The organism is Collinsella sp. AF04-24 (assembly GCF_003465685.1).
Classification (GTDB): Bacteria; Actinomycetota; Coriobacteriia; order Coriobacteriales; family Coriobacteriaceae; genus Collinsella; species Collinsella aerofaciens_AP.
On sequence record NZ_QSBK01000005.1, the window covers coordinates 1 to 57,671 of the forward strand.

55 protein-coding genes (1 of these 55 running past the window's edge) are annotated in these 57,671 nt (G+C 61.1%); 3 read left to right on the forward strand and 52 right to left on the reverse strand.

Going from position 1 to position 57,671, the window contains the following annotated elements; genetic code table 11:
* Window positions 1–147 precede the first annotated feature (147 nt).
* From DWV32_RS02690 to pyrR, 27 genes are all read right to left on the reverse strand, one after another.
* Complete coding sequence (locus DWV32_RS02690; protein WP_117639884.1) at window positions 148–2,394, reverse strand: polyribonucleotide nucleotidyltransferase; 2,247 nt, start codon at window positions 2,392–2,394, stop codon at window positions 148–150.
* Window positions 2,395–2,543: 149 nt separating this feature from the next.
* Window positions 2,544–2,822, reverse strand: coding sequence for a 30S ribosomal protein S15 (rpsO, locus tag DWV32_RS02695; protein ID WP_099431792.1), 279 nt, complete (start codon window positions 2,820–2,822; stop codon window positions 2,544–2,546).
* Window positions 2,823–2,960: 138 nt separating this feature from the next.
* A complete protein-coding gene (gene recO, locus DWV32_RS02700) occupies window positions 2,961–3,710 on the reverse strand; it encodes a DNA repair protein RecO (RefSeq protein ID WP_117757116.1) in 750 nt (249 codons plus the stop codon).
* Between the two features lie 15 nt (window positions 3,711–3,725).
* Window positions 3,726–4,793, reverse strand: coding sequence for a GTPase Era (era, locus tag DWV32_RS02705; protein WP_187361808.1), 1,068 nt, complete (start codon window positions 4,791–4,793; stop codon window positions 3,726–3,728).
* A gap of 12 nt (window positions 4,794–4,805) precedes the next feature.
* A complete protein-coding gene (locus tag DWV32_RS02710; protein ID WP_117635248.1) occupies window positions 4,806–5,183 on the reverse strand; it encodes a diacylglycerol kinase family protein in 378 nt (125 codons plus the stop codon).
* A gap of 9 nt (window positions 5,184–5,192) precedes the next feature.
* Entirely contained in the window at window positions 5,193–5,702 is a 510-nt protein-coding gene (gene ybeY, locus DWV32_RS02715) for an rRNA maturation RNase YbeY (protein ID WP_117564282.1), read from the reverse strand.
* On the reverse strand, window positions 5,699–6,685 hold the full coding sequence (locus DWV32_RS02720; RefSeq protein WP_117757117.1) for a PhoH family protein: 987 nt from the start codon (window positions 6,683–6,685) through the stop codon (window positions 5,699–5,701). Before DWV32_RS02720 ends, ybeY begins: the two co-directional genes overlap by 4 nt.
* Window positions 6,666–7,958 (reverse strand): MiaB/RimO family radical SAM methylthiotransferase, encoded by a 1,293-nt coding sequence (locus tag DWV32_RS02725; protein ID WP_117757118.1) that lies wholly within the window; start codon window positions 7,956–7,958, stop codon window positions 6,666–6,668. The genes DWV32_RS02720 and DWV32_RS02725 overlap by 20 nt, the downstream gene beginning before the upstream one ends.
* Window positions 7,959–7,967: 9 nt before the next feature.
* Window positions 7,968–9,116, reverse strand: a complete 1,149-nt coding sequence (gene dnaJ, locus DWV32_RS02730; RefSeq protein ID WP_117757119.1) for a molecular chaperone DnaJ — start codon at window positions 9,114–9,116, stop codon at window positions 7,968–7,970.
* Between the two features lie 81 nt (window positions 9,117–9,197).
* Window positions 9,198–10,301, reverse strand: coding sequence for a DnaJ domain-containing protein (locus tag DWV32_RS02735; RefSeq protein WP_187361809.1), 1,104 nt, complete (start codon window positions 10,299–10,301; stop codon window positions 9,198–9,200).
* A 58-nt stretch (window positions 10,302–10,359) separates the two neighbouring features.
* Complete coding sequence (gene hemW, locus DWV32_RS02740; RefSeq protein WP_117757120.1) at window positions 10,360–11,592, reverse strand: radical SAM family heme chaperone HemW; 1,233 nt, start codon at window positions 11,590–11,592, stop codon at window positions 10,360–10,362.
* A gap of 2 nt (window positions 11,593–11,594) precedes the next feature.
* Entirely contained in the window at window positions 11,595–12,638 is a 1,044-nt protein-coding gene (gene dusB, locus DWV32_RS02745; protein WP_117757121.1) for a tRNA dihydrouridine synthase DusB, read from the reverse strand.
* A gap of 4 nt (window positions 12,639–12,642) precedes the next feature.
* Window positions 12,643–14,454 (reverse strand): translation elongation factor 4, encoded by a 1,812-nt coding sequence (gene lepA / locus DWV32_RS02750; protein ID WP_117757122.1) that lies wholly within the window; start codon window positions 14,452–14,454, stop codon window positions 12,643–12,645.
* A gap of 96 nt (window positions 14,455–14,550) precedes the next feature.
* On the reverse strand, window positions 14,551–14,817 hold the full coding sequence (rpsT, locus tag DWV32_RS02755; protein ID WP_022094714.1) for a 30S ribosomal protein S20: 267 nt from the start codon (window positions 14,815–14,817) through the stop codon (window positions 14,551–14,553).
* Window positions 14,818–14,950: 133 nt separating this feature from the next.
* The gene (gene holA, locus DWV32_RS02760; protein ID WP_117757123.1) at window positions 14,951–15,913 is read right to left on the reverse strand and encodes a DNA polymerase III subunit delta; all 963 of its coding nucleotides are present in this window, start codon (window positions 15,911–15,913) and stop codon (window positions 14,951–14,953) included.
* A 78-nt stretch (window positions 15,914–15,991) separates the two neighbouring features.
* A complete protein-coding gene (locus tag DWV32_RS02765) occupies window positions 15,992–18,295 on the reverse strand; it encodes a DNA internalization-related competence protein ComEC/Rec2 (protein WP_117757124.1) in 2,304 nt (767 codons plus the stop codon).
* Window positions 18,292–19,005 (reverse strand): ComEA family DNA-binding protein, encoded by a 714-nt coding sequence (locus tag DWV32_RS02770; protein WP_117757170.1) that lies wholly within the window; start codon window positions 19,003–19,005, stop codon window positions 18,292–18,294. The genes DWV32_RS02765 and DWV32_RS02770 overlap by 4 nt, the downstream gene beginning before the upstream one ends.
* Window positions 19,006–19,218: 213 nt before the next feature.
* Window positions 19,219–20,463, reverse strand: a complete 1,245-nt coding sequence (gene thiI, locus DWV32_RS02775) for a tRNA uracil 4-sulfurtransferase ThiI (protein WP_006235944.1) — start codon at window positions 20,461–20,463, stop codon at window positions 19,219–19,221.
* A complete protein-coding gene (locus DWV32_RS02780) occupies window positions 20,464–20,745 on the reverse strand; it encodes a DNA-directed RNA polymerase subunit omega (protein ID WP_035138532.1) in 282 nt (93 codons plus the stop codon). It abuts the gene before it with no gap.
* 5 nt (window positions 20,746–20,750) lie between these two features.
* On the reverse strand, window positions 20,751–21,320 hold the full coding sequence (gmk, locus tag DWV32_RS02785; RefSeq protein ID WP_099431806.1) for a guanylate kinase: 570 nt from the start codon (window positions 21,318–21,320) through the stop codon (window positions 20,751–20,753).
* Window positions 21,321–21,629, reverse strand: a complete 309-nt coding sequence (mihF, locus tag DWV32_RS02790) for an integration host factor, actinobacterial type (RefSeq protein ID WP_006236130.1) — start codon at window positions 21,627–21,629, stop codon at window positions 21,321–21,323.
* 239 nt (window positions 21,630–21,868) lie between these two features.
* On the reverse strand, window positions 21,869–22,585 hold the full coding sequence (pyrF, locus tag DWV32_RS02795; protein WP_117757125.1) for an orotidine-5'-phosphate decarboxylase: 717 nt from the start codon (window positions 22,583–22,585) through the stop codon (window positions 21,869–21,871).
* Window positions 22,579–23,487 carry a dihydroorotate dehydrogenase gene (locus DWV32_RS02800; protein WP_187361812.1) on the reverse strand — a complete coding sequence of 303 codons (909 nt, stop codon included), beginning with the start codon at window positions 23,485–23,487 and terminating at the stop codon, window positions 22,579–22,581. The genes pyrF and DWV32_RS02800 overlap by 7 nt, the downstream gene beginning before the upstream one ends.
* A 14-nt stretch (window positions 23,488–23,501) precedes the next feature.
* Complete coding sequence (locus DWV32_RS02805; RefSeq protein WP_117564270.1) at window positions 23,502–24,269, reverse strand: dihydroorotate dehydrogenase electron transfer subunit; 768 nt, start codon at window positions 24,267–24,269, stop codon at window positions 23,502–23,504.
* A gap of 116 nt (window positions 24,270–24,385) precedes the next feature.
* On the reverse strand, window positions 24,386–25,675 hold the full coding sequence (locus DWV32_RS02810) for a dihydroorotase (RefSeq protein ID WP_117757127.1): 1,290 nt from the start codon (window positions 25,673–25,675) through the stop codon (window positions 24,386–24,388).
* Window positions 25,659–26,603, reverse strand: a complete 945-nt coding sequence (locus DWV32_RS02815; protein WP_055309882.1) for an aspartate carbamoyltransferase catalytic subunit — start codon at window positions 26,601–26,603, stop codon at window positions 25,659–25,661. The genes DWV32_RS02810 and DWV32_RS02815 overlap by 17 nt, the downstream gene beginning before the upstream one ends.
* 4 nt (window positions 26,604–26,607) lie before the next feature.
* Window positions 26,608–27,192 (reverse strand): bifunctional pyr operon transcriptional regulator/uracil phosphoribosyltransferase PyrR, encoded by a 585-nt coding sequence (gene pyrR, locus DWV32_RS02820; protein WP_117654814.1) that lies wholly within the window; start codon window positions 27,190–27,192, stop codon window positions 26,608–26,610.
* Between the two features lie 451 nt (window positions 27,193–27,643).
* Here pyrR and rpmB point away from each other — a divergent pair, with 451 nt between their 5' ends.
* On the forward strand, window positions 27,644–27,832 hold the full coding sequence (gene rpmB / locus DWV32_RS02825; RefSeq protein WP_022094725.1) for a 50S ribosomal protein L28: 189 nt from the start codon (window positions 27,644–27,646) through the stop codon (window positions 27,830–27,832).
* 212 nt (window positions 27,833–28,044) lie between these two features.
* Here the strand turns inward: rpmB and DWV32_RS10105 are convergent, their stop codons facing one another.
* Complete coding sequence (locus DWV32_RS10105; protein WP_147346205.1) at window positions 28,045–28,350, reverse strand: hypothetical protein; 306 nt, start codon at window positions 28,348–28,350, stop codon at window positions 28,045–28,047.
* Entirely contained in the window at window positions 28,304–28,822 is a 519-nt protein-coding gene (locus DWV32_RS02830) for a transposase (protein WP_117757128.1), read from the reverse strand. Before DWV32_RS02830 ends, DWV32_RS10105 begins: the two co-directional genes overlap by 47 nt.
* Before the next feature lie 332 nt (window positions 28,823–29,154).
* On the opposite strand from DWV32_RS02830, the gene adhE reads away from it, so the two are divergent.
* A complete protein-coding gene (gene adhE / locus DWV32_RS02835) occupies window positions 29,155–31,803 on the forward strand; it encodes a bifunctional acetaldehyde-CoA/alcohol dehydrogenase (RefSeq protein ID WP_055250041.1) in 2,649 nt (882 codons plus the stop codon).
* Between the two features lie 88 nt (window positions 31,804–31,891).
* Entirely contained in the window at window positions 31,892–32,656 is a 765-nt protein-coding gene (locus DWV32_RS02840) for an aminoglycoside phosphotransferase family protein (RefSeq protein WP_006236119.1), read from the forward strand.
* A 177-nt stretch (window positions 32,657–32,833) separates the two neighbouring features.
* Here the strand turns inward: DWV32_RS02840 and DWV32_RS02845 are convergent, their stop codons facing one another.
* The 23 genes from DWV32_RS02845 to trmD form a co-directional block, all read right to left on the reverse strand.
* Window positions 32,834–34,555 (reverse strand): proline--tRNA ligase, encoded by a 1,722-nt coding sequence (locus DWV32_RS02845; protein ID WP_233502546.1) that lies wholly within the window; start codon window positions 34,553–34,555, stop codon window positions 32,834–32,836.
* A complete protein-coding gene (ispG, locus tag DWV32_RS02850) occupies window positions 34,556–35,638 on the reverse strand; it encodes a flavodoxin-dependent (E)-4-hydroxy-3-methylbut-2-enyl-diphosphate synthase (RefSeq protein ID WP_117564267.1) in 1,083 nt (360 codons plus the stop codon). It lies immediately after the preceding gene.
* Between the two features lie 13 nt (window positions 35,639–35,651).
* Window positions 35,652–37,013, reverse strand: coding sequence for an RIP metalloprotease (locus DWV32_RS02855; RefSeq protein WP_117757129.1), 1,362 nt, complete (start codon window positions 37,011–37,013; stop codon window positions 35,652–35,654).
* A 25-nt stretch (window positions 37,014–37,038) separates the two neighbouring features.
* Window positions 37,039–38,226, reverse strand: a complete 1,188-nt coding sequence (gene dxr, locus DWV32_RS02860; RefSeq protein WP_117564265.1) for a 1-deoxy-D-xylulose-5-phosphate reductoisomerase — start codon at window positions 38,224–38,226, stop codon at window positions 37,039–37,041.
* The gene (locus tag DWV32_RS02865) at window positions 38,226–39,140 is read right to left on the reverse strand and encodes a phosphatidate cytidylyltransferase (protein WP_233502344.1); all 915 of its coding nucleotides are present in this window, start codon (window positions 39,138–39,140) and stop codon (window positions 38,226–38,228) included. Before DWV32_RS02865 ends, dxr begins: the two co-directional genes overlap by 1 nt.
* 2 nt (window positions 39,141–39,142) lie before the next feature.
* The gene (locus DWV32_RS02870) at window positions 39,143–39,937 is read right to left on the reverse strand and encodes an isoprenyl transferase (protein WP_117757130.1); all 795 of its coding nucleotides are present in this window, start codon (window positions 39,935–39,937) and stop codon (window positions 39,143–39,145) included.
* Between the two features lies 1 nt (window position 39,938).
* On the reverse strand, window positions 39,939–40,475 hold the full coding sequence (gene frr, locus DWV32_RS02875; protein WP_006236112.1) for a ribosome recycling factor: 537 nt from the start codon (window positions 40,473–40,475) through the stop codon (window positions 39,939–39,941).
* Window positions 40,476–40,477: 2 nt separating this feature from the next.
* On the reverse strand, window positions 40,478–41,200 hold the full coding sequence (gene pyrH / locus DWV32_RS02880) for a UMP kinase (protein ID WP_040359955.1): 723 nt from the start codon (window positions 41,198–41,200) through the stop codon (window positions 40,478–40,480).
* Between the two features lie 117 nt (window positions 41,201–41,317).
* Window positions 41,318–42,187, reverse strand: coding sequence for a translation elongation factor Ts (gene tsf, locus DWV32_RS02885; protein WP_022094736.1), 870 nt, complete (start codon window positions 42,185–42,187; stop codon window positions 41,318–41,320).
* A 45-nt stretch (window positions 42,188–42,232) separates the two neighbouring features.
* Complete coding sequence (gene rpsB, locus DWV32_RS02890; RefSeq protein ID WP_006236109.1) at window positions 42,233–42,961, reverse strand: 30S ribosomal protein S2; 729 nt, start codon at window positions 42,959–42,961, stop codon at window positions 42,233–42,235.
* Between the two features lie 219 nt (window positions 42,962–43,180).
* Complete coding sequence (locus DWV32_RS02895; protein ID WP_117757131.1) at window positions 43,181–44,134, reverse strand: tyrosine recombinase; 954 nt, start codon at window positions 44,132–44,134, stop codon at window positions 43,181–43,183.
* Window positions 44,098–45,435, reverse strand: a complete 1,338-nt coding sequence (gene trmFO / locus DWV32_RS02900) for a methylenetetrahydrofolate--tRNA-(uracil(54)-C(5))-methyltransferase (FADH(2)-oxidizing) TrmFO (RefSeq protein WP_117757132.1) — start codon at window positions 45,433–45,435, stop codon at window positions 44,098–44,100. Before trmFO ends, DWV32_RS02895 begins: the two co-directional genes overlap by 37 nt.
* A gap of 14 nt (window positions 45,436–45,449) precedes the next feature.
* Window positions 45,450–46,385: a DNA-processing protein DprA gene (locus DWV32_RS02905; protein ID WP_316242581.1), complete on the reverse strand. Its 936-nt coding sequence runs from the start codon at window positions 46,383–46,385 to the stop codon at window positions 45,450–45,452.
* Complete coding sequence (locus tag DWV32_RS02910) at window positions 46,382–47,905, reverse strand: YifB family Mg chelatase-like AAA ATPase (protein WP_117757133.1); 1,524 nt, start codon at window positions 47,903–47,905, stop codon at window positions 46,382–46,384. The genes DWV32_RS02905 and DWV32_RS02910 overlap by 4 nt, the downstream gene beginning before the upstream one ends.
* The gene (locus DWV32_RS02915) at window positions 47,905–48,390 is read right to left on the reverse strand and encodes a YraN family protein (protein WP_117757134.1); all 486 of its coding nucleotides are present in this window, start codon (window positions 48,388–48,390) and stop codon (window positions 47,905–47,907) included. The genes DWV32_RS02910 and DWV32_RS02915 overlap by 1 nt, the downstream gene beginning before the upstream one ends.
* Before the next feature lie 189 nt (window positions 48,391–48,579).
* Window positions 48,580–49,368 carry a ribonuclease HII gene (locus DWV32_RS02920; protein WP_055250018.1) on the reverse strand — a complete coding sequence of 263 codons (789 nt, stop codon included), beginning with the start codon at window positions 49,366–49,368 and terminating at the stop codon, window positions 48,580–48,582.
* A gap of 93 nt (window positions 49,369–49,461) precedes the next feature.
* Window positions 49,462–49,803, reverse strand: coding sequence for a 50S ribosomal protein L19 (rplS, locus tag DWV32_RS02925; RefSeq protein ID WP_006236098.1), 342 nt, complete (start codon window positions 49,801–49,803; stop codon window positions 49,462–49,464).
* A gap of 209 nt (window positions 49,804–50,012) precedes the next feature.
* On the reverse strand, window positions 50,013–52,763 hold the full coding sequence (ppdK, locus tag DWV32_RS02930; protein WP_117757135.1) for a pyruvate, phosphate dikinase: 2,751 nt from the start codon (window positions 52,761–52,763) through the stop codon (window positions 50,013–50,015).
* A gap of 349 nt (window positions 52,764–53,112) precedes the next feature.
* Window positions 53,113–53,988, reverse strand: coding sequence for a pyruvate, water dikinase regulatory protein (locus DWV32_RS02935; RefSeq protein WP_117757136.1), 876 nt, complete (start codon window positions 53,986–53,988; stop codon window positions 53,113–53,115).
* Window positions 53,989–54,022: 34 nt separating this feature from the next.
* Window positions 54,023–56,119, reverse strand: a complete 2,097-nt coding sequence (gene glyS, locus DWV32_RS02940; RefSeq protein WP_117757137.1) for a glycine--tRNA ligase subunit beta — start codon at window positions 56,117–56,119, stop codon at window positions 54,023–54,025.
* 3 nt (window positions 56,120–56,122) lie between these two features.
* Window positions 56,123–57,034, reverse strand: coding sequence for a glycine--tRNA ligase subunit alpha (locus DWV32_RS02945; RefSeq protein ID WP_006236091.1), 912 nt, complete (start codon window positions 57,032–57,034; stop codon window positions 56,123–56,125).
* 59 nt (window positions 57,035–57,093) lie between these two features.
* Window positions 57,094–57,657 (reverse strand): signal peptidase I, encoded by a 564-nt coding sequence (lepB, locus tag DWV32_RS02950; protein WP_117757138.1) that lies wholly within the window; start codon window positions 57,655–57,657, stop codon window positions 57,094–57,096.
* A gap of 2 nt (window positions 57,658–57,659) precedes the next feature.
* Window positions 57,660–57,671, reverse strand: partial view of a tRNA (guanosine(37)-N1)-methyltransferase TrmD gene (trmD, locus tag DWV32_RS02955; protein WP_055250008.1) — the end only. It continues 747 nt past the right edge of the window; the window shows 12 of its 759 coding nt (coding positions 748–759); its start codon lies beyond the right edge, outside the window; the stop codon is at window positions 57,660–57,662.

The following is a 57,671-nucleotide window of genomic DNA, read 5'->3' on the forward strand; positions in this document are numbered from 1 at the left end:
GTTCCGCACGAGCCGGAGAGCACTTAATGTGCTCTCCGTGCGAGCAGGACTGTAGAGCAGGAAACTTTACCCGCGGCCCCCGCCGGGAATAGCAAAAGGGCGACCCCAATACGGGATCGCCCTTGTTGAGCTGCTTATGTGCGGCTGTTACTCGGCGTCGTGGTGGCGGCGGGGCTTGCGGCCTCCGTTGTCGCCGGGACGGCGCGGACGGTCGCTGCGCTCGGAGCGCTCGCGACGCGGACGCTCACGACGCTGGAAGTGCTCGCCGTCGCCCTCGGAGGCACCCTCGGCGCGAGCCGGGGCCTCAGGCTTGTCAAGACGATCGAGCGAGATCTTGCCACGGTCGTCGACCTCGATGACGACGACCTTGACCTCGTCGCCCACGTTGAGGACGTCCTCGACCTTCTCCACGCGGCCCTTGGCGACGCGGGAGATGTGCAGCAGGCCGTCCTTACCGGGCAGCAGGTTGACGAAGGCGCCGAAGGGCTGGATGGAGACCACGCGACCGGTGTACTCCTCGCCCGGCTCGGGAACCTTGATGATGAGCTTGATACGCTCGACGGCCTGGTCGACGGACTCGCCGGTGCCGCCGACAAAGACGGTGCCGTCCTCCTGGATGTCGACCGAGGCGCCGGTCTCGTCCTGGATACCGCGGATGACCTTACCGCCGGAACCGATGACGTCGCGGATCTTGTCGGTCGGAACCTGGATGGAAACGATGCGCGGAGCAGTGCTGCGCGTGGTGTGGCGCGGCTCGGGGATCACATCGAGCATCTTCTGCAGGATGAAGGCGCGACCCTCCTTGGCCTGCTGCAGAGCGCGAGCCAGGATGTCGAAGGTGAGGCCGGTGGCCTTGTTGTCCATCTGCAGGGCGGTGATGCCCTCGGTGGTGCCGGTGACCTTAAAGTCCATGTCGCCAAGGAAGTCCTCGAGACCCTGGATGTCGGACAGGACCACGGTCTTGCCCTCCTCCTGGATCAGGCCCATGGCGATACCGGAGACCGGGCGCTTAATGGGCACGCCGCCGTCCATAAGGGCGAGCGTGGAGCCGCAGGTCGAGGCCATCGAAGAGGAGCCGTTGGACTCCATGACCTCGGAGACCACGCGGATGGCGTAGGGGAACTCGTTCTCGTCGGGGAGCACCGGAAGCAAAGCGCGCTCGGCCAGGTTGCCGTGGCCGATCTCGCGGCGCTTGGGGCTGCCCATGCGGCCGGTCTCGCCGGTGCAGAACGGCGGGAAGTTGTAGTGGTGCATGTAGCGCTTGCCCTCGGTGGGCTCGATGGTATCCAGACGCTGGCCCTCGTTGAGCATACCGAGCGACAGGACGGAAAGCACCTGGGTCTGGCCACGCTGGAACAGACCGGAGCCGTGAACGAGCGGCAGGTAGTTATCCTTCACCATGATGGGGCGAATCTCATCGGCGGCACGGCCGTCGACGCGCTCGCCGGTCTCGACGACCATGGTACGCATAGCCTTCTTCTCGAGCTTCTTGAGCGCCACGGGGATCTCGCGCTCCCAAGCGGCCTGCTCCTCCTCGGTGAACTCGGCACGGATGGACTCCTTCAGAGCCTCGACCTTACCGATACGGGAGAGCTTGTCGGCGTCGCGAAGGGCGGCGGCCATCTCGTCGTAGTGGGCGAAGATGCGCTCCTGGACCTCCTCGACGGGCTGGTCGAGCGGGTACTCCTTCTTGACGATGGCGCCATTGACCTGCTCCCACTCGGCAACGAACTCGTCCTGGGCCTGGCAGAAGGCGGCAAGGGCTTCCTGGCCAAACTTCATGGCGGCGAGCATGTCGTCCTCGGAGATCTCCTCGGCGCCGGCCTCGACCATCGAGATGAAGTCGGCAGAGCCGCCCAGCTCCAGGTCCAGATCGGAGTTCTCGCGCTCCTCATAGGTGGGGTTAACGATAAACTCGCCGGTCTCCACGTTGCGGCCGATGCGCACGCAGGCAAGCGGGCCCTCGAAGGGCACGCCGCCGAGCGTCATGGCCAGGGAAGCACCCATGACGTTGATGACGTCAAAGGGGTTGACCTGGTCGGCGACGAGCGAGGTAGCGACGATGTGCACCTCGTTGCGGAAGCCGTCCGGGAAGCTCGGGCGAATCGGACGGTCGATCATGCGCGCGGTGAGCGTGGCCTTCTCGCTGGGACGGCCCTCACGCTTGAGGTAGCCACCCGGGATGCGGCCGGCTGCGTACATCTTCTCGTTGAAGTCGACGGTCAGCGGGAAAAAGTCGTAGTTCTTGCGCTCCTTGGAGACAACCACGGTGTCGAGCATCGTGGTGTCGCCCTGCTTGACCAGGCAGGCGCCGGTGGCCTGCTTGGCAAGCTCGCCCGACTCAAAGGTGTAGGTCTTGCCGTACAGCTCAAAGGTCTTGGATACGAGTGTCATTGTTCTCCTTTACCCCGCAGGCCCCTTGCCTGCAGGCTCCTCATGTGACGCGGGCCCCCTGCCCCCGCCACGCTTCAGAGCGTGATTGTTCACGCCCTTACACAAAAAGAGCGCCCCGCTGCGCAGGACGCTCCTTGCATGTACAAATCCTACTGGATGTTGTCGCGGATGCCCAGAGCCTTGATGAGCTCACGATACTCGACGATGTCGTTCTTCTTGATGTAGGAGAGAAGACGACGACGACGGCCGACGAGCATGAGCAGGCCACGACGGGTGTGGAAGTCCTTCTGGTGGGACTTCATGTGCTCGGTCAGCTCCTTGATGCGCTCGGTCAGGATGGCGACCTGAACCTTGGGGTTGCCGGTATCGACCGGGGTGTTACCGAACTGGGCAGTCAGCTCCGCCTTGCGCTCTTTGGAAACAGTCATTGTTTCACCTTTCGTTTTGCGTCGCCCACGGGCGACTCGATTCGCCTCGGACTGGGAAGCCGCCGGTGGAGCGAGCAACCAAGGTCGAGGTACCAACAGGTCGGTATGTTACCACAAGCAGACCGCCCATGCGCATCATCACCGACCCAACATGAATTCCATCGCACGGAGGCGCTGGTCGGTATGCGTCGCCGCCCACACATGCGAAAGCCCGAGCAAAAAAGCTGCTGTATGGGGGTCGATCCTCTCGGTCATAAGCACATCGAAGGTCATGGACATGAGGGCGCGCAGCCACGCGACCTCACCGGTCGACACCAGCACAGCACCCGGAACGCTCGACGCGCACGACCCGCACATGAGACCGCCCGCCTGGGGCGAAAAATACGACAGCATGGGGTCTCCGCACAGCACGCAGGCCGAAAAATCGGGTCGATAGCCAACGTGCGACAGCAGCTTAAAGACATATGCCGCCACAAGTAGATCCATATGCGCCGCGTCGAGCCCGCTGCCCACCAGGGCAAGCGCTCGCTGCGTTATGGCAAAGGTAAACGGGTCCTCGGCGTCCTCGAACGAGCACACGCGCGCGACCTCGGCGATCGCGCTTGCGGCGCATGTCATCTCGTAATCGGGAGCAGCGCCGAGCGGCGCCTCCATAAGCTCGGCCTGGGAAACCACGTCGAGCGACCGTCCATGCGCAAGCAGCAGATCAACGGTACAGAACATCTCGCAGCGCGCAGCCAGGCGTCCGCCGGGTTTGCGGGCGCCCTTTGCCACGGCACGAACCTGCCGACCCCGCTCGTCAAGCATCGTCAGGATCAGGTCCGTCTCTTTGAGCTTCGTCTTATCGAGCACGAGCACTTTCGTGCGATATGTACGAGAACCTGCCATTCGCGCCGCGTGTCCCTAATCCTCGGCGTTATAGCCAAAGCGGCGAATCTGGGCCTCGTCGTCACGCCAGCCGGCCTTGACCTTCACGTCCAGCTCCAAAAAGACCTGGGTGCCAAAGATGCGCTCAAGGTCGCGACGGGCGTCAATGCCGATATGTTTGATCATCTCGCCGCCCTTGCCGATGATGATGCCCTTTTGGCCCTCGCGCTCGACGTAAATGGTGGCGTGCACGCGCAGCACCTTCTTGGTCTGCTCAAGCGCATCGCAAATCACGCCCACGGAGTGCGGGATCTCATCACGGGTGCGGCGCAAGACCTTCTCGCGCACAAACTCGGCAACGAGCGTCTCATCGGAAGCGTCGGTACCCATGTCCTCGGGGAACCAACGCGGACCCTCGGGCAAAAAGTGCGCAACGGTCTCGATGAAGGCATCGACGTTAAAGTTCTTGACCGACGACGTCACGATCTCGTCGTCATATTCCATAAGCTCGTGGGCGGCCTTAAGCTGCTCCATGACCTGTGCGGGGTCGGCTTCATCGGCCTTGGTGAGCACCAGGACCTTCTTGGAACGGGCATTCTTGACACGCTCGGCAACCCAGGCGTCTCCCCTGCCGATCGGTTTAGTGGCATCAATCAAAAACGCGACAACATCGACATCGTTCAGCTCGAACAGCGCGCTCTTGTTGAGCTCGGACCCTAGACCGTCCTTGGGCTTGTGGATACCCGGGGTATCGACAAAGACCAGCTGGTAGCCGGGGCGGTTGACGACGGCGCGCATGCGACGGCGGGTCGTCTGGGCCACCGGCGAGGTGATGGCGACCTTTTTGCCATAGCAGGCGTTGAGCAGCGTTGACTTACCGGCGTTGGGGCGGCCGACCAAGGCCACGAAGCCACTGCGGAAACCGGGCTCAACGTCGCCAAAGCCCGCGAGGCTGTCGTCCTCGTCGCACAGGGCGTCGAGTTCCTCGTCGCTCATGCCCTCAAACGGGTCGAACTCCTCGACTTCCTCATAGGCCTCGGTCGCCTTAGCATCCGGGGACTCGTCGTCCAAAATTTCATCGATAGGCTGCATATTGTCGGACATGGGAATCCCTTTCTAAATAAAGCCGAGCGCGTGGGCAAATACCAGCAAGCCCACAATCGCGGCGGTGATTGAAAGTACGTATACCGAGGCGGCGGCGATGTCCTTGGCGCGTTTTGCCAGCGGATGGAGCTCCTGGGTCGCCAGATCGACAATGGCCTCCATGGCGGTATTGCACAGCTCGCCGTGAATCACCAGGCCGCAGCAGATGATAATCGTGGCCCACTCGGCAATGTCGAGCCCCACGATGCAGCCGGCAATGATGGTGCACACGCCCGCTACGAGCATAACCTTAATGTTGCGCTCGGTCTTGACGGCGGTGACGAAGCCCTCCATGGCGTAGGAGAACGACTTTAAAAAGGACGGATGGTCCTTGTTCGATCCGGGAATCATAAACGGCTCCTAGTCGTGGGCATGATTGGTGATGGGGCCGACGTGAACGAGTTTGGGGTCCTCGCCGCGCTCGAGCGCCAGATCGCGCAGGATAGCGTCCTCGCGGGCCTCCATGACCTCGGCCTCGTCGTCCTCGATATGGTCATACCCCAGCAGGTGCAGCATGCCGTGTACGAGCATCAGGCGGCACTCGTCGGCAGGGCTATTGCCAAAGCCGGGGGCCTGACGGGCAATGACCTGCGGGGCCAAGATGATATCGCCGAGCTCGAGCGTCTCGTCGGCGGGAATATCCTCGTCAAAGGCCGAGTCGCATTCAAACGAGAGCACATCGGTGGTGCGGTCGATGCCACGCCACTCGTGGTTGAGCTCGTGCATCTCGTCCTCGTCGACATACGAAAGGGAAATCTCGACTTCACGTTCAACGCCCTCGGCGGCAAGCACAACCTCGCAGATGTGCTCCACCTCCTGCGCGTCGAGCAGCGTATCGAGCTCGGCATCGTTGCTGATCAATACACTCAACGGGACTCCTTTCGGTCGCGCGAGCGCTGCTCACGCATGTCATCATAAGCATCATATGCCTCGACGATACGACCCACCAGGGCATGACGCACCACGTCAGCACGCTCGAGGTGAGAAAACGCCACATCGTCGACACGGCCCAAAATCTTCTCGACATCCGCCAAGCCACCACGACGACCCACCAGGTCGCGCTGGCTGAGGTCGCCGGTAATCACGAACTTGGAGTTGAATCCAAGGCGTGTCAGGAACATCTTCATCTGCTCGGGCGTGGTATTTTGCGCCTCGTCGAGCACCACGAAAGCATCGCTCAGCGTACGACCGCGCATATAGGCAAGCGGGGCAATCTCGATCACGCCGCGCTCCATAAGCTCATCGGTGCGCTCACGATCCATCATGTCAAAAAGGGCATCGTAGAGCGGGCGCATGTACGGATCGATCTTTTCCTCGAGGGTGCCGGGCAAAAAGCCCAGGTTCTCCCCCGCCTCGACAACCGGACGCGTCAAGATCAGACGGCCCACCTCGTGGCGCTTGAGCGCGGCAACGGCGAGAGCCATGGCCAGATAAGTCTTACCGGTACCGGCTGGACCCAGGCCAAACGTGATGGTATGCGAGCGGATGGCATCCACATAGCGCTTTTGCCCGAGCGTCTTGGGGCGAATGACGCGGCCGCGATACGAAAGCAGCACGTCATCGCGAAGCGACGTAGCTTCGTGCTCACCGTCGCGCAAGACGGCCAGGCAGCGAGAGACATCGTCAGCAGACAGCGTGCGCCCGGCGGCCGCCTCGCGAAAAGCGTGTTCGAAAAAACGCGCCACGAGCTCGACCTCGTCCGGGTCGCCGCTCACGGAGATCCTATCGCCACGGGCGACCACGTGAGCGCGAACCAAGCTCTCGAGCGCACGAAGGACGCCGTCGCCGGCGCCCAAAACACGCGAGGGATCAACTCCCTCGGGAACGGTAAGTCTAATCTTCGAGGCTTCCATGGACCTCCCTGCGCGCATGGACCAAGCCGGAATCATCGACTCCGATGATAGCAACATCGAGCAGGCACGGGGCTGTAAGTCCACAGGTATCGTCAAGACGGGCATGATGGAACGAACCGAGCGTCAGGTTGTCACCATACTCGAGCACGGCACGCTCGACGGTGCCCACGCGACGACGAGCATCGGCAATAGCGAGCTCCTGCGCCGCGTCTCGCATACGGCGGCTGCGCTCGGCCATAACCTCGGGCGGCACCTGGTCGGGCATGTCGGCAGCAAGGGTACCGGGACGCTTACTGTAGCGGAACACGTGCATACGCGAGAACCCCACGCGGCGGCACAGCGCCAGCGACTCCTCGAACTCCTCGTCCGTCTCACCAGGAAAACCGACGATGACATCGCACGAAAGAGACGCCTGGGGCAAGTTGGCGCGAATCATACGCACCGTGTCCTCAAAGGCCTCCGCACTATAGGGACGACCCATGCGATGCAGGGTCGCCGTACAGCCGGACTGCACGGGCAGGTGCAAAAACGGGGCGATACGCTGCGGATAGCGCGCCATAACCTTAAGCAGGCGCTCAGAGATATCCATGGGCTCGACCGAGGAAATGCGCACATGCGCAATAGTCGTGCGCTCCATGATGGCCTCGAGCAGCTCATCGATTTCGACATGCTCGTCGGTCGCGCTCTTGCCATCGTAGGCACCCAGGTTCACACCGGTCAGCACCACCTCGGGCACGCCGGCCTCCTGGGCCTCGCGAACTTGTTCAAGCACGGACTCGACGGGCACGGAGCGCTCGGGGCCGCGCGCCTTCCACACAATGCAATAGGTGCAGCGATGGTTGCAGCCGTCCTGGATCTTCACGCCCAGGCGAGAGCGACCGAGCGCATCGACCACCTCGCCATCGCTGCAGGCGGGAACGCTATCGGACTCAACGCCCAGCACCTCGCAGACACGTTCGGCGACATCGATCTTGGACGGCTCGGCGATCACACGATCCGAAAGCTCCAACAGCTCCTCGGGATGCAAATTGACCACGCAACCGGTCACGAGCACATAAGGCTCGTTTGGATGGGCCAGCGCATGACGGACGGCCTTACGTGTCTTGGCCTCGGCCTCGCCCGTAACGGCACAGGTGTTAATGACGATCAGATCGGCATCCTGGGGCTCCACCATAGCAAAGCCCAGGCGCATAAGATCGGCAGTGATACGGTCAGACTCAACCCGGTTGACACGGCAGCCGAGGTTGACGACGGAAATATGGGGTGCGAGCACGCGGGCTCCTTAATCGAGGATATCGTCGAGGGCACTCTTGATACGGTCGGTCACCGACTTCTTACCGGAAGCGACGTCATCGCCCATCTCATCGGCAAAAGCACGGAGCAGCTCGCGCTGCTTATTGGAAAGATTGGTGGGAACGACCACACGCAGTTGCACGATCAGGCGGCCACGCGAACCGCCACCGCCAATGCGCGGCATGCCGTAATTATTGACGCTCACGGTGTCGCCGTACTGGGCGCCGGCGGGAACCGTCACCTTAACGACCTCGTCGGGCATAATGCCCTCGACCTCGATCTCGCAGCCGAGCGCAGCCTGCGCAATCGAGATATCGCTCACCAGGTACAGGTCGTCACCGTTGCGCTTAAAGCGCTCATGGTCGGCAACGCGCACGTTGACAATCAGGTCGCCCGAAGGCTCGCCGCGAAGGCCGGCCTCGCCAAAGCCGCTCACACGCAGCTGGCGACCGGTCGAAACGCCGGCGGGAATATCGATGTCGATCTTTTCGTGCGAAGGCGTGCGGCCCTGACCATCGCAGGTCTCGCAGGGATGATCGATGACCGTGCCTTCGCCGTGGCAGTCAGGACAGGGCGAAGAGGACTGAACCTGACCCAGGAACGAACGCTGGACCGTCGTCACATAGCCTGTGCCGTGACAGCGGCTGCACTGCTTTACGGTCGCGCCCTCGGCCTTGCCGGTACCATTGCAGTCATCGCAAGGGGCAAGACGGTCGTAGCTGATCGTCTTTTTGCAGCCGAGCGCCGCCTCCTCGAGCGTCACCGAAAGGGAGATGGCCATATCGCGACCGCGACGGCGCTCGCGACGGCTGCGAGCGCCACCACCGGCGCCACCGCCAAAGAACGACGAGAACAGGTCGTCCATGCCCATGCCGCCAAAGATATCGTTGATGTCGACATAGCCAGAGCCACCGGGGCCGTCCGCGGTGCCGTAACGGTCGTAGTTAGCACGCTTCTGCTCGTCGGAAAGAACGGAATAGGCCTCGTTGAGCTCTTTGAACTTGGCCTCGGCCTCGGGGTCGTCCGAAACATCTGGGTGTACCGTACGGGCTTTCTTTAGAAACGCGCGCTTAATCGTCCGCGCGTCGGCATCCTTGTCAACGCCAAGTACCTCGTAGTAATCCCTATTTTCCGACACGACCGAATCCTTCCAACTTTCATTATTGTCACAGTGCGTCCTATACCCAAGCTGGGCCGGGCGCAAACAGAGGGTTTGATGTTATTGAATTCCGTACGGCGAAAGCACGGCCCGCTGCGAGCAGCTCGCGAACCAAACCGACACGAGCGCGAACATAAAACCGTTGGCAAATCCATTGGCAAACTGCATCGCACCGCGCTTCCACCACAGCAGACTGCGATGAAGCACGCCGTCCGACAGCACCATGAACAAGCCCATGGCAAACGGAATGAAGCACATCATGGCAAAGGCGGAGAACACGCCCGAGATGGCCGACAGTACCAAAAACGGCGCGATGATACCCATGAGGTAGAAGCCGGTGCGAGCCTTACCCTCCAGGCGCTCGGCCTCAACGTGCGCGCGACCGACCAGGTCACCGCCCGAAGCGCCGTTCGTGCCGGCGTGACCCATGTTGGGGATGCGCACCTCGTCGCCATCATGCGTGCCGGCGGGAAACTCAATCGTCTGCTCGGAGGTCACGCGGATACGGCCGCTGCCGCCGCAATCGGGACACGGGTCGGCAACGACCTTGCCGGAACCGCCACACTCAGGACAAACCGTCTGGAACGTGCCCGCACCAAACAGGAAGGACAGGTCGACATCGATATGGCCGCGACCACCGCAGCTCGGACAGGTGTGGGCATGCTCTGACGAAACGGAGCCCGATCCGCCACAATGCCCGCAGGTGTCAAAGCGGGTGTATCGAACGGTCTTGTGGGCACCGCTCTTGGCCTCCTTGGCGTCGAGCTTGATATCGACGACCACGTTGGCGCCACTCTCGGGGTTGTAGGCCGCCTGGCCGCGACGGGGCTGGCCCCAGGCGCCACCAAAGGGAAAGCCGCCCTCAAAGGGATTGCCATAGCCCGTGCTGCCGGCGTAGCCGCCACCATAGGGCGAAGCCGTAGGAGCACCGGCAAAGGGATTGCCAGAACGCATGGCGTCGTAGCGCGCACGTTTTTGCTCATCCGAAAGCACGGCGTAGGCCTCGGAAACCTCTTTAAACTTTTCCTCGGCATCCGGCTCTTTATTGACGTCCGGATGGAGCTTACGGGCCTTTTGCTGGAAGGCCTTTTGAATATCACGCGAGGTGGCGTCCTTGGAGACACCCAGAATCTCGTAGTAATCTTTTTCGTTCATCGTCGCCATGCGCGGCAACCTCCTGCTCACAGCAGCGTATATATTCCGGTAATTCTACCCGAGTGGCCTAAGCTAGATCCCAAAACAGCTCGAACAGAACATTTCCATCGAGCCAGCCCAGATGGGTCGGCGCCAGACGGGCACAGGTGCGGCCAGCGATGACATCGACAGAGGCGATAGGCCCCGCATGGGTATCACCGTGCTCGGGCACCCAAGTGGCAAGCCCAAGCTCAAGAGCGCGATCACAAGCCGCTGCCAGTTCATCGGCAGGGATGACACGAGACGCGCGAACCAACAGGTCGGAATCAACACCGCGCGTCATGCGACAAGCGAGCATCAGGTCCTCGGCCGCCGCCTCGCGCCGCGACAGATACTCGGCATCAAACATCGTCGCGGCATCGTCGCGTTGTACCAAACGCACGCGGTGAAAGTCACCACGGGGAGCCACGCCGGGAAACAGTCCAGCCAAGCGGTCGAAATCCTCGTCGTCGAGCATGCCCGCGGCAGAACGACCCAGGCCCAGGTAGCCCCGACCAGTCCAGTAGGCGATATTATGGGCACATTCATGCCCATCGAGCGCGTAGCTCGCCACCTCATACGGATGGTAGCCGGCCGAACTCAGCCGCTGGCGCGCAACGTCCATGCATGCGGCCTGGAAATCCTCATCGGGCTCAAGCGACTCGTCACGGCACACCATGCGGTACAGCGGCGTGCCCTCCTCGAGCGTGAGCGGATAGACCGACACATGGTGCGGGGCCGCCTCAAGCACGCCATCGAGCGTATGCTGCCAGCTCGCCATAGTCTGTCCGGGAAGCCCGCACATAAGGTCGCACGACACATCGAGCCCAACATCCTTCACCGTCGCGATAGCCGCAAGTGCCCGATTAGCATCGTGAATGCGGCCAATAGCAGCCAGCTCGGTATTGTCGAGGGTTTGCACGCCCAGAGAGATGCGCGTGACACCCGCCTCGGCAAGCGCGGTGGCGAGCTCAGCGGTCAGGGACTCAGGATTGGTTTCGCAAGTAAATTCAACGGGTTTGCACCACATGGAGATACGCCGGGCAAGTTCCACCAGGCGCTCCCCTGCCAGCGATGGCGTGCCGCCGCCAGTATAGACCGTGCGGACCTGCGCAAGCGCCCCGGCGTCGCTAAAGGAATCGAGGCGCGCATACAACTGCTCAAAATAGGAATCAAGCGCGGCATCCAAATCACACGCAGCAAAGCTGCGCGAGTCAAAGTCGCAGTACCGGCACTTTTGAGCGCAAAACGGCACGTGCACGTACAGCGCGGTAACGGCCACCGTTAGGCCTCCAGCGGATGAGCAGGCACCGACTCGCCGGCGGCAAGCGCGGCCTCGCAGGCCACCACGTCGCGCTCGATATCATCGACCAGCGCCATAAACTCCTCGTACGTAGAGCAACGCACCACCTGAGCGCGCCAGGCGGCGGCATGGGGCATGCCCTTTAAGTACCAGCTTGCGTACGTGCGAGCACGCGACATGAGCGGCAGAAGCTCGTGCGTCAACGTCAGGTGCTCGCGCAGAGCCTCCAGGCGCTCGACCGAGGAGCGAGAAGGAACCGGCGTGCCATCGAGTGCAAGGGCTCGGGCATCGCCGAACACCCACGGATTGCCGTAGATGCCGCGCGCGATAAACACCGCGCTGGCACCCGAGCCGTGCAGATGCTCAGCAGCGTCCTCGGCCGAGAACACATCGCCCGAACCAATCACGGGAATCTCGACAGCGTCGGCAACCTCATCGACGACCGACCAATCGGCCTGGCCCGTGTAGAGCTGCGTGGCGCAACGACCATGCACGGCGACTGCGGCAGCCCCTGCACTCTCAAGCATCTGGGCAAATGTCGCGGCATTGCGGTCCTCGGCATAAAAGCCCTTGCGAATCTTGACGGTCACGGGCACGTGCGCCGCGCCAACCGTGGCCTCGACGATCTTCTCCGCCAGGTCGGGCGTGCGCATGAGCGCCGAACCCTCGCCCTTGGTGACAACCTTGCGGGCGGGGCATGCCATATTGATATCGATGAGCGACAGGCGATCGCCAACGCGCTCCTCGACGGCGACGACGGCGCTCGCAAACTGCTCGGGCTTGGAGCCAAAGAGCTGCACGCAAATCTGCTGCTCCTCGTCGGCCGGTAGCACCAGGCGCCAGGTCTTGTTGCTGGCATAGGCAAGACCCGCCACGCTCACCATCTCGCTGTAGGCAAGGTTGGCACCGCGGCGGCGACACATGATGCGATAGGCGGGGTCGGTCACGCCCGCCATGGGAGCCATAAGGAACGGCTGCTCGGCATAGGCACCCAGCAGCCGCTTGCTGTATTCAGAAAGCGCCATGGACCTACTCGTCCACCTTGAGGATCGCCATAAACGCCTCCTGCGGGACCTCGACCGATCCGATGGCCTTCATACGCTTCTTGCCCTCTTTCTGCTTCTCGAGCAGCTTGCGCTTACGCGAGATATCGCCGCCGTAGCACTTAGCAAGAACGTCCTTGCGACGCGCCTTGACGGTGGAACGGGCGATGATCTTGTTGCCGATAGCACCCTGGATGGGCACCTCGAACAGCTGACGCGGGATGATCTCCTTGAGCTTGTCGCACAGGCCACGGGCCAGGCCATATGCCTTGTCCTTATGGACGATAAACGAAAGCGCGTCCACCTCGTCGCCCGAAAGCAAAATATCGAGCTTCACGAGCTCGGAGGGACGGTACTCGTTGAACTCGTAGTCGAGCGAGGCATAGCCCTTGGTGCGGCTCTTGAGCTGATCGAAGAAGTCCAAGATGAGCTCGGCGAGCGGCATATCGAAGCGCATCTCGACCGATTTGCTCGTCAGGTGGATCATGTCGGTTGTGACGCCGCGGTGCTCGATGGCGAGCTGCATGACGGCACCCGTGTACTCAGGCGGACAGATGATCTTTGCCTTGAGGTAGGGTTCCTCGATACGTTCGATGCGCGTGGCCTCGGGAAGGTCCTGCGGACTGCGGACATCGATCATTTCGCCGTCGGTCTTGTAGACGTGATAGTCGACCGAGGGACTCGTGGCAATGAGGTCCAGGTTGAACTCGCGCTCCAGGCGTTCCTTGACGACTTCCATGTGCAGCAGGCCCAGGAAGCCCACGCGGAAGCCGAAACCGAGCGCCACCGACGTCTCGGGCTCCCACACCAACGACGGATCGTTGACGTGCAGCTTATCGAGCGCGTCGCGCAGGTTCTCGTAGTCCTTGTTGTCGATCGGGAACAGGCCCGTGTAGACCATGGGCTTGGCCTCGCGGTAGCCCGGCAGAGGCTCGGGACAGGGGTTGGAAGCCCACGTAAGGGTATCGCCCACGCGCACAGCCTCGGGGTCCTTCAGACCCGTGACCACATAGCCAACCTCGCCGACCGTCAGCGCGTCGACCGGGGTCTCGGCAGGACGCTTGACGCCCACGCCGTCGACCAAAAAGTCGCCCTTGACCTGCATCATAAGCAGGGTATCGCCCTTTTTGATAGAGCCGTCAAAGACGCGCACCGTGGCGACGACACCACGATACTCGTCGAAGTACGAATCCAGGATGAGTGCCTTGAGCGGCGCGTTCGCATCGCCCTTGGGCGGAGAGATCAAAAAGACAATGGACTCCAGCAGATCGTGGATGCCCTCGCCGGTCTTGCCCGAGACGCACACGGCATCATCGGCAGGGATCGCCAGGTCATCCTCGATCTCGGTCTTAACCTCGTCGGGATGCGCCGAGGGAAGGTCGATCTTGTTGATGGCCGGAACAATGTCCAAGTTGGCGTTCATGGCGAGCGTCGCGTTGGAGACGGTCTGCGCCTCGACACCCTGGGTGGCATCGACGACGAGCACCGCGCCCTCGCAGGCGGCCAGAGAACGCGAGACCTCGTAGGTAAAGTCAACGTGGCCCGGCGTATCGATCAGATTGAACTGATACGTCTCACCATCGTCGGCGTCATAGGAAACGCGGACGGCATTGGACTTGATCGTAATGCCGCGCTCGCGCTCGATATCCATGGTGTCGAGCAGCTGCGACTCCATGTCGCGTTCGTCGACGGTATGGGTGAGCTCGAGGATGCGGTCACTGATCGTGGACTTGCCATGGTCGATGTGCGCAACGATCGAGAAGTTGCGGATGTGGGAAATGTCAATTGAAGTATTCATGCGGACTATCTTACCCGAGCGGTACAAAAAATGGAGCCTGTTCCATAAAACAGGCTCCATTTATGCGCGTAATCTGTGTGGTGTGAAATTTACAACTTAGGCGTTGATGCTGTTCACGAGCTTGGCAAGACCGGACTTGCGGTTGGAAGCCTGGTTCTTGTGGATAACATGCTTGGCGGCAGCCATGTCGAGACGCTTGGTGACGGTCTTGAGGGCAGCCTGGGCCTTCTCGGCGTCGCCCTCGGCGACGGCGGACTGGACGTGCTTGGTCAGCGTCTTGAGCTCGGACTTGACAGCCTTGTTACGCATGCGAGCTGCCTCATTGGTGCGGATACGCTTCTTCTGAGACTTGATGTTTGCCACTTCTGGAGTTCCTTTCGAGTTCCTTGCAAAAAATGTATGACACCTCTGAGACACGGTGAGGTCATGCAAGCGCCTACTATAGCACGCTCCCTCTCAAAGGGATAGAACGAATTTGTCAAATAGGCAGGTATCATCACGATTTTCTCAAGATGTTCGTAATCCAGAGCAAAAGCGCCGTCTGAGAATCGGCCGAACCCTTGAGCGCGAGCTCCACATCAACGGCACCCTCGAGCGCTGCGACGAGCTCGGTCATCGAAAAACGACGCGCCCAGGTAAGGTGATTCTTGACCTGCCAGGACTGGAGCTTGAGCGTTACGGCCAGCTCGCGACCCTGCCCACGCGCGTCGAGCGCCTTGGCGACGATCAGCTCGCGAATGCGACCGCACAGCAATGTGTAAGTCCACACGTAGCTCTTGGAGGGCAGGAGCTTAAAGAGCTCGAGCGAACGCCGCATATCGCGAGCCGAGACGGCGTTGAGGAAGTCCCAGGGTTGGATCTCGGCCGTACGTACAATCCAGCGCTCAACGTCGGCAAGCTCAATCTGGGGCGCCTCGACCATCTGGGCAAGCTTAGCCAAGTCGTTATCGAGCATGCGCGTGTTTTCGCCCGAACGCGAGACGAGTTCCTCGGCGGCCGCCATCGAGATCGACTTGCCGTGCTGCGTCGCCATCTGCTGCACGCGGCGCGGTAGCTCCCAGCGCTTGGTGCCGGAGCAATCGATCACGGCCTTCTTGTCGATCTTGGCGATCGCCTTATACAGGCGCGTGTTCTTGGCAAGCGAGTCGGCGATGATGAGGCAGACCGTTGTGGGGCTGGGACTCGCCAGATACTCGACGAGCGGCTCCGAAACCGCTTTGGCGAGCTTTGAGCAGCCATCAAGGATTACCAATCGAAACTCGCTGCCCATGGGAAAGGTGTTAAGCGATCCGATAATAGACTCGATATCGGGGTCCTTGGTCATGTCGCGCTCGTCGAGGTTGAACTCGACCATACCCGATTTTTCCAGACGCGCTTTCATACGCGAGACGGCGTGGTCGCGCTTAACTCCGTCGGTACCGACGATCAGATATGCCGGCAGCAAACCGGTTTCGGACATTGCGCTCCCCTCCCGCAGGCCTTCGTATTCGTTCCGTGCCATTCTAGCCCAGGGACCCACCACACGCCAACGACGTCGTCACGGTCGCTGGCATCGCATCGCAAAGCCATTCGCAGTCGGTGTGACGGTAATGTCGCCGTGTTCGATGGTACACGCGAACACACCACCCGCTTCCTTAACGGCATCGATGCAGGCATCGGACGGATGGCCGTATCGATTCCCCTCACCGGCGCTTGCGAGAGAAAGCTCGGGCTTCAGGACGTCCAGCACCTCGCCATCGACTGAAACCTTGGAGCCGTGATGCCCAAGTTTAAGGACATCGATATCCCCCACCTCCTGCACGAATTCCCGCTCTTGGTCGAGCTCGGCATCACCGGTGAGAAGTATTCGCAGGCCCTTGCCTTCCTGAACATAAGAGAGCAGCAGGACAAGCGAGTCCTCATTTCCCTCGCCATCCACGAACTCGAATGGCCACATCACGCGAGCGCAAAATGAGCCGATGTCGACCGTATCCCCACGGCGCACCTGCCGATACTCCACGCCAGGTCGGTTCAATACCTCGGCAGGAGCATCCTCCAGCGCATCCGCCGCCACGGCAATCGTTCCGACCGAAAACTGTTCGAGCACGGCAGGCAGACCACCCCAGTGGTCCTCATCCCAATGCGTCACAAAGACGGCGTCGATATGGTGCACGTTATTGCGAACCAACGCCGCCACCACGCGCTCGTCGAGTCCGCAGTCGACGAGTGCAACTGCGCTGCCCTGGCGGATAAGAATCGCATCGGCCTGGCCCACATCGAGCACCGTCACCGAAGGCGGAGCGAATCGATCCCAGTAGACGTACGGAATCGCAGCCAAAAGCACCAGGCATACAAGCCCCACCGCCATAGGACGTGCACGGGGACGCGGCCACCAGACCAGCAGAACCACCAGAAAACACGGCACTAAGTAAATCCACATGCTATCGGGCGGCACATTCACGGATGCACCCGGCACGGCGGCAAACAGCTGCTCGAAGAACAGCGCGCAACGGGCGGCAATCATGGGCACAACGAGCGCCCAAGTCCGCAACGGTGCCACGAACGAAAAGGGAACCAGCACGATCGACACAGCGAGCAGTACGCTCACCACCGGACCGATGACCGCATTTGCCAGCGGAGCAATGAGCGAGAACGTACCGAAGGCAGGAATGGTAATGGGAAGTGTCGCCAGTTGTGAGCACAGCGTGACGGAAAGCACGCTGACAACGCCTGATGGCACACCTAGCTCACCCAAAGCGTAGGTCGCATAGGGACAAAAGCACAGAATGGCTAAGACGCTGGCACACGAGAGTTGAAAGCCCATCTCGAACAGCACCGTCGGCCGCAGTAGCACAAAGATGGACATGGTTACGAAGAGTGCCGATGCGCCGTGCCGACGACGCCCCGCGCCGTTTACGACAAGCGTCACGAACACCATGCAGCACGCACGCACGGCCGAGGGAGACGCGCCCGTAAAGGCAGCATAGCCCACAAGCGTTATCGCCAATATGGCCCGCTGAAGCCCACGTGAGCACCGAGTCTTTTGCAATACACCCTCGATTACAAACCCCACGATAGCCAAATGGCTGCCCGAGACGGCGATAAGATGTGCCGTTCCCGTCACCGAAAACCAGTCGCCCGCCGGCTGGGCGCGCAGCTCGGCCGAACGACCGCAGACGACACCGGCTATGAGCGCACGCGCCGGGTCGGTCGCAGGCGCGATGGACGCAAGCAGCCCATTTCTCAGCCGAAGCAGCGGCACCGGAGAGCCCTCATCGACCGACACGACTCGAACGGCTTTAACCTTGCGCACCTCGCCTCGGAGCACGCGCGATCGTCCATATGCATCGTTCTCAATACGTGAAACGCGACCGATAACACGCACGTGCGCCCCGACCTTGAGCTCACGATCACACGATAGGCGAACCGTTGCCAAGTTCTTACCGTCCGCGCGTGCCTCGCAGGTATAGGAATACACGTCGTCGTTTATGGATGGATCACCCTGCACGACAAACTCGAGGCCGCTTGCCGCTCGACCGTCGAGCGCCTTCGAGGCGCTGAGCGCACCCACAGCCCACCACGCCGAGACGACCGCTCCCGCCACGAGACCGACGGACGCGGCATACAGCCACCGCTTCAAAGGGGCAAGCCGCGCACAAGAGTGAGCCAGCACAACGAAAACCGCTGCCGCAACGGGAATGGCCCATAGCGGCCCGACCGTCGTCGCCTGCTCCCTCAGCAGCGCATCAGCGGCTATGCTGAGCACCAAGGCGCAGCTCACGCACATGCCGGCACACAGGGCCATCGTCCACGGCATCAGGGGCCGCGGAGGCATCACGTGCTCGCGCTCGGTCGCACTCATACGCAGATGGAATCTTTGATTTTGGCAAGCTTCTTCTCGCCGATTCCCGACACACGCATCAGATCGTCAACCGAAGAAAAAGCACCGTTCTTTGTCCGCTCATCGATAATCGACTGGGCCATGGAGGGGCCGATGCCCGAAAGCGTCTGCAGCTCTTCTGCGCTTGCCGTATTGATGTTTACTAGGCCTGTTGCGCCACCCGCGCCCGATGATGCGGAAACCCCACCATCAACACCGGCCTCCGCAATGGACGCCTGCTGCTCCCCTACCGTTGGAACATGGATTTTTTGTCCATCAGTGACCTTAGATGCCCGATTGAGCCCCGTAACGTCTGCCTCGGGCGCCAGCCCGCCGGCGGCATCAATCGCCTGAGCCACCCGCGCGCCGTCCCTGAGACGATATACGCCGGGCGACACAACGGCGCCATCAACATCGACATAGACCTCTGCCGCAGCAGACGCCTTAGGCGAAGAGCCTTCGGATGTCTTTCCGCTCGAAGCATCGCCGGATCCCGGCTCCACCAACGAGCCCGAACCATCAGTCCGCTCAAAAGACACGCCGCTAGCACCGCCGCCAAGGTTCGCCATCGCCAAGCCGCTCGCCATCGCAATGACAACCAGTATCGCCATCACCACTGCCTTATGACCGAGCAGCTTGTCCGCCAAGCGGTCCATCCGTTTGACCCGTTCGTGTTGTTCGCGCTGCGCCATAGCAAAACCTCCCAACAACATCGTGCCAGGAAAAGAGCCCTGCAACAGCCACGCTCCAAAACCGGTTTTAGCGGTCAAACCAAAAGCTGACCAAAACCTTGCACAAATCTGTCCATATATTCAAGCACGCGTCAGCAAATGAACACTTAGCCGCAAAATGCCCAGATAGCAAAAGACCGACGATGCAGACGCATCGTCGGTCTATGCACAAAATTACTCGTGATCTTGGTAAATCTCACGCGGAGCAAGCTCCGAATGTTTGCGCTTTAAGGTCTTAGGGGCCTTATACGTGTTGCTCTCGAAGTCGATGTACTCGGTCTGCTTGAGCAGGCGCTCGATCATCTCCTCGTGATCGAACAACTCCCAGGCCTCATGCACAGCATCGAGTTTAGCGTGCGTCTCGGGACGGCGCGGCATAAATAGCGTGCAGCAGTCGGGAGCGGCCTCAGTCGAGATATCGAACGTACCGATCTCCTCAGCGCGCGCGATGATCTCCTGCTTGTCCGAACCGATGAGAGGGCGGAACACGGGGATCTTCACGGCCTCGTTAACAGCCATGATGTTCTCAAGCGTTTGAGAGGCAACCTGCCCAAGCGATTCGCCCGTAACGATGGCCTTGGCGCCCTCGATGTGCGCGATGCGCTCGGCAACCGAATACATAATGCGACGATACATGATCACGCGCAGGTTGCTGGGACAGGTGACCGAAATCTCACGCTGGCAGTCGCCAAACGGCACCACGTACAGGCGGCCGATCTGGACACCCGGCTCAAGCGCACGGATGATGTCCTGCACCAGGTATTCACTCGTGTCGGGCGTCTGCGGACGACCGGAGAAATGCACCGGCACGCACACCGCGCCGCGACGCGCGAGCATCCAGGTCGCCACCGGAGAATCGATACCCGACGACAGAAGCGTCACGACCTTGCCGGCAGAACCCACCGGAAGGCCGCCAACGCCGCGCTCGGAGCGCGCGTACACGTAGACACTACCCTGAACCACCAGAACGTGCACCATCGCGTCGGGGTCGTGCATCTGGACCTTTTTATCGGGAAACGCCTCACACAGCACCTCGCCAACCTGTCGATTGATATCGATCGAGGTAAGCTCATAGTCGGTATTGGAGCGCTTGGCATGCACCTTAAACGAATCGAAGGAACCAAACTCGCGCAGCGCCTTCACGGCGGCGGCGCAGTACTCCTGCGGGTCGCGGTTGGTGTGATAGGCCAGGGAGACACGGGCAACGCCGGGGACGGTGCGGATGACACGCGCCGCCTCGTCGGCCTGATGCTCGTTAAAGGTCACGAGGATATAACCGGAAATTCGAGACACGGCGTTCACGGAAAAGGCGGCCAAGGCCGCCTTGATGTTATCCATGAGGATATGCTCAAAATGTGCGCGGTTCTTGCCCTTCAGCCCAACCTCGTGATAGTGGACTAGGCAGACGCGAGCCGCCATTTAGGCTTCAGCAACCTTGTGGCCGAGCGCCTTCTCGTAACGGGCCTCGTCGTAAGAGATGTCGCCGTCGACAATCTCGTCCATAGCCATCGAGATGGTATCGGCACCGGAAAGCCCGATGGTGATGTCATCGACATCCTGGACGGCAAGCACGCGGTTGTGCTGGCCACGCAGCATGCTATTGATGTCGCAGGCGCGCTTGGAGGCAAGCGAAGCGAGCAGGAAGCGGTTGTGATCGGTCTTCTCCAGAAGATCGTCAATGCAAGGCTTTACAACGGACACGGACCTCAGATCCTTTCATGCATATCGAGAACGCGAACGAGCTCATCGGTCGCGCGGTCGAGATCGTCATTCACCACGACGTCGTCGTAGCGGTCGGCAAGGGCAAGCTCATCGGCGGCGTTTGCCATACGCAGCTCAATCGTCTCGGGCGTCTCGGTACCGCGACCGACTAGACGCTCGCGGAGCACCTCAAGCGAAGGCGGCTTGATAAAGATCAGCACGGCCTCGGGGAAACGCTCCTTCACCTGCAGGGCGCCCTGGACATCGATCTCCAAAATCAGAGACGAGCCCGAGGCGAGCTTGGATGTGACCTCGCTCACCAACGTGCCGTAGCAGTTACCGTGGACCTCGGCCCACTCAACAAACTCACCGTTTGCCACGCGGCGGTCGAACTCCTCGCGCGTCAGAAAAAAGTAGTTGACGCCGTCGACCTCACCTTTGCGTGGTGCTCGCGTGGTAGCCGAAACCGTCAGACCCAGGTTCGAGCGGCGCTCGCGCACACGAGTGACGAGCGTACCCTTGCCTGCGCCTGACGGTCCAGAAATCACAAAGAGCTTGGAATCCTGAGCGCTCACTTATTTGGTCAGCTGCTCGAGGAGCTGCTCGCGCTGACGGACACCGAGGCCCTGGACGCGACGAGTAGCGGAGATACCGAGCTCCTCCATGATCTTGGCGGCCTTGGCCTTGCCATAACCGGGGAGAGACTCGATGAGGGTGGAAACCTTCATGCGGGAAGCGATGGGGTCATCGGAGTTGAGCACGGACTCGAGGGACTTCTCGCCCTTCTTGATCTGCTCGCGAAGCTCAGCGCGGGCGTGACGTGCGGCAGCAGCCTTCTCAAGAGCCTGCTTGCGCTGCTCGTCGGTAAGCTGAGGGAGTGCCATTCGTACCTCCAAATAGTTGGGTTATATCTGATTCAATAATTGGCATTTTAGCACGTAGAACGCACAAAAAGCCTAATCGCGGCTCCATAGGTTAGACGATACCCGCAAAAAGTGCAATATACTGCGCCCAAAGTTAAGCCCCTGACCTGCGATTCCACACAAAGGATGGGAAAGTTTACGCAGGCACAGGGGCTATTTTGTGCTAATGAGACCCAAAAGTGGTGACTTAGGGGAATCTTTTACGCGACGTTTTCGACCAGCTCGGCGACGATGGCGTCAAAGGCGGCAACCGGATCGTCGGCACCGGTGATGGGACGGCCCACCACAATGTGGCTTGCGCCACGCTCGATAGCCTGGGAAGGCGTCGCCACGCGGGACTGGTCACCAAGGGCGGCACCCACCGGACGCACACCCGGAGTCACGATCAGGGCATCAGGACCCAGCAGCTCACGCATGTCGTGAGCCTCCATCGGTGAGCACACGATGCCATCGATGCCGTTGGCCTGAGCAAGCTTTGCCAAGCGGGCGGCCTCCTCGGCCACGGGCGACTCGACGCCGATCTCGCTCAAGGCATCCTGATTCATGCTCGTGAGCACGGTGATGGCGACGAGCTTGGCGCGGTCCTCGCGCGCCTCCTCGGCACCCTCGCGGCAGGCAGCGAGCATGGCGCCCGAACCCAAGCCGTGAACCGAAAGCAGATCAGCACCGGCAAGCGAGGCCGAGCGGGCGGCACCGCGCACCTGATGCGGAATGTCATGGAACTTAAGGTCGAGGAAGACCTTAAAGCCAAGGTCCTTAAAGGTCTTGACGATCTGGGGACCCTCAGCGTAATAGAGCGTCATGCCGACCTTGAGCCAGGTGGCATGGCCCGAAAGCTCGTGGGCGAGCTCGAGCGCGCGCTCACGGTCGCAGTCGAGGGCGACGATAACACGGTCGCGGGCATCATTCTCTAGCATTCGAAAGCACCCACCAGCTCGTTGATGTCCTTTACGCCCTGGGACTCGGCCCAGGCCTCGAGCTCATGCGCGATCTTAAGCGAAGCACACGGATCGACGAAGTTGGCCATGCCGACCGACACGCAGGTGGCGCCGGCCAGGATAAACTCAGCCGCATCCTCGCCAGTCATGACACCGCCGACACCGTTGATGGGGATATCGACGGCCTGGGCAACCTCCCAGACCATGCGCACGGCGATGTGGTGGCACAGCGGGCCCGAAAGGCCGCCCTTGGGCTTGGCCACGCGGGACTTGCGGGTATGGACGTCGATGGCCATGCCCTGGATGGAGTTGATGACCGAAAGGCCGTCGGCGCCGGCAGCCTCGAGGGCCTTGGCGATCTCAGCGACGTTGACCGGCGCCATCTTCACGAACAGCGGCTTATCAGTCACCTTGCGGCAGGCGGCCATGACGGAAGAGGCGCCCTCGGGCGTGGAGCCCATGGCGGCACCGCCGGCGGCGATGTTGGGGCAGCTCACGTTGATCTCGTAGCCGGCAGCCCAGGGGCATAGCTCGACATACATCTCGAGTGCGCGGACAAACTCGTCAACGGAGTGACCGGCAACCTGACAGATGACCTGGCAGCCGTCCTTGGACAGCTGTTCGAGCCACGGACCGGACTCGCGGGCAAAGGCGGCCACGCCGGGGTTCTGAAGACCCACGGAGTTGATCATACCGCCGGGAATTTCGGCCATGCGGGGCGCGGGATTGCCGGGCCAGGGCTCGGCAGCGCAACCCTTGGTAGTGATGGCGCCCAGCTGGGAAACATCAAAGAAGTTCTGGAACTGCCAACCGTAGCCAAAGGTACCGGCTGCGGTGTTAATGGGGTTCTTCATCTTGACGCCGCCGAAATCGACGGCCATGTTCACGGTACCCACTAGAAGACCACCACCTTGGAAGCATCGAACACGGGGCCGCACATACAAGCACCCTTCATACCGTCAACCGTCTCGACATTGCAGGTGTTGCAGGCGCCAAAGCCACAGCTCATCATGCGCTCGAGCGACACCTCGCAGTACACACCGGCCTCGGCGGCAGCGGCGGCGACCTTCTTCATCATGACGGCGGGGCCGCAGCTGGCGACGTAGTCGTAGCCGCCCTCTCCAAGCAGCTCGGCTGCCGGATCGGTGCAAAAACCGTGCGTGCCGAGCGAACCGTCGTCGGTGCACACGTTAACCGTGGCGCCCAGCGCACGGAACTCATCGACACCCACGACTTTGGAAGCGGTGCCAAAGCCCAGGCACACGTCCACATCAACACCCTGCTCGGCAAGCATGCCGGCAAGACACAGCACAGGCGGAACGCCGATGCCACCGGCGACGAGCAGTGCCTTCCTGGTGCCCTCGGGTACCATCCAGCCACGGCCACCGGGGCCCAACAGGTTAGAGGTGGAGCCAGGGCCCATCTGGGACAAACGGCGGGTATCGTCGCCCACGACGGCGTACCACAGCTCGACGGTGCCGGCCTCGGCGTCGGCGCGGTAGAAACTCAAGGGCACACGAAGCAGAGAAGACGCATCGCCGGGGACGGCGATGTTCACAAACTGACCGGGCTTGAGCGCACTTGCAAGCTTGGGGGCCGAGATGACGAGCGAGAAGATGCCGTCGGCGATCTCCCGGTTCGAGACGACCTCGAAGTCGTGCATGCGTGCAGTGGAAGGTGTGGGCATAGACGCTCCAATCCCCCATGCGGTTGCATGGTTCAGGCGAACAGAAAGCGCGGCACCGCAAGGGCGCCGCGCACAAAAGCGATAAGGCTATGCTAGCAGATGCAGCCGTCGGCGAGCGTCTGCTTGCCACCGACAAATACATCGGTGGCACGACCGGTGAGCGTGCGGCCGGCAAAACCGGAGTTCTCGGCGCGCGACTCGTAACCGTCCTCGCCAACCGTCCAGGTTGCGGAGGGGTCGAACACGGTCAGGTCGGCGACAGAGCCCGCCTTGACCTGAACCTGATCGAGGCCCAGAATCTCACGCGGCTTGATGGCCATGAGCTCGACCATGCGGCTCACGCTCATCTTGCCCGTGTTGACCAGCTCAGTGAGCACGAGCGACAGCGAAGTCTCGAGGCCAATCATTCCAAAGGGCGCGAGCTCGAACTCGCGGGCCTTCTCCCACGGGGTGTGGGGAGCGTGGTCGGTAACGATAGCGTCGACGGTACCGTCGATGACACCCTGACGGATGGCCTCGGCATCCTCGTCGGTGCGCAGCGGCGGATTGACCTTGAGCGAGGTGTTGTAGGTCTCGTCCAGGTCGTTCTCGGTCAGGAACATGTGGTGCGGGGTGGCCTCGCAGGTCACCTGGACACCGGCAGCCTTACCGGCACGCACGAGCTCCAGGCCATGAGCGGTGGAGATGTGCTGGATGTGCAGCTTGGCACCGGTCAGCTTGGCAATCTCGATGTCGCGGGCAATCTGAAGCTCCTCGCCGGCGGCCGGCCAACCCTCGAGGGCCAGACGGGTCGAGACCTTGCCCTCGTTGATCTGGCCGTGGCCGACCAGATCCTCGTCCTGGCAGTGGCTCATAAAGACCTTGCCGAACATCTTGCCGTAGTCCATGCAGCGACGGAGCATGCCCGCACCCTGCACGCCGCGACCGTCATCGGTGAAGGCGACGGCGCCGTGGGCGACCATATCGCCCATCTCGGACATAGCCTCGCCCTTAAGGCCGCGAGTCATAGCACCAGAAGGATAGACGCGGCAGTGGCCGACCTCGGCAGCGCGGGACTTGACGAACTCAACGACGGTTCCGTTATCGGTAACGGGGTCGGTGTTTGGCATGGCGCACACGCCGGTGAAGCCGCCCTTGGCAGCAGCGCGGGTGCCGCTCTCGATGTCCTCTTTGACCTCGAAGCCAGGCTCGCGAAGGTGAACGTGCATATCCACCAGGCCGGGGACGAGGTACTTGCCGGAAAGGTCGCGGACCTCGGCTCCCTCGACGGCGAGATTCTCGCCGACCTCGGCGATCTTATCGCCGTCAATCAGGACGTCAACGACACCGTCAAGCTCGACGGACGGGTCGACGACGTGGGCATTCTTAAGAAGCAAGGCCATTATCGGCACCTCCAAGCAGCAGATACAGGATAGCCATACGCACGCAGATACCGGCGTAGACCTGCTCCAGGATGACGGAGCGTTGCGGGTGGTCGGCCATATAGGAGTCGAACTCGACGCCGCGGTTGATGGGGCCCGGGTGGCAGATGATCGCGTCGGGCTTCATGAGCTTCTCGCGGTCCTTGGTCAGGCCGAAGAGCTTGTGGTACTCGCGAATGGTCGGGAACGGGGCACCCTCGAGGCGCTCCTGCTGCACGCGCAGCATGTAGACGACGTCCAGCTCGGGCAGGACGGAATCGAGGTCGCTCGTCACGTGGTCGCAGCCCAGGACCTCGGGCGACGGCGGCAGCAGCGTGCCGGGGGCGACGGCATAGGTCTCGCAGCCCATAATCTTAAGGGCGGGGATCAGCGAGCCGCAGACGCGGGAGTGCGCGATATCGCCTACGACGGCGACCTTCAGACCGTGGAAGTCACCCTTGTGCTCCCAGATGGTGTACAGGTCGAGCAGGGCCTGCGTGGGGTGGTTGTGCTTGCCGTCGCCGGCGCAGATGACGCTCGCGGGCGAGTTCTGCGTGACGATGTAGGGAGCACCGGCGTGCTTATCGCGAACGACGATGCAATCAATCTTGTAGGCGTTGAGGGTCTCGACGGTGTCGACGAGGCTCTCGCCCTTGACCGTGGAGGTCGAGGAGCCGCCAAAGTTGAGGCTGTCGGCCGAAAGACGCTTCTCGGCGAGTTCGAAGGAGCTGCGGGTGCGCGTCGAGGGCTCGTTGAACATGTTGACGATGGTCTTGCCCTTGAGCGTGGGGACCTTCTTGATCGCACGCTCGTTGACCTCAGAGAACGCCTTGGCGGTCTCGAGGATGAGCTTGATGTCCTCTTCGGAGTACTCGGTAATGTCGATCAGGTGCTTATGGTTGAACGCCACGGTACTACTCACCTCCCAGCGGCGCGGAGCCCACGTGGGAACCCGGCGCGACGTCGTTAATCTCGACAGCGGTGCGGCCGTCTACTTCCTTCATATATAGGTGCACGTTCTCCTCATGCGACGAGGGAACGTTCTTGCCGACAAAGTCCGGCGAGATGGGGAGCTCACGGTGACCGCGGTCAACGAGAACTGCCAGCTCGATGCGGCTCGGACGGCCCAGGTCCATAACGGCGTCCAGAGCGGCGCGGATAGTACGGCCCGTATACAGGATGTCGTCCACCAGCACGACGCGCTTGCCGTCGACGCTGAAGGGAATGTTGGTAGCGTGGATCGCGGGAGCGAAATTGGTCGCATAGTCATCGCGGTAGAAGCTGATGTCCAGGCTGCCGAGCGGAACGTCGACGCCCTCGATCTCCTTGATCTCCTCGGCGAGCTTCTTTGCCAGAAGGTCGCCGCGCGTGACGATGCCGACCAGAGCGAGGTCTTCACAGCCCTCGTTGCGCTCGAGAATCTCGTGCGCGATGCGGGTCATCGCTCGATTGACGGCGGTCTCGTCCATGATGACCGCCTTGGGGGAAGTCGTGCCCATCGATCTCCTTCCTCACATGTCTTGACTGCTGACACAGTCAAAAAAATAGATGCCCGACCGCTTAAAGCGGACCAGACACCCACAGGAAGGGCTGCTCTTTGGCAGCTATGTAATTCCATGTGGGTATCTCGTACCCCTTTAATGGTCAAGGGATAGTGTAGCCAACCTCGAGCTTAATTGCGAGCATAAATACAGAACAATCCGTAAACGGAGCCCAATGCTCCATAAACCTATATATATTTGTGGGACGAGCTTGAAAACGCACGCACGAGCTGGCATAATCCCCTCTGCTGCACGCAAATCGGATCTACGTCCAGGGCCGTGGCGTGAGCACTATCGCCAAAAGAGGAATATCTCTGTGTAGATTACGCACAGGGAGCTGCTTCTGTGCTATAGTTCAGGCTTGTTTGTTAACGCGACATGTTCGTTTGTCGCCCAAGGAGGGTCAGTTATGTCCAAAGTTTGCGAAGTTTGCGGTAAGCACCCCGTTGCCGGTCGCTCCATCAGCCACTCTCACCGCGTCACCAACCGTAAGTTCCGCCCCAACATCCAGCGCGTTTACGTCGTCGTCGATGGTCACCGTCGCAAGATGAACGTTTGCTCCACCTGCCTCAAGTCCGGCAAGGTTGCGCGCTCCTAAATAAGGTCTTACCAACAAGTACCTCGGACTCTCCGGGTCAAAGACCTCGCGTTCACATAGAACTTACCAAAGGCGCCCTCACCTACGGAGGGCGCCTTTTTTACTCGCACTCATTGGGGACAGACTTACATGAGTGTTTTCACGCATTGGGGACAGACTTAGATGAATGCTTTCCTAAGTTCACAGTGCATAGATCGGCCCCACTCCACACCTCAGGCCGCCTCGTTCCAGCCTGTGGTGGCCTTGGTTACGCTTGTAGCGCCGATACCGGTGATACGGGCAATTTGCTTGACCGTGAGATGGGCCCGCCTGAGCCTTAGCAGACAGGCATCGCGTTCGGGGCGCGGCAGGGCCTTGAGCAGCACAGGATCAATGCTCGGCAGGGCCTCGCGTGCGACGGTGAGGGCATCCTCGTCGGGAATCCGTCGACGCGGAAGAATTTCAACTGACCAGATCCGCGCGGCAACTTCCTTAAGATGCTCGCAATAGCGACGGGAACCCCCGACAATATCGAGCATGGGGGGCCGCATCACAGATGTCAAAGGGATCGTAGCCCAGCTGGTATGCCTTATAGCTTGACCAACGGTACGCCTCGAGCGAGTCGAGCGCGCCTTTCACGGGATTAAGATGGATATAATCGAGTAACTGCACCGCCTGCGTGTCCGACTCGACCGCGACCCGCGAATAGCGATTATCAAACAGGTGGCCCGTTCTTCCGGTTTTCCCATTGAAATACTTGGCATAGGCCGTCAGCGCGCACTGCATTGACTTTGAAAGGTTATCAAATGGATCATCAACCATCAAATGGAAGTGGTTGTCCATAAGGCACCAGGCCAACACCGCCACGTCATGGCACGCGAACCTGTCCGAGATGTCCGATAAGAAACGATACCGGTCGGAATCGTCTTCAAAAATGATCTGTTTGGAGTTGCCGCGGTCAAAGACGTGGTAATAGCCGGTGAGCGAAATTTCGCGGGCGCATCGGGGCATGGTCTCTCCTTTCAAAGCCGTACAGGCAACACCTAAAAGGAGAGAAGGAACGCGAAATGCTGAGCCTGTGACCTATTTATAGCCAATCCGCGCCAAAAACAGGCCCAGAACGGCAAAATCGCAAATCCATGTCTGTCCCAAATGAGTGAAAGCACTCATGTAAGTCTGTCCCCAATGAGCGGGGCAATGCAATAGGCAGATAGTTATAGTTGAAACGTTTCAGTTGATTGAAACGTTTTAGTATGCCTTTTACGGGAATCTTACCGTTTACCGAATTATTTCTTGCTATCATGCAAGACGTAGGGTAAATCTCCGATCGCAAGGAGACACAAATGGTGAAAAAGTCACCGGAAAACACTACTCCCGCAATTGTGGACAACGTAGAGGCGCTTGAGGCTAAGCTCGCTCAGATGCGAGAGGCCCAGGCGCTTTTTGCTACGTACACGCAGGAGCAGGTCGACAAGATCTTCTATGAGGCCGCCATGGCCGCCAACAAGGCTCGTATCCCGTTGGCGAAGATGGCCATCGAGGAGACCGGCCGCGGCGTTCTTGAGGACAAGGTCATCAAGAACCACTACGCCGCAGAGTACATCTACAACGCTTACAAGAACACCAAGACCTGTGGTGTCCTGGAGCGCGACGAGGCTTATGGCATCACCAAGATCGCCGAGCCCATCGGTATCGTGGGCGCCGTCATCCCGACGACCAACCCCACCTCCACTGCGATCTTCAAGACGCTGATCAGCCTGAAGACCCGCAACGCCATCATCATCTCCCCGCACCCGGCTGCCGCCAAGTGCACCATCGCCGCCGCCAAGCTCGTGCTTGACGCCGCCGTCAAGGCCGGCGCCCCCGAGGGTATCATCGGCTGGGTCGATGTCCCCTCCATCGAGCTGACCAACATGGTCATGCGCGACGTCGACATCATCCTCGCCACCGGTGGCCCGGGCATGGTCAAGGCCGCCTACTCCTCGGGCAAGCCCGCCCTGGGCGTTGGCGCCGGTAACACCCCGGTCGTCATCGACGACACCGCCGACGTGCTGCTCGCCGTCAACTCCATCATCCACTCCAAGACCTTCGACAACGGCATGATCTGCGCTTCCGAGCAGTCCGTGACCGTCATCGACACCATCTATGACCAGGTTAAGGCCGAGTTCCAGAAGCGCGGCTGCTATTTCGTCAAGCAGGGTGCCGAGATGGAGGCCCTGCGTGCCGCCATGTTCAAGAACGGCGCCCTCGATCACCGCATTCCCGGCATGGCTGCCGCCAAGATCGCCGAGCTCGCCGGCATCGAGGTTCCCGCCAAGACCAAGATCCTGATCGCCGAGGTCACCTCCACCGACCCCGCCAAGGAAGAGTTCTCCCACGAGAAGCTCTCCCCGGTCCTGGCCATGTATCACGCCAAGGACTTCCAGGAGGCCGTCGACAAGGCCGAGCACCTGGTGCTCGCCGGTGGCCCGGGCCACACCGCCTCTCTGTACGTGCACCCCGCCCAGGCCGAGAAGATCAGTCTGTTCGAGCACGTCATGAAGGCCTGCCGTATCGTCATCAACACCCCGTCCTCGCACGGCGGCATCGGTGATCTGTACAACTTTGGCATGAAGCCGTCTCTGACCCTGGGCTGCGGCTCCTGGGGCGGCAACTCCGTCTCCGAGAACGTTGGGGTGAAGCACTTGATCAACGTTAAGACTGTGGCCGAGCGCCGTGAGAACATGCTGTGGTTCCGCGCTCCCGAGAAGGTCTACTTCAAGAAGGGTTCCACGCCCGTCGCCCTCGACGAGCTCGGTACCGTCATGGGCAAGAAGCGCGCCTTCATCGTCACCGACCAGTTCCTCTTCAAGAATGGCAACACCCGCGCCATCGAGGCCAAGCTCGACGAGATGGGCATCGCCCACGACTGCTTCTACGACGTCGAGCCCGATCCGTCGCTGCAGTGCGCACGTCGCGGCGCCAAGCAGATGGCTCTCTTTGAGCCGGACGTCATCATCGCCGTCGGCGGTGGCTCCGCTATGGACGCCGGCAAGATCATGTGGATGATGTACGAGCACCCCGAGTGCAAGTTTGAGGACATGGCCATGGACTTCATGGACATCCGCAAGCGTATCTTCACTTTCCCCGAGATGGGCAAGAAGGCCTACTTCGTCGCCGTCCCGACCTCTTCGGGTACCGGCTCCGAGTGCACGCCGTTCGCCATTATCACCGACAAGGAGACCGGCATCAAGTGGCCGCTCGCCGACTACGCGCTGCTCCCCAACATGGCTATCGTCGACGCCGACAACTGCATGACCGCCCCGCGCGGCCTGACCGCTGCCTCCGGCATCGACGTCATGACCCACGCCATCGAGTCCTACGTCTCCATCATGGCTTCCGACTACACCAAGGGCCTCTCCGAGCGCGCTGCTAAGCTCGTCTTCGAGAACCTGCCCTCCAGCTTCACGAACGGCGCCAAGGACCCGCACGCCCGCGAGGAGATGCACAACGCCTCCTGCATGGCCGGCATGGCCTTCGCCAACGCCTTCCTGGGCCTCAACCACTCCATGGCTCACAAGCTCGGCGCCTTCCATCACCTGCCCCACGGCCTCGCCAACGCCGTCATCCTGACCCGCGTTATGCGCTACAACGCCGCCGAGGCTCCCGTCAAGATGGGCACGTTCTCCCAGTATCCTTACCCCAACGCGCTGCACAACTACGCCGAGATGGCCAAGTACTGCGGCATCGAGGGCAAGGACGACAAGGAGGTCTTCGAGAACTTCATCACGAAGCTCGAGGAGCTCAAGGACTTCATCGGTGTCAAGAAGACCATCGCCGACTACGGTGTTGACGAGCAGTACTTCCTCGACACCCTCGACGAGATGACCGAGCAGGCATTCAACGACCAGTGCACCGGCGCTAACCCGCGCTACCCGCTCATGAGTGAGATCAAGGAGCTCTACCTGGACGCCTACTACGGCCGCGAGCCTCAGGACTACGCCGTCTGCTAGTTTTAGCACGGTTTTTAACGGCGGGGGTGCACGGGTGTTTCACACACCCCCGCCGTCGCTTCTATCGCATCGTTGAAAGGATGCAACCATGCTGCTACCCGATTCCAAGACCGAGCTCGTCCGCCGTGGCAACAAGGTCGTTTACGACCTGGGCGACAAGATTGTCAAGGTCTTTAACGAGACCAAGCCTGTCTCCGACGTGTTCAACGAGGCTTTGAATCTTGCCCGCATCAATGAGTGCGGCATCCGCAGCCCCAAGGCTCTCGAGGTTTCCCAGCTCGAGAACGCCAACGGCTGGGCGCTCGTGACCGAGAAGGTTCCGGGCACCACCCTTGCCGAGAAGATGACTGCCGAGCCCCAGCGCTTTGGTGAGTATCTCGAGATGTTCGTCGACCTCCAGATCGAGATCCACGGCTATACCTCCCCGCTGCTCAACCGTCAGCGCGACAAGTTCGCCCGCATGATCGACAGCCTTGATCAGCTCAATGCCACCACGCGCTACAACCTTCAGGAGCGTCTGGACGGCATGACCAAGGAGTTCAAGGTCTGCCACGGCGACTTCAACCCCTCCAACGTCATCGTCGGCGACGACGGCCAGCTCTATGTGTGCGACTGGGCACACGCCACCCAGGGCTCCCCTGCTGCCGACGTTGCCACCACCTACCTGCTCTTCGCCCTCAACAGCAAGGACCAGGCTGAGGCCTACTTGGAGCTCTACTGCGACCGCGCCGACATGCCCATGCAGGTCGTGCGTCAGTGGACGAGCATCGTCGCCGCTTCCGAGCTCGCTCGTAAGCGCAACGTGAACGATGAGTTCCTGAAGAACTGGATCGACGTCGTCGATTATCAGTAATATCTGAGCGATTTATTTCGCATCGGAGGCACAAGAAAACCCCGCAGCTCATTAGGGCTGTGGGGTTTTCCTTTTAGATATCGAGCATGCCACAAGATAAAAGGACGACCCCACATGTCCCCGATCTGGAGAAATGCGGGGCCGTCCCGTATTTCGAACTACATGTGAAATCGCCGATTAACGGCGGGCCGCCTTAACAAGCTCGGCAACCTTGGCGACGACCTCGTCAATCGCCACGTCCTCGCGCTCGCCCGTGGCACGGTCCTTGAGCTCAACGGTGCCATTCTTAAGGCCACGCTTGCCAAGCACCACCTGATACGGGAATCCCATAAGGTCGTTATCGGCAAACTTAAAGCCGGGACGCTCGTCACGGTCGTCGACGACGACCTCGATACCCTCGGCGCACAAGCCCTCGACGATTTGGTCGCAGACGGTTGCGCACTCCTCCTTCTTGGGATCGAGCGGAATCACAGCGACCTCGTACGGGGCAACGGAAACCGGCCAGACGATACCGTGCTCGTCGTTGTGCTGCTCCACGACGGCAGCAAGCGAGCGGGACACGCCCACGCCGTAGCAACCCATGATAAGCGGCTTCTCCTTGCCGTCCTCGTCCATAAAGGTGGCGCCCATGGCCTCGGAATACTTGGTACCCAGCTGGAAGACCTGCGAAACCTCGATGCCGCGAGCAGCAGAGAGCGGCTTGCCGCAGTGCGGGCAGGGATCGCCGGCAACGACGGTTACCAGGTCGGCCCACTCGTCGACGGTAAAGTCGCGCTCGGGGCAGGCACCGGTAAAGTGATAATCGACCTCGTTGGCACCGCAGGCCCACTGCTTGGACTCGCGCAGGCTCTCGTCGCACACCAGCCGAATGCCCTCGGGCAGGTTAACCGGTCCGATAAAGCCCTTATGCAGACCGTAGGTCTGGAGCTCCTCATCAGTCATCATGCGATAGCCCTTGCCAAAGACATGCTCGGCCTTGCAATCGTTGAGCTCGTGGTCGCCCGGAACAATGGCCACGACGGGCTTGCCCTCGGCGTCGATGAGTGCCAGAGACTTACGCGTGCCGTTCTCGGGGAAGCCGAAGAACTTTGCAACGGCCTCGATGGTGCCCATGCCCGGAGTCTCGACCTTGGTAAGCGTACCGTCGCCAGGACCCTCGGTCACAACGACCTTGGTGCTTGCGGCCTCGTCATCGGCAGCAAAGCCGCAATCGTCGCAGTAGACGAGCGAAGCCTCGCCGGCGTCGGCCAAAGCCATGTACTCGACGGAGGTATCGCCACCGATCTCGCCGGAGTCGGCGACAACGGGCAGAGCCTTGATGTAGCAGCGCTCGCAAATGTTGGCATAGGCCTGCTTCATCTTGTCGTACTCCTCCTGCAGACTCTCCTGCGTGGCGGAGAAGCTGTAGGCGTCCTTCATGATGAACTCGCGACCGCGCATCAGGCCAAAGCGAGGGCGGAACTCGTCGCGGAACTTGTCCTGAATGTGGTACAGGTTGACGGGCAGCTGCTTATAGGAGCGCAGCTCATTGCGCACTAGGGCCGTGACGGTCTCCTCGTGCGTGGGTCCGAGCACAAACTCGCGGCCGTGGCGGTCATCAAAGCGCACAAGCTCCTTGCCATAGGCATCGATACGGCCGGACTCACGCCACAGCTCGGCATCGACCATGATGGGCATCATGAGCTCCTGAGCACCGGCGGCATCCATCTCGTCGCGCACGATGTTCTCGATCTTGCGGATCGAGCGCCAAGCGAGCGGCAGATAGGAATACAGGCCGGCGGCCTCCTTGCGGATCATGCCAGCGCGAAGCAGCAGACGGTGGCTCGCTAGCTCGGCATCCGCCGGATCCTCTTTGAGCGTCGGCGCATAGAGCTTAGACATATACATTGCTCGGGTCATTTATTTCTCCTCAATAAGTTTGTCGACCTCGGCCATAAGCGCGTCGACAATTTGATCCTCAGCTACTTTACCAATGATCTGGCCATGCGAAAAGAGCAGGCCCTGACCACGTCCGCAGGCAACACCCAGGTCGGCGTCAGATGCCTCTCCGGGGCCGTTGACCGCACATCCCATCACGGCGATCGAAAGCGGCGCGGAATAGTTCTTAAGCCGCTCGGTGACCTCCTCGGCGATGGGAATCAGGTTAACCTGGCAGCGGGCGCACGTGGGGCACGAGACGATCTCGGGACCACGGCGACGCAGGCCCAGCGACTGTAGAATTCCCCAGGCGACCGGCGGCTCCTCAACCGGATCGGCCGTGAGCGACACACGCATGGTGTCACCGATGCCTTCGGAAAGCAAGATACCCAAGCCTACAGAGCTCTTGATGGTGCCCTGAAGCTTGGTCCCCGCCTCCGTCACGCCCAGGTGGAGCGGAACATGCGGTATCTCGCGCGACAGGGCGCGATAGGTATCAAGTGTCGTCTGTACGCTATGGGCCTTGGCGGATAGCACGATGTTGGTAAACCCACGGTCCTCAAAGTGCCGCACAAAGCGTTCGCTCGACATCACGAGCTTTTCGGGCTGCGTGAGGTCGTCGCGCTCGGCAATATCTTGCTCAAGCGAGCCCGCGTTCACGCCAATGCGAATCGCGCAGCCCGCGGCACCCGCGGCATCGATGACGGCATCGACCTTAGCCCAATCGCCGATATTGCCGGGGTTGATGCGCAGCTTAGAGGCACCAGCCTCGACAGCGCCAATGGCAAGCTTATGGTTAAAATGGATATCGGCGACGATTGGTACCGGAGACTCGGCACAAATCGTGCGAAAGCCCTCGAGCGCAGCCTCGGTAGGCACGCTCACGCGCACGATATCGCAGCCAGCCTGCGCCAACGCGCACACTTGCGCAAGCGTTGCCTGAGCATCAGCAGTATCGGTGCAGGTCATAGACTGAACCACGACCGGAGCGCCACCACCGATCTGCACGCCGCCCACATGCACGGGGCGCGTCAACTCGCGAGGCAAAGGATGGGATAAAGACAATCCAAACACTCCCCTACAGAATAAATCGAAGGATGTCGGAACGAAGCATATAGACAAACAGCAATGCGAAGAGCGCGACGCCCACATAGCTCACGATCGTCTGGACCTTGAGCGGCAGCTCGCGGCCAGCAATCTTTTGAATGATCTCAATAAGCAGCTTGCCGCCATCGAGTGGTGGGATGGGCAGCAGGTTCATAAAGCCAAGCGAGAACGAAATGAGCGCGGCAAACGACAAGAACATGACGGGACCGGCAGCAGCTGCCTGCGAGGACATGACGCTAATACCCACGATCGAAGAGGACTGATCGAGGATCTCCATCGTATGCTGCGGCTGGAGCAGGCGCATCACGCCCTCCGCTGTCTGCGCAACATACGAGAAGGAGAGGCGCGCCGAGGTGATGGGGTCCAAACGGACCACCTGCGTAGAGGCATAAACGCCCAGACGTTCGTCCTCTTTGAGTGCGACCGAGGTCGAGCACTGCTTGCCATCGCGCTCATACTCAATAGCAATATCGTCCTTACCGGCAGCCTTGCCGATGGCATCGTAGACATCCATCCAAGTGGAACATGAGACACCGTCAACCGAAAGGATCGCGTCACCGCCCTCGATACCCGCCTTGGCGGCAATAGACCCCTCGTCAACCTGACCGATCACGTTGGTATCCATCGGCACGGTGACACCCGCAATGGAATAGATGCTCATAAAGAGCAAAAAACCCGTCAAGATATTGACGATAATGCCCGCGAGCAGCATAAAGGCGCGCTTGAGAAAGCCTTGGCCAAGATAGGTGTGCGAGCGCTCTTGCGCAAGGAACTCGGCCTCGCCGCACGGCAGCTCCCACACATCGCCCTCGGCAGTCGCATGTTCGCGATCGAAACGACGACCATCAAAGGTGGTATAGCCTGCCGTGTCTCGCGGCAACGTCTGATATTTGGTGGGATAGTAGCTCGGCGAGGGCTTCTCCCCTTCCTCATACCAGGGCGCGATGGAGCCCCAGCCCAGCAAAAGGGCGCATGCCTCGAGCACATCCTCCTCGGAAAGCTCGAGCTCGACAGCAAGGTCGGCCACGGTCACGCGACCATGACGATAGATAGCCGCGAGCACGCGGTCGGCGCACGAAACATCGGTCGGATCCATACCGCAGATGGCAGCGTAGCCACCCAGCAGCAGCGGGGTCACGCCAAACTTGGTTCCAATGCGACGCGACGTGTAATGGATGTCAAAGCGGCACGGCAGACCCAAAAAGAACTCGGTCACACGGACGCCGCAGGCACGCGCCGCCAAAAAGTGGCCGCCCTCGTGCAAAAACACGAGGACGGAAAGCATCAGCAGGCCCCAAAAGACCGATGAGAGAACGCTCAGAACAGTATCCATAAAACGAAAAAGCAATCCTTATGGGTTAGGAACGAGTTGCGGCGAGCACCTGCGCAGCCTTTTCACGCGCCCACGCATCGATGTCGCGAAGCTGCTCAAACGAATCGACCACCTGCATATCGTGGGCGTCCATGCAGGATTCCACAATGCGATCGATATCGGTAAAGCTGCAGCCATCGTGCAGGAAGGCATCGACGGCGACCTCGTTGGCGGCATTGAGAACGCACGGCATGGTGCCACCCGTCTTGCCGGCACGCTCGGCCAGTGCCAGACAGCGGAAGGTATCCATGTCGGCAGCATCAAACGTGAGCTGCCCCAGCTCGCGGAAATCGATACGAGGCGCCGGAGTATCCCAACGCTCGGGATACGAGAACGCGAACTGGATGGGGATACGCATGTCGGATGCACCGAGATGCGCCATCACGGAGCCGTCGGCGAACTCGACCATAGAGTGAATCTTGGACTGACGCTGCACGACCACGTTAATGAAATCGAGGTCGCAGTTAAACAGATGCATGGCCTCAATGCGCTCCAGGCCCTTGTTCATGAGGGTGGCGGAGTCAATGGTGATCTTGGCACCCATGGCCCACGTGGGATGCGCGAGGGCATCGGCACGCGTCACGCGATCGAGCTCGTCGCGCGTGCGGCCAAAGAACGGACCGCCCGAGCAGGTGAGCCAAATGCAGTGGGCCTCGCGCGGGTTCTCCCCCAGATAGCACTGGTAGATGGCGGAATGCTCAGAGTCGACCGGAATAAGCTGGCCCGGTTGCGCCAACGGCATAAGCAAGTCGCCACCGACGACGAGGGACTCCTTGTTGGCAAGGGCAAGGCGCTTATTCGAGGTCAAGGCCGCATGGCTCGCCTCGAGACCGGCGGCGCCCACAATAGCGACGAGCACGCAGTCGACATCGTCGCGACGCGCGAGCTCGCAAACCGCCTGCGCGCCAACGCCGAGCTGTGTGCCCTCGGGCAACTCCTGCAGCACGGCGTCATCGCCATGAGCGACATCGGCAACGGCAACCGCCGGAACCGAGAACTCGCGGGCAGCGGCAACGAGCTCCGAGGTGCTGGAATTAACGGACAGCGCCGTCACCTGCAGGCGATCGGCATGCTGGCGGCACACATCGAGCGCCTGGGTGCCGATAGAGCCCGTACAACCCAGGATGGCAACGCGAAGGCGTCCATCGGGGCCATACGTCGTCTGGAAGGACATTACAGCACGCCTCCGATCATCAGCAACAGCTGTGCGGTGATGCAACCGAAGATAAGCGAATCGCTACGATCGAGCATTCCGCCGTGGCCCGGGATAAGGTTGCCGGAATCCTTGACGCCCACACCGCGCTTGATGCGCGACTCGATAAGGTCGCCGATAACGCCCAGAATGGACACGACCACGCCGCACAGCAGCGCATAGGGCAGGCTGAGCTTGTAGAAGTGCGTCGCCCACAGGATGAGCCAAATCAAAACCGAGCCCAAGATGCCGCCGGCAAACCCCTCCCAGCTCTTTTTGGGGGAGATCTTGGGAACCATCTTGTGCTTGCCGATACGGCTGCCCACGATGTAGGCAAACGAATCGGAGACCCAAAGGGACGCGCAAACGCCCACTGAAAGCAGGGCGCCGGCAAAACCGGGCACGGCATCGCGCAGCAGCACGATAGCCGACAGCATAAAGCCAGTGTAGATGGGACCCATGAGCGTCACGGCCACATCAGAGATGCGGGTACGCGGCGACCAGACATACCAAATGCCCACAGCGAGCATCAAGGCAAAAAGCAGGGCATTCAGCAACATCGAATCGCCCAACGCCGACAGCGGAAAGAGTACGGCGGCAGCGATACCCATGCGCTCGTTAGCCATCTTGCCATCGAGCCTTGTCATACGGAAAAACTCATAGCAGCACAGACCGCTCATGACAGAAACAAAGATGGCCGTGGGCACGATACCCAAAACCAGGCACAGGATAAAGACAACGGCGTAGACGATACCGGCGGCGGCACGGGTAATAAAGCCCGCCAGCCACGAACCGGTGCCGCTCTTCGCTGCAGGCGCTCCCGCAGTGGCAGCCTTGCGCGCAGGCGCCGCGGAAACTGGCGTCTTGGGAGCAGATGCCTTGGGACGATCGGACACGATTAAGCCTCCTCGGTCTTGCTCAGTCCACCAAACCTACGGTCACGGCCCTGATAGGCCAAAATGGCGTCGACAAGGCCCCAACGATCAAAGTCAGGCCAATAGGTATCGGTGACGTAGAATTCGGAATAAGCCACCTGCCACAGCAGATAGTTCGAAAGGCGCAGCTCACCAGAGGTGCGAATCACAAGTTCGGGATCGGGAAGACCGGCGGTATAGAGGTGGGAAGCCACCATGTCGTCATCAATTGCGGCAGGATCGATCTTACCGGCGGCAGCGTCGGATGCGATCTGACGGACAGCGCGGGTAATCTCGGCACGCGCGCCGTAGTTGACGGCAAGCGCCAGCGTCATACCGGTGTGATCGGCGCACTCGGCAAGACCGCGCTCAAAAACGTCGCGAGTCTTCTTGGGCAGCGCGGAAATGTCACCCAAAAAGACTACGCGCACATTTTCGCGCTTCAGAAGCGGCAGCTCGTCGATAAACGTCTTGGCAAACAGATGCATCAAGACGTTGACCTCATGCTGCGGACGGTTCCAGTTTTCGGTAGAAAACGCATAGGCAGAAAGCACGTCGACGCCCAGGCGCACGCAGGCGGTAATGATCTCGCGCAGCGAGAGGATACCTGCCTTATGACCCTCGGTGCGTGCAAGACCGCGCGACGTGGCCCAACGACCGTTGCCGTCCATGATGCACGAGATATGGTGCGGAATGTTATTGAGGTCAAGGTCGGAAAAACCGACGCCCGCAGGGGCGTCGGCAAAGTACTCGACCAGTTTATGCTCGTCGTATTGCACCTTAGATCTCCATGACCTCGGCTTCTTTTTCCTTCAGAAGCTCCTCGACCTTGGCGACATACTCATCGGTGTGCTTCTGGACCTTGGCCTGCTCGCGACGGACATCGTCCTCGGTGAGCTCCTCATCGCGCTCGAGCTTATTGTTGAAGTCGCGACGGATGTTACGGATAGACACCTTGGCCTGCTCGGCGTACTCGCGGCACTCCTTGACGAGTTCGCGACGGCGCTCCTCAGTGGGGGCCGGGAACGGCAGACGAACGACGGTGCCATCGGAGTTGGGGGTAATGCCCAGATCGGAAGCGCCGATGGCCTTGACGATAGCATTGATGAGCGCCTTATCCCACGGCTCGATGAGCAGCATGTGAGCCTCGGGGGTCTTGACGGCGGCAACCTGCGTGACCGGCGTGGGGACACCGTAATAATCGACGGTGATGTCGGACAGAATGTTGGCGTTGGCACGACCGGTACGGACCTTGGAGAAGTTATGCTTGAGGGACTCGAGCGACTTGTCCATATGGGCGGTGATGTTCTCTGCCATGCTTAATCCTCCTGATAGACGAGCGTGCCAACGGGCTCACCCGCGAGCGCGCGCTTGACGGTGTCCTCGCCATCGATGTTGAGGACCAAAATCGGCATACGGTTATCCTGGCACAGGGCCGTAGCCGTGGAATCCATAACCTGCAGACCGCGAACGAGAACCTCGTGATAGGTAATCTTGTCAAAACGGACGGCATCAGCGCACTTGACGGGATCCTTGTCGTAGATGCCGTCAACCTTGGTGGCTTTAATCAGAATCTCGGCGCCGATCTCGCACGCACGAAGAGCCGCGGCGGTGTCGGTCGTAAAGTACGGATTGCCCGAACCGGCGGCAAAAATAACGACGTTGCCCTTGGAAAGGTGGTTGATGGCGCGACGGCGAATATAGGGCTCGCAGATCTCGTTCATCTGGATAGCGCTCATCACACGGCAGGGAACGTCGTTATGCTCGAAAGCATCCTGCAGGGCGAGCGCGTTCATAACGGTCGCGAGCATGCCCATGTAGTCGGCCTGAGCACGCTCCATGCCACCGGCAGCGCCTGCCATGCCGCGGAAAATATTGCCGCCGCCGACAACGACGCCGACCTCATGGCCAACGGCGAGCAGCTCCTTGACCTGCTTGGCAAGATGATCGGTAACCTTGGGGTCGATGCCATATTGGCCGTCGCCCATCAGCGCTTCGCCGGAAAGCTTAAGAAGCACTCGTTTATATCGGATGTCGGACAAAGCGATCCTCCTTTAATTAGACTCTCAATATGATATCAAAGGCTCTGATAAGAGCCATGAAAAAGCAGGCTGTGAGTAAAACCCACAGCCTGCTCATTACCAGCTACAAGAGCTTATTTACTCGCCACGGACCAGACGGTCAAAGGCAACGACGGTAATGGTGTCGCCGAGCTCCTTGGAGACCTGCTCAGCGTACTTCTTGATGGTGAGGGAGCTGTCCTTGATGAACTCCTGCTCGGTGAGCACGGACTGCTTGTAGAACTTCTCCAGACGGCCAACAGCCATCTTCTCCTGGATAGCCTCGGGCTTGCCGGACTCGGCAGCCTGGGCCATGTAGATCTGCTTCTCGTGCTCGACGGTCTCGGCCGGAACCTGATCGCGGGTAGCGCAGATCGGGGCGACGGCGGCAACCTGAAGGGCAACGTCGTGAGCGAAGGTCTTGAAGGACTCAGCCTGAGCGGTCTCGGCCTTCTCGAAGGCGAACTCGACGAGGACGCCGATCTTACCACCCATGTGGATGTAAGAAGCGAGCGCGCCGTTCTCGGCCTTGCGGGCAGCGAAGCGGGAGATCTTCATGTTCTCGCCCATGATGTGAATCATCTCGGTGAGCTCGGAGGAAACGGTCTCCTCGCCCATCGGCTTCTCGAGCAGAGCGTCGACGTCAGCAGGCTCGGTGGTAGCGACAACCTCAGCGACCTTAGAAGCAAAGCCGGTGAACTTGGCGTTGGAGCCAACGAAGTCGGTCTCGCAGGAGAGCTCGAGCAGAGCGCCGGTCTTGCCATCCTCGGAGACGAATGCGGCGACAGCGCCCTCGTTGGTCTCACGGCCAGCCTTCTTGGCAGCCTTGGCAAGGCCGTTCTTACGCAGAACGTCGACAGCGGCGTCCATGTCGCCGTCAGCCTCGACGAGAGCCTTCTTGCACTCCATCATCGGGGAGTCGGTCATCTCGCGGAGCTGCTTGACCATAGCGGCGGTAATCTGGGCCATTGTGGTTCCTTTCAAAGAGATGAAAAAGAATTAACTAAGACTGATTTACTCGGCCTTGGGCTCAGCGGCCATCTCGGCCTCGGAGACCTGCTCCTTACCGGAGCCAGCGAGGCAGGCGTCAGCCATGAGCTCGCACATAAGGGTGACAGCGGAGATAGCGTCATCGTTGCAGGGGATGCCGTACTCGACCTCGTCGGGATCGGAGTTGGTGTCGATCAGAGCGACGACGGGGATGTTCAGGCGCTGAGCCTCCTTGATGGCGTTCTCCTCGCGCTTAGTGTCGATGACGAAGAGAGCCTGGGGCAGACCCTTCATGTCGCGGGCGCCACCGAGGTTGGTCTGGAGCTTGGTGAGCTCCTTGCCGAGCACAGCCTGCTCCTTCTTGGGGAGCACTGCCATGCGGCCGTCCTCGACCATGGCCTCGAGCTCCTCCATGCGGTTGATGCGGGAGCGGATGGTGACGAAGTTGGTCAGCATACCGCCGAGCCAACGCTGATTGATGTAGGGCATATTAGCGCGCTCAGCAGCGTTCTTGACGGCCTCCTGAGCCTGCTTCTTGGTGCCGACGAACAGCACGTTGCCGCCCTTGGCGACGTTCTTGACGAAGGTGTAGGCCTGGTCGGCGTCGAGGATGGTCTGCTTGAGGTCGAGGATGTAGATGCCGTTGCGCTCACCGAAGATGAACGGCTTCATCTTGGGGTTCCAGCGACGGGTCTGGTGACCGAAGTGGCAGCCGGCCTCGAGCAGGGTGCGGATATTAATCTTGGTAGCCATGTTAAACCTCCTGTGGTTTGCCTCCGCGCGGGGTCATCCTCCAAAACCAACCCGGACATGTGCTACCAAAGCCCGGGCACCACGGTATGAAGTAGCCGCGCGTGCGTGATAAAAACCTGTTGCCGTGAAGCAACCCGATGAATGATAGCAGGAATGCATCTTCCTGCCAACCCGCAATCAAAACCACACACCTGAGCGCGGCGCGGGACGTCCCAGCCACTATTCGCCGCGGGGATGGGCTTGAGCCACAGCCCGCTTAAGCCGATCGGGTGTGAGATGCGTGTAGATCTGCGTCGTGGACAGGCTCGCATGACCTAGCAGCTCTTGAACCGAGCGCAGGTCCGCGCCGCCCTCGAGCAAGTCGGTCGCAAAGGTATGGCGCATCGCATGCGGGGCGATGTCGGCCGGAATGCCGGCGAGCGTCGCCAGCATATGAAACCGCCGCCTGAGCATGGCGGCACTCATGCGATTACCGCGCGCCGATATAAGCAGCGGATGCGGCCCGGTAGCGGGGTCACGACGCTTTGCCTGAGCGAGCAACTCCGGCCTCCCCTCCTCAATATAGAGACGCGTCGCCTCGAGCGCACGACGATACAGAGGGACGATACGTTCTTTGCTCCCCTTGCCCCACAGGCGCAGCGTGCGTTCGGACCACGCAATGGACTCCACATTGAGTGCTGCGAGCTCAGAGATACGGGCGCCCGAGGCATAGAGCAGCTCGAGCATCGCCGCATCGCGCAGTCCCGCGGGTGTTGAGGTATCAGGCGTCTTGAGCAGCGCCTCCACCTGTTGGGTCGTCAGCACACCGGGTAGATCGCGCGGGAGCTTGGGCGAGGAAATTGCCGAGACCACATCGCCCTCCACGACCCCCTCGGCAGCCATCCACCGATAGAGCGAGCGAATGGCAGACAGGTGTGCCGCAAGGGTCCGAGCCGCCATCTGGCTACGCGACAGCTCGGCCAAATAGGAGCGAACGGTCCGTACGTCGGCAGCGCGAGCGTCGATGCCCTCGCGGTCGCACCACGCGGCGAAGCGCTCGAGCCGCGAGGCGTAGGCGGTTACCGTATTGGGAGCGAGCCCTTCGACTCGTGCGATATAGGCGATAAACGAGTCGACGGCATCGTACAGGTCAAAAGCTATGACCTCTCGCCTCCAAACAGATCGGAGCGCGATTCCAGATAGGCATCCAGGGCCTTGAGGGCGCGGTCCGCGTAAGCCTGGTAACGATCGCGCTTGCTGCGGCGCTTACCATCCTCGAGTGGCGGCACCAGGCCAAAGTTGACATGCATAGGCTGATAGCCCACGGTGGCAGGATCGGTCGCATAGCCCACGAGCGCACCCAGGGCGCCCACGCGCGGCAACTCGACGCCCGCGGCACCGATAGCCTCGGCATAGGTGTTGAGCGCCGCGAGCAGACCTGTCGCCACGGCTTCCATGTACCCCTCGGTGCCGGTGATCTGACCGGCCAGGCGCACGCCGGTACCGGGCACGGCAAAGGTGCCATCGAGCACGTGCGGGGCGTCGACAAAGGTATTGCGGTGCATGACACCGTAGCGGAAGAACTCAGCGTTCTCCAGGCCCGGCACCATATGGAAGACGCGCTTCTGCTCGCCAAAGGTCAGGTTGGTCTGGAAGCCCACCAGGTTATAGGCGGTCTTCTCCTTGTTCTCGGCACGCAGCTGAATCGCCGCCCAGGGGCGACGTCCGGTACGCGGGTCGGTGAGGCCGACGGGCTTCATGGCGCCAAAGCGAATGGCGTCCTTGCCGGTGCGCGCAACTTCCTCGGCAGGCTGGCAGGCCTGGAACAGATCGCCGCCCTCAAAGTCTTTGAGCACCACGCGGTCGGCCGTGGTAAGTGCCTCGATAAAGGCCTCGTACTCCTCCTTGTTGAGCGGAGCGTTGAGATAGTCGCCGCTCCCCTGCTCCTCGTAGCGCGACTGCGAAAACAGCACGTCCATATCGAGCGTGGAGGCATCGACGATCGGCGCCGCGGCATCGAAGAACGCAAGGGCGTCGCCACCGACGAGCTTCATGACCTCTTCGCTCAGCGCCGGTGAACACAGCGGGCCCGCGGCAATGACCACGTGGCCCTCGGGAATCTGCGTGACCTCGCCGTGCGCGACCTCGATATTGGGACGGGCGGCAACCTCGGCCTCGACAAGCTCGGAAAACTTGACGCGGTCGACCGCCAGGGCACCGCCGGCGGGAACAGCCGCGCGATGGGCGCAATCGAGCAGGACTGAACCCATGCGCTTAAGCTCGGCCTTCAGCAAACCAGCCGCGGAATCCGGACGGGTCGACTTAAACGAATTGGAGCAGACGAGCTCTGCCAAGTGATCGGTATGGTGAGCCGGGGAGCTAACCTGGGGGCGCATCTCGCACAGCTTTACGGCAAAACCGCGGTCTGCCAGCTGGATCGCGCATTCCGAACCCGCCAGACCGCCACCGATAACCGTCACCTGATCGAACTGCATCTGCAAACACCTTTCTAATTGACACGTTTTCCATTGTGACCGAAGGGCGTCTGGGCGTGAAGGGCAAACTTGGAGGGCGCATACCTTCCATCCATCATGCGCTCGATAAGGCCCTCGAGTTCAAGCGAACCCAAGAGTTTGAGTACGCCGACAGCATCGAGCGAGACGAGCGCCGCGATGTCGTCGACCTTGAGCGGAGAGGCGATGAGTGCATGCATCACGGTCTGCTGTGTTTGATCCAGGTCGGCAATGCCGGGAGCATCGGGGCGCGAGTAGCGCAGGGTGCCGTAGATGCGTGAGATAGCCATCTCGATAGATTCCTCGTCGATGATGCAGCAGGCACCGTTCGCAATGAGGTAATTCGTGCCACGCGACTCGGGCGATAGGATCGACCCCGGCACGGCAAGAAGTTCTCGCCCCAAATCCATAGCAGCCTCGGCTGTAGAAAACGTCCCGGAAGGCATACCCGCCTCGGATACAAAGAGGGCTTGCGACAAGGCCGCGATTACGCGATTGCGGCGCGGAAAGGCAAACTTGCGCGGACCCATGCCCCACGGAGAGATCGACACGACCGCGCCACCCGTATCGAGCGTGCGCGTAATAAGCCCCGCGCTCGAACGCGGGTAGACCACGTCGGCGCCCGTCCCCAGCACCACGACGTGTTTGCCGCCAGCGTTGACCGCAGCCCAACCCGAGGCCTGGTCACAACCGACCGCGCCGCCCGAGACTACCGTCACGCCCGCCTCGACCGCCACCTTTGACGCAAGCTCTGCCACGGCAAGACCATACGGCGAGGCCTTGCGCGCGCCGATGATGGAGAGCGCGGGCGTCGAAAGCACCTCGGGGTTGCCGCGCACATAGAGCGTCTGGGGTACATCAGAAAGCTCCAAAACGGTCTCGGGATACAACGTATCACCTGGATGCAGCTCGAAGGTTCCCTCGGCCATCATTGGTCCCTCCTTCCCTGGTACATCGCCGCCTCGAGCACGTGGTCCTGCGTCACATGCTCGCTCTCGGCGACATCTGCGATCGTGCGCGCAATGCGAACCAGGCGCACGATGCCGCGGCCCGTGAGATGCGTGCGCTTCGACAGGCCGAGCACACACTTCTCCGCCGCATCATCGAGCTCAAAGGTCGAAACGACGCCGTCAATGGACCGTGTCTCGTCATCCTCGGCCTCGGCATCAGCATCGTCCATACGGGATTCGCGCCAAGCGCGAAAAGCGCGACCGCGCACAACGTAGTCACGTAACTCGGCAGACGACATACCCTCCGCACCCTCGATAATCACTTGGGGGTCGGGACGGGTCACATCGATCATCATGTCGATACGGTCGGCCAAAGGACCGCGCAGTTTAGACCGATAGCGCTCGACCATCGCCGCCGAGCAGCGACACGGCACCTCGCGATCACCCAAGAAGCCGCAGGGGCAAGGGTTACTCGCAGCCAGCAGCTGAAAGCGCGACGGGAAGGTAAAGGCCCCGTCGACGCGTACGATCCTGACGTAGCCGCGTTCGATGGGCTGACGCAGCGTCTGCAGCACACCCGTGGGAAACTCAGCAAGCTCGTCCAAAAAGAGCACGCCGCCATGAGCCAGGCTGATCTCACCCGGATGCACCGGGCGCCCTCCGCCAATGAGGCCAGCCGTTGATATGCTGTGATGGGGACTTCGAAACGGCCGATGACCTGCCAATAAGCCATCGATGTTCTCACCCAAAACCGAATGGATGCACAGCGCTTCCTGCTGGTCCTCAACGGAAAGCTCGGGCAGAATGCCGGTCATACGGCGCGCGAGCATGGTCTTACCCGAACCGGGCGAGCCGATCATGAGCAGGCCGAGCTCGCCGGCGGCCGCAAGCGCCATGCCGCGTTTAGCGACTTCCTGCCCCAGCACATCGGCATAGTCGAGTTCGGGCTCAAAGGTCGTCTCAACACCCTCGGAATCCAGATAATGACGCACGGCATCGCCCATGCCGCGAGCAAGCTGAGACAGATGATCGATAAAGCCGCAATCAACGCCCGCAAGCGGCACATGCTGATCGGACCTGCCGGCGATAAAGGACAGCCCCATGTCACGAGCCAGCAGCTGAAACGCCACCTCGCCCTTGACGGGAAGCACCGTACCGTCCAAGCCGAGCTCGCCGGCGATAAGGCAGCGATCGAGGTTGTCACGGGGAATCTGCCCATCGGCCGCCAGAACCGCGATGGCGATGGGCAGATCAAAGCCGCTACCGGTCTTGCGAATATCGCCGGGCGCTAGGTTGACCGTAATGCCCGAGCGTGGGATCTCGAACCCGGCGGAGCGCATCGCGCAGCGAATACGACCGCGTGACTCCATCACCTCCATACTCGGAATGCCGAGCATTTGGATGCCCGGAACACCACCGGCAAGCGAGACCTCGACCGTGACGTGAATCGCCTCGACGCCACGGATGCAGGCCGCGTGAACGGCAAACGTCTCGAACGCCATCACGACACCTGCCAATCGAACGCGTTGTACTGATGCTCGATCTCGGCGATATGCCCGCCACGAATGGTGACACCCACGGCATCGAAGCGAATCGCCTTGAGCGGATAATGCTCCATGAGATAGCAACTTGCGATGCGGCGGTAGCGGCGTTGCTTTTGGGCGTCCACGGCCTCCTCGGGAAAGACCCGCGTGCTGCAATCCAGTGCGACGCGTCTGGTCTTGACCTCGGCCATCACCACGACATCGTCGAGTTCATCGAGCAGCACCAGATCGGCCTCGCCCTCGGAGCAACGATAACCCTGCTCCAGCAAGGTGTAGCCGCGCTCGTTAAAGTAGTCGATGGTGATCAGCTCGCCCAGCATGCCCAGCTCGCGGGGACTGAGTCCCTTGATAAAGTCGGGCGTCATCGCCCCGCAGTCGAGCTCGCCGTTTTCCCAACGCTCCTTGAGCTGCTGCGTCTTGCTCTTTTTGCTTGCGGCACTCATGGGGTCTCCTTTCCCGCACGCTGCATTGCCCCGATGATGAGGGCACCTTTCGTGCGGGTAAGTACCGGAAGCAAACCAAAAGCTGACCAAATGCCGTCAAAAAACGGGCCGTACGCAGCAATGGTGTTGCATACGGCCCGCCACCAGCAGGTTTATAAAACCCCAGAGGTCCCTGTCTCCACAATTGACCTAGAAAAGGCGCTCAGTCTGCAGAAAGTTTCCGCAAAAGCTCACGCGGTGCAGTGGACAAAGTCCATGTTTGCGAATGGCCTCGATATGCTCGGGGCTTGCATAGCCCTTCGACTCGGCCAGATGGTACTCGGGATACTCGGCGTCGTACTCGACCATCATCTCGTCACGCGTGACCTTGGCCATGATGGACGCCGCGGCGATGCAGGCGATTTTGGCATCGCCCTTCACCACATCGCGCTCGTTGGGAACGGCGCCCAAGGGGTTGCCATCCATGAGGACGCAGTCGGGCTCAAGTCCCGTATCGGCCACGGCGCCCGCAACGGCAGTACGGATAGCACGGGCCATGCCCATTTCATCGATATCCTTCGGCGCGATATGGCAAAAACCGATCGCCGTCGCCACCTCGGCAATCTTCACTGAGAGCAACTCGCGGCGCGCGGGCGTGAGCTTTTTGGAATCGTTGATACCCCAGACGCGCGGCTCCATAGGAAGACAGACGGCGCATACCGTCAAAGGGCCGGCCACCGATCCGCGACCCACCTCGTCGACACCAACGACCACCCCATCGCCACCAAGCTCATGCATAAGCTCGTACATGTCATTGACGCGCTCGCGCTCGGCAAGCTCTTTGGCATGGCGTTTGAGGGCGCGTTCACAAGCCTTGATCACCTGCTGGCGTGGGTCCTCGCGATAATGCTCCACGAGGGCGGGAATCTCCTCAAACGTAGCGCTCGCCAACTCACCGGCAACCTGCGATGCCGAAACCGAGCTCGTCATGTTGGCCATACCAGGCCCTCCTTGCATGCAAATCAGATAAAAAGAAGGGCCACCCGAAGGTGACCCTTGTGTCCAAACGAGTGGACAGACGCTGCGATCTTCTTAGCGCTTCTCGGGGATGCGAGCAGCCTTGCCCACCTTGTCGCGGAGGTAGTACAGCTTGGCGCGACGGACGCGACCATGACGAACGACCTCGAGCTTGGCGATCTTGGGGCTGTGAAGCGGGAAGGTACGCTCAACACCGACACCGAAGGACATCTTGCGGACGGTGAAGGTCTCGCGGGCACCGGCGCCGGCCATGCGGATGACGTCGCCCTGGAAGACCTGAATGCGCTCGCGGTCGCCTTCCTTAATGCGGTAGTGAACCTTGACGTTGTCGGCGACGCGAACCTGAGGAATGTCCTCGCGGATCTGCTGACGCTCGATTGCGCGGATGTAATCCATGTGCAATTCCTTACTCTTCTAGAGGTGCCGTACCACCTTGGCCGGCACGTAGTTGAACAAACGTATTCGAGTATACACGCGCGGGTTTCTGCTGCAAGAACATTTTTTCACGCAGACAAAAAGACAAAACCCGCACATGATAACCGCCCGTCTCACGAATGAGACGGGCGGCATGAAGGGGGCTACGCTAGGCGTCTAAACCCAAAACGTTAGGCGGAACGCTTGGCCTCGAGCTTGGCCTGAGCGGCAGCCAGGCGCGCGAGGGGCACGCGATAGGGCGAGCAGGACACGTAGTCCACGTCGGCCACGTTAAACAGGCCCTTGATGGACTTGGGGTCGCCGCCGTGCTCGCCGCACACGCCAAAGTGCATGTCGGGATTGGTGGCGCGGCCCTTCTCGACGGCCAAGCGCACGAGCTCCAGCACCGCCGCGTCGATGGTCTCGAAGGGGTTGTCTTTCAGAATCTTTTTATGCATGTACAGCGGGATGAACTTGGCCTCGGCGTCATCGCGCGAGAAGCCAAAGGTCGTCTGGGTGAGGTCGTTGGTGCCAAAGCAGAAGAAGTCGGCATGATGGGCGATCTCGTCAGCGACCATGCAGGCACGCGGCAGCTCGAGCATCGTGCCCACGGGAATATTGAGCTCGACGCCTTCCTCGGCGGAAACCTCGGCGATCACGCGCTCGATAACCTCGCGGGTCTGGACATGCTCGGCCGTGATGGAAACGAGCGGAACCATGATCTCGGGGCGCGGGTCGACACCCTCCTTGATAAGGCGGGCAGCGGCCGTGGCGACGGCGCGAACCTGCATGAGCGGCAGATCGCCAAAGACGACGGACAGGCGCACGCCGCGCAAGCCCAGCATGGGGTTGGACTCGACCATGCCGTCAATGCGACGCAGGCGGGCGCGCAGGGCAGCGAGCTCCTCCTCGGGAGCGCCGGCGGCCTCCTTCTTGGTGATGGCGACCTCGAGCTCGCGAGGATTATCCAGGAACTCATGAAGCGGCGGATCGAGCAGGCGGACGACCACATCGCGACCGGACATGGTCTTGAACATCGCCAGGAAGTCCTCGGTCTGAACCTTGAGCAGGTCGGCCAGGGCCTGCTGCTTCACGGCCTCATCGTCAGACAGGATAAAGCTCTGGATGATGTTCTTGCGATCGCCCAGGAACATGTGCTCGGTGCGGCACAGACCGATGGCCTCGGCGCCAAACTCGAGCGCGAGTGCAGCATCCTCGGGGTTGTCGGCGTTAACGCGCACGTGGTTGGCGTGGCCGCAGGTCTCGTCCAAACGGATCTCATCAGCCCAAGACAGGATGGTGTCCAGGTCGCCGGTGAGCTCTGCAGAGACCAGGTCGACCGCGCCGTCGACGACGATACCCTGGGTGCCGTCGATGGAGATGACATCGCCCTCGCGCAGCACGCGGTCGCTGCCCTCGATGCGCACGACCTTCTCTGCCGCGTCAATGTGGAAGCGCTCAACGCCGCAAACGCAGGGCGTACCCATGCCGCGGGCGATAACGGCGGCATGGCTCGTCTTGCCACCGTGGCTGGTCAGGATGCCCTCGGCGGCGACCATGCCCTTCAGGTCGTCGGGGTTGGTCTCCCAGCGAACCAGAATGACCTTGTAGCCCTCGTTGGCGCGCGCGACGGCGTCATCACTCGAGAACACGACCTCGCCCACGGCGGCACCGGGGCTGGCGTTAAGACCGGTAGCGAGCGCCTCGTACTTCTTGGAGGCGTCGAACTGCGGGTGCAGGAGCTGGTCGAGCTGTGCAGGGTCGATGCGGCTCACGGCCTCCTCGCGGGTGATGAGGCCCTCCTCGACCATCTCGATGGCGATGCGCAGGGCGGCGGTGGCGGTGCGCTTGCCCACGCGGGTCTGGAGCATCCAGAGCTTACCCTGCTCGATGGTGAACTCGATATCGCACATATCGCGATAGTGGTCCTCAAGCGTCAGGAAGACACGCTCAAGCTCCTCACCTGCGGACTCGAGGCCTGGGGTGGTCTTGAGGTCGGCGATGGGCTCGGTGTTGCGGATGCCGGCGACGACGTCCTCGCCCTGGGCGTTGACCAGAAAGTCACCGTAGAACTCCTTAGTGCCGTCGGCCGGGTTGCGCGTAAAGGCGACGCCGGTCGCAGAGGTCTCCCCCTTGTTGCCAAAGGCCATGGCTTGGACGTTGACGGCAGTACCGAGCTCGTCGGAGATGCCGTGCTGTTTGCGGTAGATGCAGGCGCGCTCGTTCATCCAGCTGCCAAAGACGGCCTGGATGGCAAGGCGCAGCTGAAGCTCCGGGTCGTGCGGGAAGACGGGCTTGCCGTCAGCGACCACGAGCTCGGGATACAGGGCAGCCTCGACGTTCTCGGAGAAGATGCCCTTAAAGGTCTCGACGAGTTCCTGCAGGTCCTCGGCCGAAAGCTCGGAATCGACGCGAACGCCGGCGACCAGGCGGGCCTGGGTCAGGGCATTCTCGAACAAGTCGGCATCGACACCCATGACGACGTTGGAGAACATCTGGATAAAGCGGCGGTAGCTATCCCAGGCAAAGCGCGGGTTTTGCGTCTGGGCGATAAGGCCCTGGACGGAATCGTCGTTGAGGCCCAGGTTGAGAACCGTGTCCATCATGCCGGGCATGGAGAACGGAGCGCCCGAGCGGACCGACACGAGCAGCGGATCGGAGGCATCGCCGAGCTTCTTGCCGCAGCGGGCCTCGAGGTCGACCTCGGCGGCAACGATCTCGTCGAGCGCGCCCTCCGGCCACACGTTGCCGGCGCCGGAGTACTCAACGCAAGTCTGGCAGGTAATGGTAAAGCCACCGGGAACCGGCAGGCCGATACGGCTCATCTCGGCAAGGTTAGCGCCCTTGCCACCAAGCACGAAGTTCATGGACTTGTCGCCCTCGGTGACACAGGTGCCCTGGGCGTCGGTTCCAAAACGGTAAACCCTCTTGCAATCGCTCACGATACTTCCCCTTCCATGCGCTTACGCGCACGACCGTGGTAACGAATCGACCCGCCGGATGCAGGCCGTGAGGGAACTATACGGCGGGTTTTGGGCAGGCTTGAGCAGAGGGTGCGCGGTTTGGTAAACGTGCTAAAACAGGCGGTAAACGGTAGGTAAAGTTGGTTACCTTATGAAGATACCACTACAAGAAGAATGCAGGTCAGATGCGATATTTTTGCTAAATCGCTTTATCAATTCAGGCTATTTAGCCACTCCGATGATTTTTCTGGGACGGGGATTAAAAAAATCATTGAGTACCTAGTGATTTTTTTTAATCCCCGTCCCAGAAAAATCATCACAGAAAGGACTACTGCTGTTGGGCTCGGCGGGCGGCGCGGCGGGCACGGGCATCTTGGATTTCCTCCAAGTGGCTAATGATCTCGGCAGCGCTTTCCTCGATGGCTTTGCCGTCGGTACGCACTACAAAGCAGCCCAGGCGTTTCATGAGCGCGCGGGCTTCCTCAAGCTCGCCGCGCACGCTCTCGGGCTCGGCATAGGAGCCGGCAACGGCACGAGCGTAGTCATCGCCCAAGCGGCTATCGCGAATTTCGGAAATCACATCGACGGTCGAAATCAGGCCGAACAGGCGCATCGGGTCAACCTCGTAAATCGACTTGGGCGGCACCATGCCATGCGCCAGTGGGACATTGGCGACCTTGTAGCCCTGATAGGCTAAATACATCGACAGCGGCGTCTTGGATGTACGCGACACACCCAGCAGTACGATATCGGCACCCGACAGATCGTCACAACCACGACCGTCATCGTGCTCAACGAAATACTCCATGGCCTCGATACGATGGAAATAGCGGTCATCGGTCTTGTGAATCACGCCCGCAACGCCCTTGGGCGGCACACCGATGAGCGACGACAGTACGGCGAGCGTCGGGCCGATCAGGTCGACCGAACGGATATGCAGCATGCCCAAGTAGTCGAGCACGCGAGCACGAAGGGCAGGGTCGACGATGGTATGGAACACGGCGATATCGCGATGGTCGGCATCGACGCGCGGCCCCACAAATGACTTGACCTGCTCCACGGAGGTCACCTTAGGCAGGCGCAAAACGCGAAAAGCCCCTTCATCAAATTGCCCGGACGCCGCAAGCACCACCTCACAAGCGGTATCGCCGAGCGAGTCGGAGATAACGATAACGGTGGGACGAGCGGTGACCGGGCAATCCATGCGGGGCTCCTTTTGCGCTTATGCGCAGGCTGGCTTACTTTTTGCGGGCAAGCTCACCGATGTTGGCGATGCCGGAGAAAACGGCCTCGAAGCGGTTGAGTAGCTTAAGGCGATTATCGCGAAGCTGCTCGTCCTTGTCCATGACCATAACCTCGTCGAAGAAACGGTCGATGGGCGCGCGCAGGGCGGCGAGGGCGGCAAATGCGGCCGGGTAGTCCTCGGCAGCAAGGGCGGCATCGACAGAGGTCTGAGCAGCCTCGGAGGCGTCGGCGAGCGCGAGCTCGACCTCGCCCATCAGGCTGCGGTCATACTCCGCACCCAGCTCGGGCTTGGAGATGTGCGCGGCGCGAGCATAGGCGGTCGCCAGGTTGTCGAACGTCTCAGCGTCGTTCTTGCGGGCCTCGTCGAGGGCGGCGCAGCGGGCGAAGAAGACGGACGGGGCGATGATGTGCACCGCGGAGACGGCGGCGACGGTATCGGCCGGAATCTTTTCGTCGCGGGCCATGCTCACCAGGCGGCCATGGAAGAAGTCACGAACCTGCTGGGCGACCTCGGCGGCGTCGAACTCAATGCCCTGCTCACTGTAGAGCTCGAGGGCGAAGTCGATGAGCGACGTGGGGTCGATCGGCAGGCGGTCGCGCAGGATGTTGATGATGCCGATAGCGGCACGACGCAGCGCGTAGGGGTCCGAAGAGCCGGTCGGGGGCTCGCCGATGGCAAAGATACCGGCGATGGTATCGAGCTTGTCGGCGCAGGCCACGATGCAGCCAGCGGTGCCCTCGGGCAGCTCGTCACCGGCAAAGCGAGGACGATAGTGATCGCGAATAGCATGGGCGACCTCGTCGTTCTCCCCCATCGCGGTGGCGTAGTAACCGCCCATCACGCCCTGCTGGCTCGTGAATTCGACGACGGCGTTGGATACCAGGTCGGCCTTGCACAGGTGCGCGGCGCGAGCAGCGTCGGCGGCAAGATGGGCACCCAGGTGAGCCTCGCGGGCAATAGCGAGCGCGAGCTGCTCAATACGCTCGGACTTGGCGAGCACGCTACCGAGTTTCTCCTGGAAGGCAACCTTGGCCAGACGCTCACGGAACTCGTCGAGGGAGATCTTCAGGTCCTCCTCGTAGAAGAACTTGGCATCGTCCAGACGTGCGCGCACGACGCGCTCGTTGCCGTCGATCACGCGCTCGGCATTCTCGGGCTTGCTGTTGGAAACGACCACGAACTCACGCGTGAGCTTGCCCTCGCCGTCATAGATCGGGAAGTAGCGCTGGTTGGTGAGCATGGACTCGCAGATAATCTCGTGCGGGACCTTGAGGAACTCCTCGTCGAAAGTACCGACGAGCACCGTCGGCCACTCGCAGAGGTTAATGACCTCCTCAAAGACCTTCTTGGGCGTATCGACATGGCAGCCGGGGCGAGCGGCCTCGACCTCGGAGATACCGGCAAGGATGGCCTCGCGACGGCGCTCGGCAGAAAGCACGCCGGCGTCCTCGAGTACCTGCTCGTAGGCGGCGGGGCTGGCGACAACGTGGTCACCGGGGCCGAGCACGCGATGGCAGCGCGTGGTGTTGCCGCTCGTCACGTCGGCAAACGACACGGGCACAACATCCTCGCCCAGAAGGCAGCAAATCCAGCGGACCGGACGCACGAACGTCGCGTGCTCGTGGCCCCAGCGCTGGGAGCGGTAGTTGGGCCACTGCAGGCCGGCAATGGTCTTCTCGCACAGGGCCGTCAGGATCGGGGTTGCCGGTGCGGAGGGAATGTTCTTCTCGGCAAAGACATACTCGCGACCGTCGGTATCCTCACGACGGACCAGGTCCTCGGCAGCCACACCGCACTTGCGGGCGAAGCCCTGGGCGGCCTTGGTGGCGTTACCGTCAGCGTCGAAGGCGATGTTTGCCGCGGGGCCACGCTTGACCTCGTGAACCTCATCGGTCGCGGTGGCAACGTCGGCAACGAGCGCAGCCAGGCGACGCGGGCTCGAGATCACGCGGACCTCGCCATGGGCCAGACCGGCCTCGTCGAGACCCTTGGCGATCATGGTACCAAGCTGCTTGACGGCATTGTTCAGCGGTGCAGAGGGCATTTCCTCCGTACCGATCTCAAACAGGAAATCCTTAGCGTCTGCCATGGCTTACGCCACCTCGCCTTCCTGGTCGGCATTCTCGTTGACTCCGGCGACCTCGGCCATGTAGGCCTCGCAGCACGCCTTGGCGACGGCGCGGACGCGCAGGATGTAGTTGGCACGCTCGACCGCGGACAGGGCGCCGCGGGCATCGAGCAGGTTGAAGGCGTGGCTGCACTTCATGACACAGTCGTACGCCGGCAACGGCAGCTTGCGCTCCAGGCAGGAATGGCACTCGGCCTCGTAGTCGTCAAACTTCTGACGCATCATCTCGACGTTGGCGACCTCAAAGTTATAGGCACTGAACTCGCGCTCGTTCTCGAGGAACACGTCGCCGTAGGTCATGGGCGTGCCGTCGGGCAGATAGCTCCACACCAGATCGTAGACCGAGTTGACGCCCTGAGCGTACATGGCGATACGCTCCAGGCCATAGGTGATCTCGACGGGCACGGGGTCGACCTCGATACCGCCCACCTGCTGGAAGTACGTGAACTGCGTGACCTCCATGCCGTTGAGCCAGACCTCCCAGCCAAGGCCCCAGGCGCCCAGCGTCGGGCTCTCCCAGTCGTCCTCGACAAAACGGACGTCATGGTCGTTGGGGTCCAGGCCAATGGCAGCAAGAGACCCCAGGTAAAGCTCCTGAGCATTAACCGGAGAGGGCTTAATGAGCACCTGGAACTGATAGTAGTGCTGCATGCGGTTAGGGTTCTCGCCGTAGCGGCCGTCGGCGGGACGGCGGCAGGGCTGCGCATAGCAGGTGCGCCATTCGGCGGGACCGAGCGAGCGCAGCGTGGTCGCGGTATGGAAGGTACCGGCACCGACCTCGGAGTCATAGGGCTGCATAATGACGCAGCCCTGCTCGCCCCAGTACTGCTGGAGGCGCAGGATGATGTCTTGGAAGGAAAGCGATGAAGCGTTCATGCCTCTAATATCCCCTCGTCGAAACGATTACACGGTTAGGTACTGTACTATAGCGGTTTTTAGTCGATAGCGCCGATGCGGTTGAGCGGCCAGTAGCGCACAAGCGCCACAGCGATCAAATCAGAGCGATCGACGGGACCAAAGTAGCGCGAGTCGGCAGAGTTTTCGCGGTTGTCGCCCATCACCCACACGCACCCGTCGGGAACGGTGTAGGGATAACTCACCTGGGCGCCAGGCGCTTGGACCGAAAGCGGCCAGCTCATGCCCGTCGTATAGTCCTCATCGAGCGCTTGGCCGTCAACGACCACCTTGCCGTCCTGCAGGTCGACCGTCTGGCCGGCCGTGGCAATAACACGCTTGACAAGAACATCATGCTCGGAAGTGACATCGGGGTTGTGGAACACCACGATATCACCCTGTTTGACGGGCTGACCGAGCTCGAGGCTCACCTTTTGTGCCAGGATCTGGTCGCCAATCTCGATCGTGTCCTCCATGGAGCCGGTGGGTACCACAAAGGGCTCGACCACAAAGGTGCGGATCAGGAAGGTGGCCACGAGCGCGATCGCGATGACCGCGACCCACTCAAAAGCGCCCCTCAACGCGGAATGCTGCGATGGAACCATTCTCACTCCTCGCT

Coding starts and splice junctions, on each gene's coding strand:
- DWV32_RS02810 (WP_117757127.1), bottom strand. CDS start 25,675: ATGGCCTTGCTTCTTAAGAATGCCCACGTCGTCGACCCGTCCGTCGAG.
- DWV32_RS02845 (WP_233502546.1), bottom strand. CDS start 34,555: ATGACCCGAGCAATGTATATGTCTAAGCTCTATGCGCCGACGCTCAAA.
- pyrR (WP_117654814.1), bottom strand. CDS start 27,192: ATGGGCACGACTTCCCCCAAGGCGGTCATCATGGACGAGACCGCCGTC.
- lepB (WP_117757138.1), bottom strand. CDS start 57,657: ATGGTTCCATCGCAGCATTCCGCGTTGAGGGGCGCTTTTGAGTGGGTC.
- DWV32_RS02920 (WP_055250018.1), bottom strand. CDS start 49,368: ATGGCCAACATGACGAGCTCGGTTTCGGCATCGCAGGTTGCCGGTGAG.
- DWV32_RS02770 (WP_117757170.1), bottom strand. CDS start 19,005: ATGGCGCAGCGCGAACAACACGAACGGGTCAAACGGATGGACCGCTTG.
- rpsB (WP_006236109.1), bottom strand. CDS start 42,961: ATGGCTACCAAGATTAATATCCGCACCCTGCTCGAGGCCGGCTGCCAC.
- rpsO (WP_099431792.1), bottom strand. CDS start 2,822: ATGACTGTTTCCAAAGAGCGCAAGGCGGAGCTGACTGCCCAGTTCGGT.
- DWV32_RS02735 (WP_187361809.1), bottom strand. CDS start 10,301: ATGGCGACGATGAACGAAAAAGATTACTACGAGATTCTGGGTGTCTCC.
- rplS (WP_006236098.1), bottom strand. CDS start 49,803: ATGGATTACATCCGCGCAATCGAGCGTCAGCAGATCCGCGAGGACATT.
- DWV32_RS02910 (WP_117757133.1), bottom strand. CDS start 47,905: ATGGCGTTCGAGACGTTTGCCGTTCACGCGGCCTGCATCCGTGGCGTC.
- dxr (WP_117564265.1), bottom strand. CDS start 38,226: ATGTCCTTCCAGACGACGTATGGCCCCGATGGACGCCTTCGCGTTGCC.
- adhE (WP_055250041.1), top strand. CDS start 29,155: ATGGTGAAAAAGTCACCGGAAAACACTACTCCCGCAATTGTGGACAAC.
- DWV32_RS02905 (WP_316242581.1), bottom strand. CDS start 46,385: ATGATGGCCGAGGGAACCTTCGAGCTGCATCCAGGTGATACGTTGTAT.
- frr (WP_006236112.1), bottom strand. CDS start 40,475: ATGGCAGAGAACATCACCGCCCATATGGACAAGTCGCTCGAGTCCCTC.
- recO (WP_117757116.1), bottom strand. CDS start 3,710: ATGGCAGGTTCTCGTACATATCGCACGAAAGTGCTCGTGCTCGATAAG.
- DWV32_RS02720 (WP_117757117.1), bottom strand. CDS start 6,685: ATGGAAGCCTCGAAGATTAGACTTACCGTTCCCGAGGGAGTTGATCCC.
- DWV32_RS02935 (WP_117757136.1), bottom strand. CDS start 53,988: ATGGATTGCCCGGTCACCGCTCGTCCCACCGTTATCGTTATCTCCGAC.
- dusB (WP_117757121.1), bottom strand. CDS start 12,638: ATGGCGCTTTCTGAATACAGCAAGCGGCTGCTGGGTGCCTATGCCGAG.
- DWV32_RS02765 (WP_117757124.1), bottom strand. CDS start 18,295: ATGAGTGCGACCGAGCGCGAGCACGTGATGCCTCCGCGGCCCCTGATG.
- DWV32_RS02805 (WP_117564270.1), bottom strand. CDS start 24,269: ATGCACGACTTCGAGGTCGTCTCGAACCGGGAGATCGCCGACGGCATC.
- DWV32_RS02690 (WP_117639884.1), bottom strand. CDS start 2,394: ATGACACTCGTATCCAAGACCTTTGAGCTGTACGGCAAGACCTACACC.
- pyrF (WP_117757125.1), bottom strand. CDS start 22,585: ATGCTAGAGAATGATGCCCGCGACCGTGTTATCGTCGCCCTCGACTGC.
- DWV32_RS02840 (WP_006236119.1), top strand. CDS start 31,892: ATGCTGCTACCCGATTCCAAGACCGAGCTCGTCCGCCGTGGCAACAAG.
- rpmB (WP_022094725.1), top strand. CDS start 27,644: ATGTCCAAAGTTTGCGAAGTTTGCGGTAAGCACCCCGTTGCCGGTCGC.
- DWV32_RS02855 (WP_117757129.1), bottom strand. CDS start 37,013: ATGGATACTGTTCTGAGCGTTCTCTCATCGGTCTTTTGGGGCCTGCTG.
- DWV32_RS02710 (WP_117635248.1), bottom strand. CDS start 5,183: ATGATTCCCGGATCGAACAAGGACCATCCGTCCTTTTTAAAGTCGTTC.
- holA (WP_117757123.1), bottom strand. CDS start 15,913: ATGTCCGAAACCGGTTTGCTGCCGGCATATCTGATCGTCGGTACCGAC.
- glyS (WP_117757137.1), bottom strand. CDS start 56,119: ATGGCAGACGCTAAGGATTTCCTGTTTGAGATCGGTACGGAGGAAATG.
- DWV32_RS10105 (WP_147346205.1), bottom strand. CDS start 28,350: ATGCTCGATATTGTCGGGGGTTCCCGTCGCTATTGCGAGCATCTTAAG.
- tsf (WP_022094736.1), bottom strand. CDS start 42,187: ATGGCCCAGATTACCGCCGCTATGGTCAAGCAGCTCCGCGAGATGACC.
- era (WP_187361808.1), bottom strand. CDS start 4,793: ATGTCCGACAATATGCAGCCTATCGATGAAATTTTGGACGACGAGTCC.
- DWV32_RS02945 (WP_006236091.1), bottom strand. CDS start 57,034: ATGAACGCTTCATCGCTTTCCTTCCAAGACATCATCCTGCGCCTCCAG.
- trmFO (WP_117757132.1), bottom strand. CDS start 45,435: ATGCAGTTCGATCAGGTGACGGTTATCGGTGGCGGTCTGGCGGGTTCG.
- DWV32_RS02830 (WP_117757128.1), bottom strand. CDS start 28,822: ATGCCCCGATGCGCCCGCGAAATTTCGCTCACCGGCTATTACCACGTC.
- DWV32_RS02915 (WP_117757134.1), bottom strand. CDS start 48,390: ATGAGTGCCGCAAGCAAAAAGAGCAAGACGCAGCAGCTCAAGGAGCGT.
- lepA (WP_117757122.1), bottom strand. CDS start 14,454: ATGAATACTTCAATTGACATTTCCCACATCCGCAACTTCTCGATCGTT.
- thiI (WP_006235944.1), bottom strand. CDS start 20,463: ATGGCGGCTCGCGTCTGCCTAGTCCACTATCACGAGGTTGGGCTGAAG.
- DWV32_RS02800 (WP_187361812.1), bottom strand. CDS start 23,487: ATGGCCGTCGATTTCGGCGGCGTCAAGATGAAGAACCCCATTAACACC.
- mihF (WP_006236130.1), bottom strand. CDS start 21,629: ATGGCACTCCCTCAGCTTACCGACGAGCAGCGCAAGCAGGCTCTTGAG.